Source organism: Parahaliea maris (assembly GCF_008064665.1).
Taxonomy (GTDB): Bacteria; Pseudomonadota; Gammaproteobacteria; order Pseudomonadales; family Halieaceae; genus Parahaliea; species Parahaliea maris.
Genome location: NZ_VRZA01000010.1, coordinates 1 through 57671, shown reverse-complemented (window position 1 = coordinate 57671; position 57671 = coordinate 1). Strand labels below are relative to the sequence as shown.

Genomic DNA, 57671 nt, shown 5'->3' with positions numbered 1-57671 from the left:
ACAAAACCCATGGCAACGGCGAAGGGCAGCAGGCAGAGGGCGGTAATCATGATGAGGCGACAGTAGGCATCGATCTTGCCGTTGGCGTACCAGCGATCGGCAATCATCCCGCCGGTCAGCAGGCCCACGGTTCCCCCGATCATCATCGCCATCCCGGTGATCCAGCCGGCGCTGGACGGCGAGAAGCCGAAGCCCCGCATCAGGTAGGTCGGGCCCCAGACGTTGAGGCTGAACACCACCATGATGTAGGCCGACATACCGAAAATATGGCAGAGAAAGGCGCGCTTGCGTGCGGCGACAAAGTCGACAACCTCGCCCACGGAAACGCCCTTGGCCCCGGTGGCCATGCCGCCGGTTCGCTCGGGCTCGCGCACGGTGCCGAGCACCAGCAACGCCACCAGCACACCGGGCAGGCCCACGGCCAGGAAGGTCGCCTGCCAGCCCTCGACCTTGCCAATCAGGGGCACGATCACTTCGCCAAGGCTTTCCACGTAGGCCACGACCTCGGCGCCGATCATGTAGGCCAGGCCCGAGCCGATGGTCACGCCGACGGTGTACAGGCTGAGGGCGCGGGCCAGCACACTGCGGGGAAAGTAGTCGGTAATCATCGAGTAGGCCGCCGGCGACAGGCTGGCCTCACCCACCCCGACACCGACCCGGGCCAGGAACAGGCCCCAGAAACTCTGGGCCATGCCACACAGGGCCGTCATCACGCTCCATACGGCGATACCAATGGAAATCAGCCAGCGCCGGCTGTGGCGGTCGGCAATGCGGGCCAGGGGCAGCCCCATCACGGCATAGAAGACCGCGAAGGCCATCCCCGCCAGCAGGCTGTACTGGGTGTCGCTGATGCCAAAACTGGCGCGCACCGGTTCTACCAACAGCCCCATGATCATGCGATCAATGAAGGAGAAGGTCTGGGCGAGCATCAGCACCAGCACCACGTACCAGGGATAGAAACCGGCGCGATCGGTGCTTACTGCGGCTGGGGTCTGGACGGCTTCCAAGGACGTTCTCCCGTTGTTATTACATTATTCGCTTTGCTCCCGCCCACCCGGGCGGGAGCGGACGGTTTAGAAGTTATAGGTGAAATCCACACCGTAGGTGGTTCCCGGCTGGGCGACCTGCAGTGCCACCAGCGAACCGACGGCAAAGCTGTTGTTGATATCCACTTCATCGGTCAGGTTCTTGCCCCACAGGGCCAGGCGGTAGCGACCGGCATAGTCCTCGAAGGCCACCGAGGCATCCGCGCGGCTCTGGGTGTCGCGATAAAAGATATCCTCGTCTTTCAGCGTAGTCGTCAGCATCTCGGAGGTGTAATTCCAGCGCCCGTTCAGGGTAAAGGTGCCGAAGGACACCGGCAGACGGTATTCAACGGTCAGGCTGGCGGTGGTCTCCGGGGCGTTGGGCAGGTCGAAATGCGACTGGTCCGTCGGGTTGGAGACGCCGTCAGCGGTGAGGTCGAGATAGAAGTCCTTGTACTCGGACTCCATCAGCCCGACCGCCGCCATCACCCGCAGGTTGTCGGTGGCCCAGGCCTCCAGTTCGGCTTCCAGGCCGTAGATATCGGCGCCACCCACGTTGCCCTGCACTGACGTAAAGCGGTTGATGGACTCCAGGTAGATCTGGGTCGCTACCTGCAGGTCGGTGTAGTCGTTGTAGAAGGCTGCCATATTCAGGCGCAGGCGCTTGTTGAACCAGTCGCTCTTGAGGCCCAGTTCGTAGGAATCCACGGTCTCGTCGTCGGTGGGAATGCTGACCAGCTCCGGCAGGTTGGGCCGCCCGGTGTAGCCGCCGCTGCGGAAACCCTGGGTCCAGCTGGCGTAGTACATCAGCTCGTCGCTGTACTGGAAGTTCCAGCCCAGTTTGCCGCTGAAGTTGTTCCAGGTGTCACTGGCTTCGGCATAGGCGACCGAGGTCGATTCGAACTGGTAGTCCTTTTTCACCTGGCTGTAACGGCCACCCAGGGTCAGTGTCTGGCGATCCGTCAGCAGGTAGTCCGCCTGGGCAAACACCGCCGCGGTCGTCGACTCCTGCTGCTGGTCGATGACGTCGTGCACGAAGAAGGGGTAGATATCGTCCACTTCGTCCTTCTGGAATTCCTGCCAGAAGTAGTACACCCCCGCCACGTAGTTGAGGTCGCCGTCGAGCTCGCTGGCGAAACGGATTTCCTGGGACAGCTGCTCGTGGGAAGTATCCCGGTAGGTGGTGAACAGTTGCGCCGCGCTGCCGTCGAAGTCCGACAGGGTGTCGTTATCGGTGGCGCGCCAGCCGGTCACCGAAGTCACGGTGCCGCTGTCCAGGTGCAGGTTCGCCTCAAGTGCCGCGCCGGTGGTATCGAGCTTCGAGAACAGGTCGACATCGGTCGGCACCTTGTGCGGGTCGCTGCTGACCTGGTCGGGGGACACAAAGTATCCGCCCGGAGCAAAGGTCATGCCCGGCAGGCTCACATTGGCCATCGGGCCTCCGCCGTTGTCTTCGGATACGTGGTCGACGATGAGCACGGCATCCAGCAGCCCGTCACCCTCGTACTGCAGGGTACCGCGGAAGGTTTTCACATCTTCCTTTGCCAGGTCGTCCGCGCCGCTAACGGGGTTCTCCCACACGCCGTCGTAGCGGCGGGTACCCACGGACACTTTGGCGCTCCAGCTGTCGCCGAAGGTGGGTGTATCCAGGTAGGCCTGGGCGCTCTGCAGACCGTAGCTGCCCGCGGCCACCTTGACGGCGCCGCCCAGTTCGCCACTGGGGCGCTTGCTGGTGACGTTGATCAGGCCGCCGATGTTGTTGCCGCCGTAAAGGGTGCCCTGGGGACCGCGCAGCACTTCCACCTGCTGTACGTCGAACAGGTCCAGCAGTGCGCCTACATTACGGGCAATGTTAACCCCGTCCATGACAACACCCACCGTCGGCTCTGCGGTGGATTCCACATCCAGGGTAGTGATGCCGCGAATCGCGAACGCCGAGGAATTGGGGAAGGCCCCCGCCGGCTGCAATATGACGTTGGGCGACATGGCATTGAGGTCGTTGAGGTTCAGCACCGCATTGTTGTCCAGCGCCTCGGAGCTGAAAGCGGTGACCGCGACAGGCACTTCCTGCAGGCTCTGCTCCCGCTTCTGGGCAACCACCACCACTTCTTCCAGGGCGGGCATGGACTGCGCCAGGCCAAGAGTGGGGACAGCAGCCAGAGCTGCGGCGATGGCGGTCAAACGGGTGGCGTTGCGGTTGGCTGAAAGAGCGGCGTACTTCATTGTCTACCTGCGAATTGGGTTTGCGGGACAGTCCTGGCCAGGAGGCGACTTCAGGGACCGTTAGTTTTTTCTAGTGTGCGAGAAAATATTTTAATGAAGATTAAATGTCAAGCAAATTCGATAGGTAGACACCCCCGCCCGACACTGGCAGGGTCAGGTTGTCAGGGCCGGGCAATGCCGCCCGCACACAGAGCACCCAAAACATATTAATATTGTCAAAAATAGTTTAATGTATATTAAAAACAGGCTACACTTTGCCGCCTTGATAACCGCAGGAAGCCGGGCCGGCACCCGCGCAGGGCAGCCGCCAGAGGCGATAACAAACACCGAAACAGGATCGCGCTATGACTGACACCACGCTGGACTGGGTAGAGATACGCTCACGGGTCAAGGAATTCCTTGAACAGAAGATCTACCCCGCAGAGCCCGTACTGCAGGGCACCGACCGCACCGCCGCCAATCTCGCCATGGCCGACCTGATCGAACAGGCCAAGGCCGCCGGCCTGTGGGCCCTGGGTCACCCGAAAGAAATCGGCGGCCAAGGCATGCCCTTCATGGAGTATGTGTATATCAACGAGGTCGTGGGCCGTTCCGAGTTCGCCCAGAAGGTGTTCGGCACCCTCACCCACCAGGACTCCATCATGCTCAACCTCTACGCCTCCGAGAAATGGAAGGCGGAGTACCTGGCCCCGCTGGTGAATGGCGACATCTACCCCAGCTTTGCCATGACCGAACCCGATATCGCCTCTTCCGACCCCACCCAGTTGCAGACCCGGGCAGTGCTGGAAGATGGCCACTGGGTCATCAACGGCCGCAAATGGTTTACCACCGGTGCCGACGAGGCGGCCTATACCACTATCATGTGCCGCACCGAGGAAAACGCCGCCCCCCACAAGGCCTTCTCCATGATCGTGGTACCCACCAATATCCGCGGTTACAACATCCTGCGCGACACGCCGATCCTGGGCCTGAACAGCGGCCACTTCGAGGTGGAATACGACAATATCCGCGTGCCCGAGGATCATCTGCTGGGCAACCGCGGTGAGGGCTTCCTGATCGCCCAGAAGCGCCTCGGCCCTGGCCGTATCTTCCACTGCATGCGCTGGCTGGGCCAGGCCCAGCGTGCCTTCGACCTGATGTGCGAGCGCCTGCACGAGCGCACTGCATTCGGAGAGTCACTGGCGGACAAACAGCTGATGCAGAAGCACGTGTTCGACAGCCTGGCGGAAATGTCCGCCTGTCGCCAGCTGACCCTGCAGGCCGCCCGCGCCATCGACAGCGGCGACCCGGCCCGGGTGGAAATCGGCATCATCAAGGTCGTGGGTGCGCAAATGCTGCACAACGTCATCGACCGCGCCATCCAGGTGTTTGGCGCCAAAGGCCTCACCGACGACACGCCCCTGTCGCGCATGTACCGCCACGCCCGGGAAGGCCGCATCTACGACGGCCCCGATGAAGTCCACGTGCAATCCGTGGCCCGCCAGGTGCTCAAGCGCTACAAGGAAGGCGGCCCGGGTTGGGACTTCGGCGTACGCGACAGCGAACTGGTATAACGCGGCGATATCATGGACAAGCAACTCGTTCAGGAACGGCTCACCAAAGCCCTTACCCGCACCGTCTCCGGGGATTACCGGGTCGACGGCCTGCGTCTGCTGACGGGAGGTTCCGCCGCCCAGACCTGGCGCTTCACCCTGCACCGCGGCGGCGCTGCCGAGGACTATATCCTGCGCCTGGCCCACGGTGGCGACCAGTTCGAAATGGGCATCGACAAGCGCATGGAAGCCCTCGTGCAATCCCACGCCGTGGCCCACGGCGTGCTGGCCCCGGAGATCATCCTGGTTATCGAACCGGAGGATGAGCTCGGCGAGGGCTTCGTCATGAAACTGGTGGAAGGCGAAACCATCCCCCAGAAGATCCTGCGCCAGGACCGCTACGCCCAGGCCCGTGCCGGCATGGCCGCCCAGAGCGGCAAGCTGCTCGCGGACATTCACCGGGTTCCGGTGGAGGCCCTCGACTTCCTGCCGGACCTGAGCGTAGAACCCCAGCTGGCTGCGCTGGAGCGCTTTTACGCCAGCTTTGGCGAACAGGTTCCGCTGTTCGACTTCACCTTCCGCTGGTTGCAACGCAGGGCGCCACAGGGCGCTCGCAAGACGCTGGTTCACGCCGATTACCGCAACGGCAACCTGATGGTGGACGAGACCGGCATTGTTTCCATACTGGACTGGGAGCTGGCTCACCTCGGCGACCCCATGGAGGACCTGGGCTGGCTGTGCGTGAACTCCTGGCGCTTTGGCAATCGGGAGCTGCCGGTGGGCGGCTTCGGCACCCGCGAGGACCTCTACCGGGGCTATCGCGAGGCCGGCGGCGAGTTGAACGAGGAATCCGTGTACTTCTGGGAAGTCCTCGGGGTGCTCAAGTGGGGCCTGATCTGCCTCTACCAGACCGGGGTGCACCTGAAGGGCATCGACCGCTCCGTCAACCGCGCGGCCATTGGCCGCCGGGTGTCCGAAACCGAAATTGACCTGCTGTCGCTGCTCAGCGACCCGCGTGCGCGCTGAGCCAACAGGGAGACCAGACCATGCCTATCAACCGACCGGACCGCAGTGAACTGATAGCGAGTGTGCGGGAAATGCTGGAAGAGCAGTTCCTGCCCAACCTCGACGACAAGAACCTGATCTACCAGAGCCGGGTGTCCATCAACATCCTGAAAATTGTCGAGCGCGAACTGGAGCGCGGCGACGCCATGATCGACGCCGAGCAGGAGCGCCTTGCCAGCCTGCTGGGGGAAGACGGCGATGTCGACAGCCTCAACGCCAGCCTGATCGAGCGTATTCGCGCAGGCCGCTACGACGACGCCCCCCAGGCGCTGATGGAGCATTTCCTCAGCACCACGCTCGACAAGATCGCCATCGACAATCCGCGTTATGCGACGTACTGCGAGTACCTGGAAAACGGGCGCTTCAGCAACTACTGAGCGCCCCGACCCGACACAGGGAACCCCACAATGAACCACCCTCAATCCGGCGGCTATGACAAGACCGCGCGCATCCTGCACTGGTTGTCGGCCCTGTGCTTCATCATCGCGCTGGTGATCGGCCTGTACTTCGGCACCCTCGACTACCGCAACAACAAGGCCGACTACCTCAAGTTTGGCGAGGTGATTTACTGGCACAAGACCTTCGGCACGCTGGTATTCGCCCTGGTTTTCTACCGCCTCTATCACCGCTTCCGCTCTCCACCGCCAGTGCTGCCCGCAACGATGCCGGTGTGGATGCGGGCCTCTTCCCACCTGAGCCACTGGAGCCTCTACGGGCTGATACTGGTGCTCGGGGCGTCGGGCCTGATCGGCTCCGACATCGGCAACTATCCGGTGAAACTGTTCGAGCTGTGGTACCTGCCCCAGTTTCCCGGCGAAAACCGGCCACTGGCGGACAGCATCCTGAAAGTCCACATCTGGCTGGGCAATGTCGCCGCAGTCCTGGTGGCGGTCCATATCGGCGCCAGTCTCTACCACCACTGGGTGGTCAAGGACGATGTCCTGAGACGCATGTGGAGCGGCCGCGGACAATGACCAGACACTGTTCCATACTTCATCCACTGTCGGGGCGCGCAGCCATCGCCCTGGCACCACCGCAGTCCCCATAAGAGGAAATACCCATGCCACGTGTCAATCTCGAAGGAAGTTCGTCCATCGTCACCGGCGGTGCATCAGGCATCGGCGAGGCCACTGCACGCCAGCTGGCCGCAGCCGGCTCCAGGGTCGTTATCGCCGACCTCAATGAAGAGCGCGGCAAGCAAGTGGCCGAGGAAATCGGCGGCGTGTTCGTCAAATGCGATGTCACCAGCACCGAGGATGCCGATGCGGCGGTCGCCGCGGCTGTCGCTCTCGGCCCCCTGCGGGCCTGCGTCAATTCAGCGGGACTTGCCGCTCCGGCCCGCACCGTTGACCGTGACGGCGCGCCCATGGATCTCGATAAATTCACCTTTGTGGTGAAGGTCAACCTGATCGGCACCTTCAACGTGTTGAGCCGGGCCGCGGCGGCCATGTCCAAAACCGAGCCCATGGATGCTGACGGCAGCCGCGGCGCCATCGTCAACATGGCCTCGGCCGCCGCCTTCGACGGACAGATCGGCCAGGCCTCCTATTCCGCGTCCAAGGGCGGCATTGTGGGTATGACCCTGCCCATCGCCCGTGACCTCAGCTCTATCGGCGTGCGCCTGAACACGATTGCGCCCGGCCTCATCGACACCCCCATCTACGGCGAAGGCGAAGCGGCAGAAGCCTGGAAGGCGAAACTGGGTGAATCGGTACTGTTTCCCAAGCGCCTGGGGCGCGGGGAAGAACTGGCATTCACCGTCATGGAGTGCATCACCAACCCCTACATGAACGCCGAGGTTATCCGCATGGACGGTGGTATCCGTATGCCGCCCAAGTAACGGTCACCCTGTTCCGCAGCGATCTTTGCTCCAGATAACCACTACCCAACGATTTCAGGACATATGCTATGAATGAGGCTTACATCATCGATGCCTGTCGCACCCCTCGCGGTATCGGCAAGAAAGGCAAGGGCGCCCTCGCGGGCCAGCACCCCCATCATCTTGGCGCAGTCGTGCTCGCCGCCCTGCAACAGCGCAACGATTTCGATACTGCCGAAGTCGGCGACATTGTTTTCGGAACCAGTGCCCAGCGCGGCCGCCAGAGCGCCGACCTCGCCAGAATGGCCTCCCTGGAAGCGGGTTACGATATCCGCTCCTCGGCGGTAACCCTGGACCGTTTTTGCGGCTCCGGTATCACCTCGGTCAGCCTGGCCGCCATGAACATCATGTCCGGCACAGAAGCCCTGGCGATCGGTGGCGGCGCGGAAATGATGTCCACCTACGTCGAGGAAGACCAGCCAGCCAGCCCCTTCCTGGATAACGGCAACGAGGCGCTGCGGACCATCCACCCGCAACCCCACCAGGGCATCTGCGCCGACGTGATCGCCACCCTGGAAGGCTTCAGCCGGGAACAACTGGACGCGGCCGCCTACGACTCCCAGCAGAAAGCCGCTGCGGCCATTGCAGAAAACCGCTTTGCCAAAAGCCTGGTGCCCGTCTACGACGTGAACGGCGACCTGGTGCTGGACAGGGAAGAATTCCCGCGCCCGCAAACCACCCTTGAAGGCCTGGCAGAACTGAATGCGTCCTTCGGTAAAATGGCGGACATTCCCCTGGACGAGAAGGGTACCACCTACCGCCAGATGGTCTGGCAGAAGTATCCGGACCTGGAAATCCAGCACGTACACCATGCGGGCAACTCGTCCGGCGTGGTCGATGGCGCCGGCGCCATCCTGCTCGCCTCCGGCGACTATGCCAAAACCCACGGCATGAAGCCTCGCGCCAAAGTACGCGCCATGGCCAACATGGGCGACTGTCCGACGCTGATGCTCAATGCACCGGTCAATGCCGCCAAACGCGTACTGGAGCGCGCAGGACTCAGCGTCGCCGACATCGACCTGTTCGAAATCAACGAGGCCTTCGCCGTGGTCTCCGAGCGCTTCATCCGCGAACTCGATCTCGACCGCAGCAAGGTCAACGTCAATGGCGGCGCCATGGCGCTGGGCCACCCCATCGGCGCCACCGGCTGCCTGCTGATCGGCACCGTGCTCGACGAACTGGAACGCCAGGACAAGCAGTTCGGGCTGGTCACCATGTGCGCCGCCGGTGGCATGGCACCCGCCATCATTATCGAGCGAGTGTAAGTTGCAACACGCTCTCTATAACAATTAACCGGAGTTGGTCATGCGCCAGAAATTGATTTCCCAGCCAGCAAACTGCGACACCTACGACATCAAACCCATCTTCCTCGCCTACCAGGAAGAAGCGGCCTTCAAGGATACCTACGGCGGCGCCGTGGGCTGGGTCAGCCTCGGCGGGTTCCATTACCAGCCGCACAAAGCCTCGGATACGGTGCTGATCAGCATGCACCCGATTGGTGGTACCGGTCGCCTGCCGGTCATGCGCTACCTCGCAGAGCAGGGGCTCCACGTTATCGGTGCGGACAGCCGCTATCGCGGTGTCGACAACGCCCTGAATATGGAAAAAGTGGTCTCCGATCTCGGCGCCGTAGTGAACTATGCCCGGGAAACGCTGGGCTACAAGAAGGTGGTGTTGCTCGGGTGGAGCGGCGGCGGCTCGCTGACCGCCTACTACCAGGCTCAGGCAGAATCGCCCTCCGTGACCTGCTCACCCTGCGGTGGCGGTATCGACCTTACAAAGGTCGGGTTGACTCCGGCGGACGGCGTCATTTTCATGGCGGCGCATGTCTCGCGTCACGGCACCTTTACCGAGTGGGTGGATGCCTCCATTGTCGATGAACTGGATCCCTATAACCGGGACCCGGAACTCGACATCTACTCAGGAGAACACGTTGCGCCCTTCTCCGCGGCATTTGTCGAGAAATACCGCGCCGCGCAAATTGCGAGGAACCGCAAGATTACCGCCTGGGTCAAGGACAAACTGAACTGGTTGCAGTCCGCCGGCCGCGAGAACGAGGAGTTCGCGTTCACGGTGCACGGCACTATGGCCGACCCACGCTGGCTCGACCCGACGATCGACCCCAACGACCGCAAACCGAACTGGTGCTACCTGGGCGTCCCGAAAATCGTCAACATGAGCCCGGTGGGCCTCGCTCGCGCCTCCACCCTGCGCAGCTGGCTGTCACAGTGGAGCTACGACGATGCCAATGCTGACGGCCCCAAATGCGCTGCCAGCATCAGCAAACCCGTGCTGGTCATCAACAACACGGCCGACGATGCCTGCACGCCCAGCCACGCCCAGCGCCTGTACGACGGCGTAGCCCACGACGACAAGGAGCTGCATCACATCCAGGGGGCCACGCACTACTACCAGAGCCAGCCCGAACAGGGGCGCCAGGCAGCGGCGCTGCTACAGGACTGGTTGCAGCGCAAGGGGTTTGACGTCTGAGGTAATCCGCGGTGTGACAGTACACCGCGGCCGGCCGGGACAGGTTCCCGGCCAGCCTCAATACTATTACTTCTCCGGCGGGTCGATAATGCTCGATCTCGCCGTCACCACGTCATCCGGCGTCGCCAGCATTTTCAGGTACCTCTCCATCGGGTAGAGGTTATGGGGTTTTGACGGATCGTACTCCGGTTGAGCTACAGGCTCCGCGGGCGACTCGTACTCCGCAGGATTCTGGTAAGCGTGCAGTTCCTCCGCCGAAATACCTGCAAGTTTGACCACATCCGGATCGATCCAGGTACCGTCGAGATCCAGCGGATGCTGCGCCTGGTCACTGGTGGAAATCTCCAGCACCAGATTTTCCGGTCCCGCAAAATAGATCGAGGTACACAGGCCGTGGTGAATCGGCCCCATGACCGGAACACCTCGTGAACGGATACGGTCGCGCATGGCCAGCAGGTCTGCCTGGGTATCTACATTCAGGGCGAGATGCTGCAGGGTTCCCGGCGCCGACGGTCCCCCGCCATTGCCGGGGTGGGTGTGGCCAATTTCAATCTCCTGCCCCACGTTTTCCGGCAGGAAAACAAAAGCCACCGCGGCGTCACCCAGCCGCATGAATCCGTGCCAGGCGTTCTCCACGCCGTGCATCCAGTACAGGGCGATAAGCTCCATTCCCAGTACATCGCTGAAGTATTCGATCTGTTTTTTCATATCGCCGGTGGAAATGGCGATGTGGTGCAGGGCATTAGGTCTGATCATGAGGGTTCTCCGCAATCGCTGTTGTTATTCCCATGCAGCGGGGATCTACCCCACTCCATAGAATTCTTACATAAATAAAATTAGCATATTTAAAAATATTTTAATATGAATTAAAATCGATATCCACACAGTGATTTCCCCCGTACTACGCAGTGGCTGGACTGAGCACATCGAAACAGACAGCCCGATAACAAAGGACACAACGCTATGGGCCCATTAGAGGGATTCAGAATTATCGAACTGACCGGTATCGGCCCCGGCCCCTTCTGCGGCATGCTGCTGTCGGACCTCGGCGCCGAAATCATCAGCATCGAACGCCCCGGTGGCGGCAGTCGGGACGACGCGGTCTGTATGCGCAACCGCCGCTCGGTCTGTGTCGACCTCAAGCAACCGGAAGGCGTGGAACTGGTACTGGACCTGTGCGAGTCCGCCGACGCCATCTACGAGGGCTTCCGGCCCGGTGTCGCGGAACGCCTGGGACTCGGCCCGGAGGTCTGCCGGCAACGCAACCCGGGGCTGGTGTACGGCCGCATCACCGGCTGGGGGCAGACCGGCCCCCTGGCCCAGGCGGCAGGCCACGATATCAATTACATCTCACTGTCCGGCGCCCTGCACGCCATTGGCCGGGCCGGCGAGCGCCCTCTGCCGCCGCTCAACCTGGCGGGCGATTACGGCGGTGGCGGCCTGTTCCTGGCCCTGGGCATCCTCAGCGCGCTGCTGGAAAAGAGCCGCTCCGGACAGGGGCAGGTAGTAGATGCATCAATGGTGGAAGGTTCTGCCGCGCTGATGGCGGTGTTCTACGGCCTGCATGCCCAGGGACTGCACAGTACGGAGCGCGGCACCAACCTGCTGGACACCGGGGCGCCCTTCTACGAGGTTTACGAAACCCTCACCGAGTCCGGCCAGGCGCCACAGTACGTGTCTGTTGGGCCACTGGAGCCGCAGTTCTATGCAATGCTGGTCAAGGCTGTCGGCGGCGAGCAGACGGACTTTTATCCACAGCACGCCACCGACGCATGGCCCCGGCGCAAGGAGCAACTGGCCGCCATCTTCGGGCAGAAGAGCCGCGACGAATGGTGTGAACTGCTGGAGGGAACAGACGCCTGTTTTGCCCCGATCCTGTCATTGACCGAGGCACCGGGCCATCCCCACAACCAGGCCCGTGGCAGTTTTGTCACCGTGGATGGGGTGACCCAGCCGGCGCCGGCGCCAAAGTTCAGTCGCAGCCAGCCAGCGACGCCCAGCGCCGCCGTGCCCCAGGGCCACGATACCGAAGCGGTGCTGGCGGAAATGGGATACACCGCAGAAAAACTGGCTGCGCTGCGCAGCAGCGGCGCTGTTCCGGTTTAACGGCGCCTACCTGCGCCCGCCAGCGCTTGTCACAGCCACGATGCCCGGTAATCCCGGCAAAAGTCGCCGAAACTGCGGGGCGCTCGCCCCAGCACCCGGGCCAGGGTGTCCGGGCTGCCCTCACCTCCGCCTACCGCGAGAAAGCGGTCGAGGCTGGTGAACACCTCCACTTCCCAATCGGGTAGCCCGGCCTTCTGGTAGCCCGCCCTGGCCCGCTCCTCACTGATCGGGACATAGTCGATATCCCGACCTGTCGCGGCACTGATCTGCGCCGCCACCTGCGCGTTGTTCAGCAGCTCCGGGCCGTTCAGGTCCAGCACCTTGCCGGCATAGGGTTCGGGGTTGTGGAGAATATTGGCGGCAGCGCGGCCGATGTCCCGGGTATCGATGAAGGCAATCCGCCCCTCGCCCTGGGCGAGAGCCAGGCGCCCCCGGGAGACCATCGGTTGATAGATCCCGCTGAAGTTCTGCATAAAACTGTTACACCGCAGTATGCAGTAGTCGATACCGCTTGCGATCAGCTGCGCGTCCACCTCGCTCTGTAAGCGCCCCATCGCCGATGCGGAATCCGGCCCTGCGGCAAGGCCCGACAGGCGCACCACAAAACGCACTCCACTGTCCTTCGCACAATCGATGAAATTGCGCCCGTGATCCCGCATCGAACCGCCGAAAGGCACCATCAGGAAGGCTCGATCGACTCCAGCCAGTGCCTGGCGGAGCCCGTCGCGATCACCGAAATTGGCAACCCGCGCGACCGCGGACAGGTCGCCACCCGACCGGGACACGCCGGCGAGTGCCTGATTGCCAGCACCAACGAAACCGTTATCCGCCAGTGCCGCGAGCACGGCCGCCCCGACCTTGCCGCGAGCCCCCGTCACCAACGCGGAGGTGTGTCCGGCCATTACCTCATCCTCCGAGTACAAAGCGCAGCAGCAGGGGCAAGGTCAGGAAGGACAGCAGGGTGGATAACACCACCATCCCCGCCGTGTCCTCGGGTGACTGGCGATAGCGGATTGCCAGCAGGTAGTTGAATACCGCCACCGGCATCGCCGCCTGTAATAGCACGATCCCCCGCTCGGTCCCCTCGAGCCCGTAAAGACTGACCACGGCGAGCCCGAGCAGGAATCCACCCCCGAGACGCAGGCCCGAGACCAGCAGCGCTCGCGGCAGATTACCGATCGACAACCGGGCCAGGGAGACCCCGAGGGTCATCAGCATCAGGGGAATGGTCACCCCCCCCATCAAGCCCAGGGTACTGGCGGCCCAGGTCGGTAGCTTGAAGCCCAGCACGAGACTGATCACGGCAAAGGCGGCGGCGTAGAGAATTGGCTGACGCAGCAACTCCTTCAACCGCGTCCCGACGCCGCCACCGGACTGGTCGACAATCAGGATGCCCAGGCTGAACTGGCTGACGGTCATGGCCATGAAAATACCAAGGCCCAGGGCCAGACCGGTATCGCCAAAAGCAAACATGCACAGAGACAGCCCCATATTGCCATTGTTGGGAAACAGCAGCGGCGGCAGGTAGACGCGCGGGTCGAGCTTCAACAGACGAATGAGCAGCAGCCCGAGCACCAGCATTGCCCCAAGCACGGTCAGTGCCGCCACCACGACTCGCCCGAGATCGCCGGCTTCTACCGTAGCCCGGTCCAGCGCCGAGACGAACAGGCAGGGTGCCGCCACATTCATGATCAGGCGGGTAATGAATTCGGAGGGATAATCCGATCCGCTGCGGGCCCAGCCATAACCGACTGCGGCAAGCCCGAACACCGGCGCAACGATGGTGAAAATTTCCAGTAACACAGCCCTGTCTCGCTTCAGGCCACGCGAAACGCGAGCTCGCCACCACGCACCGCCGCCAGGGTATTACGCGCGGCGAGGGAGATGCTGCGCGAGAAAGTTTCCCGGGTCAGCCAGGCGAGATGTGGCGCGACGACGACATTGTCGAGGGCCAGCAGGGGGTGATCGGCGGCAACGGGCTCCTCGGCAAAAACATCAAGCCCCGCGCCCGCGAGATGCCCCGCCTGCAGCGCACTCAACAGGGCACCCTCGTCGACCAGACCGCCCCGGGCTGTGTTGACCAGAATGGCACCCGGTTTCATCAGGCCGATCCTGCGGCTATCGAGCAAATGCCCGGTGTCCGGTGTCAGGGGCAGGTGCAGCGAGACCACGTCAGCGCGGGCCAGTAACTCCTCCAGTTCCACGCAGGGCCAGGGAACGTCACGTGGCGATCGCGCGCTGTAGATAACCTGTGCGCCAAGAGCCTGCAGTACTGGCGCCAGGCGCCGTGGCACTTCACCGAAGCCCACCAGACCCACCACGCTGCCAGCCAGTTCGCCGAAGCCCTCAAGCTGCTGCGATGGAAGCGACCAGGCGCCACTGCGACAGGCGCGATCCATGCGCACTTGCTGGCGCAGTGCAGACAGCATCAGCAGCAGGGTCATCTCGGCCACCGCCTGGCTGTTGGTTCCGGGCATGTTACAGACAGCAACGTCCCGGGCACGGGCGGCATCGAGATCGATGGTATTCACGCCGACACCTATTTTCTGCACCAGCGCGAGTTGAGGCGCCGCGGCGATCATGTCGGAAGTGACCGGCTGTAACACATGCCAAATGGCCTGAATACTCTCCAGCAGCTCAGGGCCGGGAGGTGCAGCGCTCTCCGGATGACTGATGACCTCGATGCCCTGCTCCCGCAGCGCGTCGAGCTCCCGCCGCAACTGCGGACCGGTATCGTATTGAAACAGAACCCGGATCATTTCAACCCTCCAGCACAGCGCGGGTGAAGTTGTGGATGTATTCCATATGGGCCTCGGTGGCTCGAGCGGCTTCCTCTTCGTCGCCCTCCGCGATACTGCGGGCAATGGCCGCATGCAACCCGGCCACGTGCGGCAGGTCGGCCTCGCGGCGGAAATAATAGTGCCAGAAGCGTCGCGACAGACCGTGTAACTGGCGCAGCATGGCGCTGGCGAACTCGTTACCGGCAGCCGCTGGCAGCAGCTCATCCAGTTCGCGGTCGAAGCGCAGGAAGTCGCGATAGTCGCGCGTTGATCCGGCGGCAGCCAGGCCCTCCGCAATTGCGGCGAAAGACGCCCGCTGGGCCGGGCTGGCGCGCCGCGCCGCGAGGGACGCGCTCTGCACTTCCAGTACCCGGCGCACTTCCAGCACCCGCAACTGTTTGACCACGTCGATCCCCGCCACCCGAATACCTCGCCGCGGCATGATCTCAACCAGGTGCTCTGCCGACAGGCGTTGCAGGGCTTCGCGCACCGGTGTACGCCCCAGGCCGAGTTCCAGGGACAACTCCGCTTCCGAGAGCAGCGCCCCGGGAGCCAGCTCCATGGTGACAATTTTTTCTTCCAGCAGGCGATAGGCTGTCTCGGTCTTGGACAGCTTTATCTCGCCCGCCGAGGACTTATCGGGCAAAGGGAGCCCTCCCTGCATAACGCGCCTTATTGCCCAGCGCCTCTTCGATGCGCAGGGCTTCATTCCACTTGGCCATGCGCTCGGAGCGGGCGAAGGAACCGACCTTCAATTGCTGGATCCCCCACCCCAGGGCCAGGTGCACGATCGTAACATCCTCGGTTTCTCCAGAGCGCGCGGATACCACGGTGTTCCAGCCGAACTCTTTCGCCATCTGGTGGGCAGCCAGCGCCTCGCTCAGGGTGCCCACCTGGTTCGGCTTGCACAGCAGGGTATTACAGGCGCGCTGGCGCTGACAGGCGAGAATGTTATCGGTGTGAGTGACGCAGAGGTCATCGCCGACAATCTGCACCCGGTCGCCAAAGGCCTCGGTGAGTGCCGCATGATTGGCCAGATCGCTCTCGTGGAACGGGTCCTCGATCATGCAGATCGGGAACTCGCTCAACCAGCGGGCGAGTTGCTCGTACCACTGCCCCACATCGAGGGTGCGGCGGTCCTTGCCCAGGCAGTAACGCCCCTCACGATAGAACTGGGTGGCGGCGATATCGAGTGACAGCCCCACCTCTTTCTCAGTGGAAAAGCCGGCGTCTTCCACCGCCGTGGCCAGGGCGGCAATCGCCTCTTCATTGCTGTCGAAGGCCGGCCAGTAACCGCCCTCGTCCGCCACGCCACAACGCCGCCCACGTCGATCCATCAGGCTGCCCGCGGCGCGATAGACTTCTGCCGTCCACTCCATCGCCTCGCGGAAGCTGCCGGCGCCGAAAGGCACCACCATGAAGTCCTGCAGGTCGATACAACCCTCGGCGTGAGCCCCGCCCCCGAAGATCTGCACTTCCGGAACCGGCAACGTGCAGGGTTCCTCGCCGGCAAGCGTGCGTTCACCCAGATAGCGCCACAGGGGCTGACCGGACCCGGCCGCCGCCGCGTGGGCCACTGCCATGGACGTGGCAATCATCGCGTTGCCACCGAGGACCTGCCGATTTCCCGTGCCATCCAGGGTCACCAGGCACTGGTCCACGCCCTCCTGATCTCCGGCATCGCGGCCGATCAGGGCAGCGCGGATCTGTGTGTTCACTGCAGCAACGGCGGCGTCGACACCGTAGCCGCCCAGGCGAGAGCCGCCATCGCGACGATCGAGCGCTTCGCCAGAGCCCGTGGACGCGCCCGACGGCGCAATCGCGCGACCACTGCCGCCTCCTTCGAGATGTACTTCGACCTCTACCGTCGGGCGCCCACGGCTGTCCCAGACGGATCGACCCAATACCTGTCGGATCGTCATATCACTCATGTTATTGCTCCTGTCATGATTAGAGGCTGGAGGTGTCGCCGGGCTGCCCGCCCGCGCGATCCACCCGTCGCTGGTGATCAACGATCACCGCACGCCAGTTGTTCGAGAGTTGGTCGAGACTCGCCGGAGGGCTCAGCAGGTTCTGTCTGGCAAACCCCCGCACAACCTCCCTGGCGGTCTCTTCGAGATATTCCACCGGCGACTTGCCGTCCACCCGGGCCAGCAACAGCCCGGGCAGCAATTCTGCCACCCGCCGCTCCAGCGGACCGGGTGCCTCCCAGTCCACCGCGGCCAGATAGCGCCCGGCAAGGCGCTCGAAGGCCTGCAACAGCAAACTACTGGCCTCGGGCACCCACAGGCACTTCAACAGCAGGTGATTCAGGCAGAACGCCAGGTCGAAGGCCGGATCACCCAGGCAAGCGCATTCCGCATCCAGCAGGACAATCGTTTCCTCTCCCACCAGAATGTTCTTGGGGCTCACATCCCCGTGCACCAGTACTTGCCGGCTGGCGGCCACCTGTGTGGACAGCGCCAGCAAGCGGTCGCGAACCTCCGGATGCCCCTCGGCTGCGCCGTGGAGATACGGCTCCAGCCGTAGCTGGAAAAACAATTCACCATCGTCGAAGCGCGCTGCCAGCGTACTGTCATGCGCGGTGGCGCTATGGATACGGACCAGCAGGCCGGCCAGCCGCTCCACCGTTTCCAGGTCCACTACACCGCCACTCAGCTCCTGCTTCCAGTTACGAAATCGCCCGGGCGGAAAGTACTCCATGGCGAATATTCCGGCTGCTGAATCATGCCCCAGCACCCTGGGCACACAATCCGGCGCGATGCCAGCGGCGATCTCCAGCCAGGCCACCTCAAAGGCGTTGCGATGCGTGGGAACCCGCCAGTCGCGCTCAACCCGCAGGCGCTCCAGCGCGCGCTTGACGCAGAACTCCCTGTCACCCGCCCGCACGTACCAGATATCCGACGCCACACCCCCGGTCAGCGGCTCCGCGGAGCAGGTCTCGCCCGGCTGCAGTAACCCCATACCCAGTAACGAAGCCTGCAGGCTGTCCGGCAGTAATGTCATCGCTGTACTCCATTTCGCCTCAACACGCTGACCACATGCGGATGGGCGTTCGGCTCGAAAAAACGATGGACAAGGTAGCAGGCTCCGGGTGTAATATGCAACTGATATATCACAGATATCTGACATCGACTGGAGCTACCCGATGAACGAAACCCAATTACTGGTCCAGCGCCTTGGCCAACTCGAGTCCGCCGTAGTGGCCGACGTCATGGATGCGATGGGACTGGAGCACCAGGTGCTGGCGCCCGGAATGCTGGCGGTACGCCCCGGCAGCAAGATGGCCGGCCCCGCGATCTGTGCCGCCGGCAGTGAAAAGGCCGGCACCGATGCCCTGCCGACGTTTGGCCTGGATGCCTCGGTCTACCCGGGAGGCATTGTGGTCATCGACACCGGAGGTTGCGAACGCGGCGCTGTGATCGGCGACAACATGGTCGCCAGCATGGTGGGGCGTGGCGCGCGCGGCTTTATCGTGGACGGCGGCATTCGCGACAGCGCGGACTTTCTCTCCCTCGAAGAACCGGTCTTCTGCCGCTACCACTCTCCGCTGAACGCGCACAAATACTGGCACTTCACCGCCTTCGAGGAGCCCATTACCCTGCGTGGCATTCGCGCTGACGTGACCGTACACCCGGGGGACCTGCTGCTCGCCGACAGCGACGGCATCGCAGTGCTCCCACGGCAACACGCCGAGCAGATCATCGCCGACGGGGAGGTTCACATGCAGACGGAAAACGGGATCAAGCAAGCGCTACTGGCGGGGGGAGACCGGGAGGCCGTTACCCGTGCCGCAGGGCGCCTGCAACACATAAAACCACTGCCACGCTGACCCGCCGCAAGAAGGAGGAATACAGGGCCCCGCTCATGCCGCTCTCATACAGCTTTTGCGGGGCCCTGCCGGCGGCTAGCCCACCGAGTTTGCTCAGATTAGCGGCAGCGCCAAACCACCGTCGACCGTGATGCAGCTGCCCGTCATATAGGCGGAGGCATCCGAGCACAGCAGCAGGATGGCGCCGCTGAGGTCACGGTACTCGCCCAGCCGGCGCTGCGGGATGCGCGCCAGCAGCGCCTTGCCCCTGGGACTCTCGAGAAATTCATCCGCCAGGTCGGTTGAGTAGTAACCGGGGGCAATGGAATTGACCGTCACCCCATAGCGGGCCCATTCCGAGGCCATGATATGAGTCAGGTGCAGCAGCGCCGCCTTGGAGGCCGAATAGGGGCCGGTGCCCTTCTGTACCGCAGTGCCCAGGACCGAAGCGATATTGACCACCCGCCCGGGTTTGCCGGCCTCCGCCAGGCGGCGTACCGCCTCCCGGGCAACCAGCCAGGGGCCCTTCAGGTTGGCTTCCTGAACCCAGTCCCAGGTCTCGACATCCACGTCCAGCAGAGACGGTTTCGCTACCACGCCTGCATTGTTCACCAGGATGTCCACAACCCCGTCGCCCACGGCAGCCGCATAGGCTTCCCGCACGCTGTCCTCTGAGGTCACATCCATGGCCTGGGCGATGGCGGTACCACCGGCCGCTTCAATGGCAGCCACCGTCTCTGCGAGCTTGTCGACCCGCCGTGCACAGACCACCACCCGCGCTCCGGCTCCGGCCAGCACCTCGGCAAAATGTCGACCCAGACCCGTACCACCGCCAGTGACCAGCGCTGTTTTGCCGGTCAGATCAAAGAGAGTATTTTCCATCAGATATTCCTGTTATTTCCAAGTTGACTACGCTAACCGTTGACCGGGGCCTCACGTCAGCTGTTCTTTTTCACAGGGCATTGCTCACCCGGAAGGGGCTACAGACACCGCGCCGACGCTCACAATAACATCCGCGAAAAAAAATATTCTAATCTGTACTAAAACTTTTTTGCTCATGCTAACATGACATGCATCAGCCCGCCACTACCAGGGCCGGACGACACCGAGCAAAACCTAAAAAAAGGGTCGCACGAGGAGACGAATCCACCATGAAACGCACAACTCTGGCTGTTTGCACACTGGCCGCCTCACTGGCGGGCAGTCACATGGCCCTCGCCGCCAGCGATGAGCATTGCGCCGGCTACACTGCGGACGCCCGCAACCTGTACTGGGGCGACCTGCACGTCCACACCGCCTGGTCCATGGACGCCTGGGCCTTTGGCACCACAGCCAATCCGGCAGACGCCTTTGCCTTCGCCCGTGGCGCCGAGATCACCCTCGCCGACGGCGTCACCCGCAAACAGTTGCGCCGGCCGCTGGATTTCGCGGCCATCACCGACCACGCCGAAACCTTCGATGTGATGCAGTTGTGTACCGCCGGCCCCGAACAACTGGACAACCCCTACTGCCGCGGCCTGCGGGAAGGCGCCGGCACCGACCTCGCCAAATCACGCAACATCTTCGTCAACTACCTGCTGCCGGTGATCGCTGGCGAGACACCCGCCCTGCCCAGCCTGTGCGAGGAAGAAGGGGTGGACTGTGACGCGGCTCGCGAGACCCTGTGGCAGCAGAGCCAGGCCCATGCCAACAAGGCCGACGATCCCTGTGCGTTCACGGCATTCATCGCCAACGAGTGGTCGGCCACCCCCAACAACGCCCACTGGCACCGCAACCTGATCTTCGCCGGCAAACAGGTCACCCCGACGGCTGTCGACTATGTGCGCTACTCCTCGCCACTCAAACTGTGGCAGGCCCTGGACGAGCAGTGCCGTGAGGAAGACGGCTGTGACGTGGTCGCCATACCGCACAATACCAATTTTGCCGAGGGCGGCGGCTTCGATGTGGAATCCGAGGACAACAACGCCCTGAACCTGCGCGCCCACTACGAGCGCCTGGTCGAATTACACCAGAGCAAAGGCAATAGCGAGTGTATTGCCGAGAACTGGGACGACGCCGACAGCGACTGCGGATTCGAGAAGGCCTTCCCGAGGCCCGCGGACAAACAGCGAGCCCTCGAAGACCCCGGGTATGTCGCGCAACTCAACCGCAGCTATGTACGCAACATCCTGAGCCGCGGGCTGCAGGCCTATATCGCCAGCGGTAACGAAGACCGGTCGAACCCCTTACAGCTCGGCTTTGTCGGGTCAACCGATGCCCATGCCGCCACCCCCGGCGACACCGAGGAAGATAGCTATACCGGCGACGCCTGGGGCGGCGGCGGCAAGGACCTGAACCGGATTATGCAGCGCGTGGATTACAACCCCGGGGGCCTGGTGGGTATCTGGGCACCGGAAAACACCCGCGCCAGCCTGTTCGCTGCGCTCAAGCGCCGGGAAACCTACGCCACCAGCGGCACCCGCATCGCCCTGCGCTTCTCGGCTGATGACGCCTCCGAGGCCGGGGGACCGGACTCGTGCGCTGCGAACTATGACTACAGCACGGCCACCGCGATGGGCGGCACCCTGAGCGGACGCCAGGCGCCGCCGCGGCTCACCGTCCTGGCCAACATGGACCGTACGCCACTGGAGCGGGTGGAAATCATCAAGGGGACCCTCGATGCCGACGGCGAAATCGTGCAGCAGGTCATCCCCATCGCGCAACTGGCGCAAGGCGCACCCAGCACCTGCACCAGCTGGACCGACCCCGACTTCGACCCCGCACAACCGGCCTACTGGTACGCGCGGGTCAAGGAGCAACCGACGCTCCGCTGGTCAAAACGTTTTTGTGAATCACTTGAAAACTGCGCTGAAGTGCCCGGCGCCGATCGCATGGTCCAGGAAACCGCCTGGAGCTCGCCGATCTGGTACCTGCCCTGAAGCGCCACCCTATTCCCGAGAAGGAGACAATCCCATGTCAGACGCCCGCAAGAGCTACAAGTACACCCGCACCCCCCACCTGGTGGTATACGAGGACAAATCCAACTTCAAGGACACCTACGCCGGTGAGATCGACGTGGTGGCCATCCAGTGTCACCTGCTTCGCCCCGAAGGCAAGGACTCGGACACCCTGGTGGTGTGGTCACACCCCATCGGCGGTGGTTTCTACCTGCCGATGATGGCCGCCCTGGCCAAGTCCGGTGTACACACCATGTACTGCGATACCCGCTACCGCGGTGTCGACACCGCACTGATCATGGAAAAGGTCGTGTGTGACCTCGGCGCCGCAATCCGCGATGCCAAGGAGCGCTTCGGTTACAAGAAAATCATCCTCGGCGGCTGGAGCGGCGGCGGCTCGATGAGCCTGTTCTACCAGGCCGAGGCGGAAAACCCCACCGTCACCTCGACCCCGGCCGGCGACACCCCCGACCTGACCAAGCGCAACTTCATCCCCGCCGACGGCATGATGCTGGTCGCCGCCCACCTGGCGCGCCACCGCACCCTGACCGAGTGGCTCGACCCCTCCGTGATTGACGAGAACGACCCGGAGAACCGCGACCCGGAACTGGACATCTACAACCCGGACAACCCGAATCAGCCGCCCTACTCCGCCGAGTTCCTGGAGCGCTTCCGCGCTGCCCAGATCGAGCGTAACCGCCGCATCACCCGGTGGGTGAAAGAAAAACTCGCCGAGTACAAGGCCAATGGCCAGCCCAACCGCGAGTTCGGCTTCGTGGTCCACCGCACCATGGCCGAGCCGAAGTGGCTCGACCCCACCATCGACCCCAACGACCGCAAGCCCAACTGGTGTTTCCTCGGCGAACCGGAAGTGGTCAACGACAGCCCCGTGGGCCTCGCGCGCTTCTGTTCCCTGCGCTCCTGGCTGTCCCAGTGGAGCTGGGACGATGCCAACGCCGACGGCCTGTCCTGTGCCGCGCGCACCTCCGTACCTACCCTGGTCATCGGTAACACCGGAGACGACGGCATCACCCCCGAGCACACCCAGGGACTCTACGACGCCGTACCCCACGACAACAAGGAACTGCTGTGGATCGAGGGCGCCAACCACTACTACTTCGGTCAGGCGGACAAGGCCAAGGAAGCGGCAGACGCCTGCGCCGAGTGGCTCGAGCGCCAGGAACTGGCCTGACCCGCAAGCACCAACCGCCGCCGGCACACCCCGGCGGCGTCTTCGCAGTCAACAGGAGCCTCTTTCGTGACGGACCTCAACATCAAAACGCTGGCCGATATCCCCTCCCGCCAGGCCGAGGTAAAGCCTGACAGTATCGCCCTTGAGTTCGAGGACACACGTGTGTCCTACGCCGAACTGGACAGTCGCAGCAACCAGGTGGCCAATGCCTTTGTTGCCGACGGTGTACCGACCCAGACCAACATTGCGCTGCTGGACCGCAATGCCGAAACGTTCTTCTACGTGCTGTTCGGTGCCGCCAAAGCCAACCTGTGCATGGTCACGGTCAACTTCCGCCTCACCGCGGGCGAGGTCAGCTACATCCTCGAGGACTCCGATGCCGAGTATCTTTTCGTCAGCCAGGAGTTCCTGCCCATCGCGCGCGAGTGCAAAGCCCGGCTGGACCGCGTGCAGAAGATCGTGGTGCTCGACGGCGAGGGAGAGCAGGAAGGCGAGACAGGCCTGTGGACCTGGATGAACAGCCAGCCGGGCACCGCGCCCGTCGACCGCATCCCGACCACCGAAGACCGGGCCGTGCAGATGTACACCAGCGGTACCACCGGACACCCCAAGGGGGTCATGCTCACCCACGCCTGTATGGTCTGTGCAGCAGAAGAAGGCATCTCGGTCTGGCCGGTAATGCATGAACCGGACGCCGCCGTGCTGGCCACCATGCCCCTGTTTCATATCGCCGCGGCCAACCTCTGTCTGGCGGGCCTGTTCGCCGGTGGCCGCGCGGTCATCCTGAAAGAGGCGGTACCGGACGTTGTCGCCCGGGTGCTGGCGGAGTCCCGCATTCGCATCGTGCCGCTGCCTCCGGCACTGATCCACGCCATCATCCGCCTGCCCGACATCCACAGCTACGACCTGTCGCTGCTGGATACCCTGTTGATTGCCGGCTCCGGCATCGCCGTGGAATTACTGAAGGACGCCCAGGAAGTACTGGACTGTGGTTTCGCCCTGTCCTACGGCATGACCGAATGCTGTGGTGGGATCACTTATCTGAGCCCGAAGGACTGCGTACACGATGCCGGCAAGCTGCTGGCGTCCGCCGGCAGGGCCTTCGGCAACAATCGGGTGCGCATTGTCGATACCAACCGCCAGCCACTGCCGACCGGCGAAATCGGCGAAATCGCCTGCCGCTCCGACCGCCTGATGAAAGGTTACTGGCATCGCCCGGAAGCCTCCGAGGAAGCGGTGGACGGCGAGTGGTACTTCTCCGGTGACGCGGGCTACCTCGACGAGGACGGCTATCTCTACGTGGTCGATCGCATCAAGGACATGGTGGTGAGTGGCGGCGAGAACATCTACCCGGTAGAGATCGAAAACGAACTGCTGAAACACCCGGCCGTCAGCGATGTCGCCATTATCGGCATCCCCGACGAAAAGTGGGGCGAGTCACTGCTGGCGAACGTGATCCTGGAACCCGGCGCCGAGGTGACCGGGGAGCAACTGGTGGACTTTCTGCGCGGCTCGCTGGCCGGCTACAAGATTCCCCGTCGCTACGAGTTTGTGGACGCCTTCCCGCGCAATGCCACCGGCAAGGTACTCAAGCGTGAAATGCGTGCGAGCTGGCAGCCGGCCGCCTAGTGATCCAGTCTGGATTTTAATGCGTAACAAGTTTTTCTATGTTCATTGTGTTAACATTTCTTCCATTAACTTACGGTGCAGGCAAAGCGGTATCCCCCCTCGCCAGCACCTCATGACTGGATTCCCATGGCGAACAATAGCGAAGCAAACTGGCATTTCAACAAGACCGAACAGCGCCGGCTGAAGCGCGATATCGTGCTCAAGGTAGCCGCCGAGTGTTTCAATGAAAAAGGCATCAGCGGCACCTCCCTCAAGGACGTGGCGCGCAAGCTCAACATCACCGACGCCGCCCTGTACTACTACGTCAAGAACAAGGAAGAACTGGTCACCCTGTGCTACATGCGTGCCCTCGACCTCGGGGAGGGCGCCCTGGAGCGCGCTATCGAGGAAGGCGACAACAACCTCGAGCGCCTGCAGCTGTATATCCGCTACCAGCTCGAAGAGGTCTGCGGTGACAACGGGCCGGTGGCCATTCTCAGCGAGATTCCTGCGCTCAAGCCGGAGCACCAGAAAACCATTCGCGCCCGTTCCAGCGCCCACACCAAGCGGATCACCCAGCTGCTGGTGGACGGAGTCAACGAGGGATCCCTGCTGATCGACGACCCGGCCATTACCTGCGACGCCATTCTCGGCGCGGTGAACTGGACCCCGAAATGGTTCAAGCCCAACTCCGGCCCGTCCGGAGACCAGATTGCCGACGCTTTCGTCCAGACCTTCACCCAGGGACTGCTGCCGCGCTGACGCGGCACTCGCCACCACTCCCTCGCTACAGCCTGCACTCCCCTGATCGCAAGCCCTTCGGCGGGGGCTGGAGCCCCACACCCCCGAATACCTCCCTCCCCCTCGCGACCGCAGCGAAAGGCACACTCACGCCCTAAATTTTAATGAAAATTAAATCTGGTTAGCGTATATTCAAGGGACTACAATAACAGTGCTCTCAGCGGAGAAATACACCATGCACTTCGACATCAAAGCCCCCCTGCTACCCGAGCTGGTCGCGCTCCACGGACGCTGGTACCCGGACAAGCCCGCGGTGATCGACGAATCCAGTTCCCTCTCCTGGGGCGAGCTGGACCAGCGCTCCAATGCGGTCGCCAATGGCCTTGCCGGACTGGGTATAGGGCGAGGGGATGCCGTTGCCATCATCATGGGCAACTGCGTGGAATACGTGGAAGTTCTGTACGGAATCTTCAAGGCGGGCGCCGTGGCGGTGCCATTGAACCTGTCGGTCAGCGCCGAGGGCCTGGCCGCCATGATGGAGGACGCCGGCGCCCGGGCGGCCTTTTTCACCGCAGCGGAATTCGAGCGCATCGCCAGCAAGCTGGCCGGACTCGGGCAGCTGAATACCTCGCTGGTGCTCGGTGGCGAGAACGTCGGCGGTATCGATTACCAGGGCTGGCGCCAGCAACAGGACGGAAGCGCGCCGGGTGTCGAGATCGGCGAGGACGATCCCTGCAATATCATCTACAGCTCCGGCACGACCGGCATACCGAAGGGCATCAAACACGTTCACCGGCGCCGCGCCCAGTCCATGTACGAACTGGCGCTGGCCCATCGCTATCACTACGGCGCCATCTCGATCTGCCCGATTGGCCTGTACTCCAACATTGCCTGGGCCTCCCTGTTCTGTTCACTGATTGTGGGCGGCACCTGCGTAATCCAGTCGCGTTTCGACGTCGATAGCTGGATCAAAACGGTACAACACTATGGGGTGACCCACACCATGATGGTGCCACTGCAGTTCCAGCGCATCCTGGAATCCCCCAATTTCAGCCCGCAAGCCGTGGCCAGTCTTCAGGCCATCATTTCCGGCGGTTCGCCCCTCTACGAGCAGCTGAAACAACAGGTCACCGACCAGTTCGGCTGTGCTGTGATCGAGCTGTACGGCCTCACCGAGGGTTTCATGACTACCCTGCAACCAGAGGAGGCAGAAGGCCGTCCGGGCTCGGTGGGCAAACCGGTTCGCGGCCACGACTACATCATCCTCGATGACGAGGACCAGCCTCTTCCCTGGGGCTCCACCGGCGAAATCTGCGTGCGCTCGGTGCACTGGATGGTGGAGTACCACAACCGGCCGGACGCAACGCGCGACACCATGTACCTCGATAGTGAGGGGCGGCAGTGGCTGCGCACCGGCGATATCGGCCGGGTGGACGAAGAGGGTTACCTGTACATCGTCGACCGCAAGAAGGACATGATCCTGTCCGGCGGGCAGAACATATACCCGGCAGACATCGAGGCGGTCATGATCGAGCACCCCGCCGTCTCCGAAGTCGCGGTCATCGCGGTGGCCGACCCGACCTGGGGTGAAACCCCGGTCGCCCTGGTGGTGCCGCGCGCCGGCGAACCCACCCCCAGCGAAGAAGAGCTCACCGCGTGGACCAACGAGCGCGTGGGCCGGCGTCAGAAAATCCGAACGACCGTCTACCGGGATGATTTGCCGCGCAACCCCAACGGCAAGATTCTCAAGCGCGAACTACGCAGTGAATATGAATCCAAAAATGGTTAACACAACCGAGGAGCAGCAGCATGTCTGAAGCAAAGCGCCCGCAAATAGCATTACACAATGTCCATCACACCGCCTACGGCTGCCGTGATGCCGACCAGACCATCTGGTTTTACGAGGAAATTCTCGGCCTGAAACTGGCTGCGGCCTTCAGTTCCGAGAACGAGCCCGGCAGTGGTAATGAGAACCCTTTCCTGCACATCTTCTTCGAGATGCCCGACGGCAACTACGTGGCATTCTTCGACGCCCCGGAAACCATCGAAAACGAGTGGCTGCAGCGCAAGCACAGCTTTGAAATGCACCTGGCCTTCGAAGTGGAGAGCGAGGAAGCCATGCTGGAGTGGCAGGCCTACATCAACGCCAAGGGCAAGAGCTGCCTGGGACCGGTGGACCACGGCTTCGTCAAGTCGGTCTACATGTACGACCCCAACGGGATCCAGGTAGAGATTACCGCCCGTTCCAAGGGCTACGCCGAAATGATGGCTCACGAGGAAGCGGAATCCCGCGCCAATATCGAGGACTGGAACCAGAAGAAACGTGCGTTCAAGGAAGCCAAGTTCGGCGCCGAGAACCTGGACAAACGCGCGGGTTAACCCGCGCCATCCAACCGCGCCGGCACTGCCCCTGGTGCCGGCCAACTCCGAACCGGGTTTACCCCACCCCTTCCCCGGCCATGGCTGCGAGCATCTCCCGCATCTTCTGGTGGACGATGTTGATCGCCTTGAGTGGCCGCACCATCACCTTGAACTCGGTGATCTGCCCCGCGTCATCCCAGTGAATAATGTCGACCCCGTTCACCAGGATACCGTCGATTTCCGTTTCAAACTCCAGCATGGCGTCTGACTCACCGCGAATTTCCCGGACATAGCGGAAGCTGTCATTGAACAACACGCCGAAGGCCGCTGAGAGGTAGGCCATGGTCAAGGCCTTGCCCTGCTGGGGCGTATGCACGACCGGTGACACAAAAACCACGGACTCCGCCAACAGGGTATCCAGGGCGCCGGGATCCTGGTTGTCCAGCAGCTGGTGCCAGGCATCGATCGGGTGCGTGGTCATGGGGCCTCCTCCGGCAAAAGGCTGATCATAGCGCCCCCTGTTCCGAACGGGTATAAAACATGCAGACAAAAAAACGCCGGCAGAGCCGGCGTCAAGTACTTCAGAGGACCACCAGGTGGATGCGAGAGCTACCTCAGAAGTTAAGGATGAATTCCACGCCCAGTTCACGGGGGGGCTGATAGAACTGGGTGATGGGGTTGGCGCCTGTCGCCACCGCGCCGGAGATCACTTCCTCGTCGGTCAGGTTCTTGCCATAAACGGTGAGTTGGTAGCGCTCGTCAGAATCCTGGAATGAGACATTGGCGTTGACCAGCGCAACCTCATCGCGGTAGAACGCCTCATCGAGGGAGCGACCCCAGGTGTTGTAGCGGTCGGTGTAACGCACATCGCCGTGGAAACTGACAACGCCAAAGTCCAGCACCAGGTCGTAGTCCACCAGCAGGCTGGCGGAGAGTTCCGGGGCGTTAGACAGCGGCAGGTGCGTCTGGTCCTCAGCAATCAACCACTGGCCGGGAGCAAACTCCAGCTCGAAGCCACCGCAGTTCGAGGGCATGTAAGCTGAAGCGCCGTCGGTATCGTCACAGAAATCCTGGTACTCGGCGTCCAGGTAGCCAACATTGAACCCGAGTTGCAGGTTATCCACCGGCAGAACCAGTAACTCCAGTTCCACGCCGGCGATATCCGCCTCAGCGACGTTGGTGGTGATACTCTCGGCACGGATGGAGCCGGGGCGCTGCACGCCCTGCTGCAGGTCTTCGTACTGATTGAGGAAGATGGCACCGTTCACCCGCAGGCGCTGGTCCCACCAGTCGCTCTTGATCCCGAGCTCATAGGCGGTAACGGTTTCCTCATCGTAGGGCCCCACCAGCTCCGGCAGAGTGGCGCGGGAGTTGTAGCCGCCGCCCTTGTAACCTTGGGAAATCGAGCCGTAGAGCAGAATGTCATCCGACATCTGGTACTCCAGCGCTGCGCGGGGTGAGAAGTTGCTCCAGTCATCGCTCTTTTCGGCGAGGAACGAGCCGGTCACCACACCGTTGGTCAGCGAGTCGCTCTCCAGGGTGTAGTTCTTTTCATCCCGGGTATAGCGACCACCGACTGTGAGGGTCCAGTCGTCGAGGAAGGTGTAGTCCGCCTGCGCGAACAGCGCGGCCGACTTGGAGTCCTGGGAGTTCGCGCCAAGGCTGCCGATCACCGCCGGGATCTTGAATACGCCCACATCGTTGATCTGTTGCCACTCGTCCTGGCTGTAGTACAGGCCGACAACATAGTGAAAGTCATTGCCGATAGTGCTGTCCCAGCGCAGCTCTGCACTCTGGGTGTCACCACTGAAGTCCCGCTTCACATCCAGTGCCTGGACGGGAATGATGCCGGGGTTGTTGGTGCCGTCGAAGTCGCCCCGGTTGAAGTAGTCCAGGTTGCGGTTGCCCAGCACGGCGGTAATCCTGCCCGCGTCGAGGTGCCAGTTGGCTTCGATGGTGGTGCCCGTGGTCTCCGTCTGCGTCTCGGGATCGAAGTTCAGCGCCGCCTTGTAGACATCGCCCTGGATTTCGTCCACCGCAACGCTGTGGCCGCCGGGGCCGAGGACCTCGTCGTCGGTGTAATCGGCGATCAGGGTGACATCAAAGTTTTCGGTGGGCTCGAACTTCAGTGCACCGCGCAGGGATTTCACTTCCTGCGCCATCAATGTGGTGCCGGTCGTAATGTTCTTTACGAAGCCATCGTAATCGCGATAGGCGGCGGCCAGTTTGGCGGACAGCATATCGTTGGCGAACTGGTTGGTGTTCACCTGGAACCTGTACTGCTGCAGGCCGTTTTCCCCGGCCGTGGCACTGACTTTACCACCAAACTCACCCGTGGGCCGGGCCGTGGTCACGTTGATGGTCCCCGCCAGGTTGTTCTTGCCAAACAGGGTGCCCTGGGGGCCGCGAATCACCTCGATGCGGTCGATATCGAACATATCCAGCATCGTGCCCGCGACGAAGGGCACATAAACGCCATCGATGATCATACTGGTTTTGGGATCGCTGTTGGGATCGGGATCCGAATGGTTCATACCGCGGATAGAGAACATCGGTACGTTGGGTATCAGGCCCTCTGTTTGCAGGATGATGTTCGGCGCTATGCCGTTGATGGTCGTAATGTCGGTACCGCCAACACGCTCTACCATGTCGCCGGTAAAGGCTGCCATGGAAATCGGAACGTCCTGGATACTCTCTTCACGCTTCTGCGCCGTTACCACGACCTCTTCCAGTGCCCCCGACATTTGCGCGAGCGCCTGGGTGGATGGAAGGGCGAGCAGCGCTGCAGCCATGAGCGAGAACGAGTGACGGGGCCTGAAGGGGGGCAGGTAGTTCATGATAGGTCTCCCTGGATATTAATTATGCTTATTACGCCGGCAGTGTCGCGGGATGGGCCGCCGGAATATTTTCGCTAAATTTATCTAGCGTGGATTAAAATATATTTAATGCCGACTAAATGTCAAGTATTCTTTTAGTCACTCCTGAGGCTTCGGGCGCCTCGCCCCGGCTTCCCGAAGGCACACGGCCGAGGGAGGAACCTGCCGCCTCTCAGGGGACGGCCCGCCATCATCACACCCATACAGGAAGATAAAAATGACCGAAGAACAGATCCGCAGCCTCGCCAAGCGCTTCTTTGACAGTGTCGAAGCGGGAGATATAGATGGGCTGGTCGCCTGCTATGCCCCACAAGCCCGTATCTGGCACAACACCGACCGGGTGGAACAGACACCCACCGACAATAAAGCCACCCTGCTGGGCATGGTCAGCCGAATCGAACAGCGTCGTTACGACGAGCGCCGCCTGGACACCTTCCCCGGAGGATTCGTCCAGCAGCACGTCCTGCGGGGAACGCGGGTTCACGACGGGGTGCGGGTCGAATTGCCTGCCTGCGTGGTTTGCCAGGTGGCCGATGGCCGTATTACACGACTGGACGAATACTTCGACTCCGCCCACGTGGCACAATTTCGCAAGTTTGCCGGGGATTGAAGCACCCGGGACTCGCTCCCCACGGCGGTCACCCGCAGCAAAAAAATTCATGCCAGCGTGGTTGCCAGCCACCTCGGGCTGAGCTAATCTTCAATCAATTTAATACTAATTAAAATTTCTATGAGCGCCACAAAACCGGAATAAGCCAGAGTCCGGCCAGGATGGCGCCAGTAGACACCGGCAAATCCACCACAGCCTGTTCCATCGCCCGGATTCCGGGACAGCGCGGTGTTACAAAGTGCCGCACGGTGTCAGGAAAGCAGCTTTTCATAACGATAAAAGGAGAGAAGTAATGCCCAACCCACTCGGTAATTCCGCCCTGGGAGGCGGCCTGAGATTACTGTCCACGGCGGTCTTCGCGGCCAGCCTGCTTCCCACGCAGGTGGTGGCGCAGGACGCAGCAAGCGCGCAGCAGAGCGACCAACGTGTCATTGAGGAAGTCATCGTCAGTGTCCGCTATCGCGAGGAGAGCCTGCAGAGCGTCCCCAGTGCAGTGACCGCCTTTGACACCAACGCTCTGGAGAACGTCGTCGCGATGGACTTCCAGGACCTGAGCCGCCCCACCCCCAACGTCAATATCCAGCAGGTCAACCAGTTCCCGAATGCCGCGGCGGTGCACATTCGCGGCATCGGGGATCAGCGGATCGAATCCACCGAGGAGCCGCGTGCGGGTATTTCTATCGACGGCCTGTTCTTCACTCGCCCGGGATCGAGCAATATCGATTTCTTCGATATCGCCTCGGTACAGATCCTGCGCGGCCCCACCGGGGTGAATTTCGGCAAAAACAGCCTCGCGGGAGGCATGGCGGTACAAACCATCCAGCCCAGCGGCGAGCTGAGCGGCAAGGTAGACGTCAATATCGGCAACTACGGCCGGGAGGAATACCGCTTTGCGGTGGACTCGCCGAAAATTGCCGACTGGGCGTTTCGCCTGTCGTATCTGTACAAGCAGTACGACGGTCATTTCCGCAACCGCTTCGACGGCACGCCCAAGGGTGCCTTTGGCACTCCCCTGCCCTTCACGCTCCCCGTAGACAAGAAACTGGGGGCGGAGGATGTAAGCAGCGGCCGCCTCCAGGCTCTGTGGACGCCCAGTGAGAAAATCGACCTGCGGCTGATCTACAACTGGTCACGGGACAAGAGCGACCCGACACCCGGGGATACCGACTCGGACGACGGTTCCGACCCGCGCTTCCCGATACAGCTTGCCTGTGCCATCGCCTTTGGCTGCCCGGAGCCGGATGACGGCCCCTACCGCCTGGGACGGGACTACTACTCCCGCTCGGATATCGACCAGGACGCCTTCACCGGCATCCTGAACTGGGACTTTGGCGGTGTCGCCCTGACCGCGATTGCCGGCTATATCGAAACCGACGACGTCTTCCTCAACGATTTCGACCAGACCGAGTTTTTCTTCTTCCCCACCTCCCGTGACCAGACCCACGACCAGAGCAGCCTGGAAGTCCGCTTTACCAACAGCGACGACAGCGGGCCGCTGGACTGGGTCGTCGGCGCCTTCTACATGGAGCAGGAGCACGAGCTGACCCAGAACTTCCCGACCCTTGGCCCGAGTGCCGACTACGCCACCCAGGAGGCGACCAGCCAGGCCCTGTTCGGCCAGGTCATCTATGCCATCAATGATCGCCTCAACCTGACTGCGGGCCTGCGCTACACCGAGGAGGAGAAGGACTTCTACCGCGACCCGGGCATTTTCCTCCCCGACCTCACCTACGACCCGGCCACCCACCTGACCTACAGCGAGGCCCGCAAGCTGGCCAGGCAGGACCTGACGGGGGATATTGTCAGCGATCTCAACACCGATCACGTGGACTACAAACTGGCTCTCGATTACCAGTTGGGTGACAACGCGATGGTCTACGGCCAGGTGGCGACTGGCTTCAAGGCCGGTGAGTTCGGCGCCCGCGCGAGCTCGCCCCAGACCGCGCTACCCACAGATGATGAAGAGGCCCTCTCTTTTGAAATCGGCCTGAAGTCCGAGTGGTGGGACAACCGCCTGCGGCTCAACCTGGCCGCTTTCTGGGCCAACTACGAGAACCTGCAATTTGGTGTATTCGTGCCCAGCGCAAACCTCACCGGACAGGAAACCCTGAACCAGAACGTGGGTGAAGCGACCACCGCGGGCCTCGAACTTGACCTCAGCGTCTCGCTGACCGAGCGCTTCACCTTGAACTTCAATGCCGGCTACCTGGACGCGGAATACGATGAGTTCTGTGCCGACCTCAACGGCGCCCGCCCCTACGACAGCCCGCCCACCTCTCCTTGCGGACGGGTGACCGATCTCGGTGACGGGACCTTCCTCGTCGATGAGGATCAGTCCGACCTCGAGTTGTCACGCGCACCGGAGTACAACTACCACATCAGTGGCGAGTATGACCTGCCTCTGCCGGAGAACTGGGGCGGCTTCGTTGCACTGCTGTCCTACAGCTACAGCGATGAGTACTTCTCCGACGGAGCCTTCAATCACCCCAAAGGCGAAACCGGCGGCTTCGGCACCTGGGACGGCAGTGTCGCCTGGACCAGCAGCAGCGGCGCCCTGCGCGCTTCCGTGTGGGGCAAGAACCTGAGCGACGAGGAGGAGATTTCCGGGCTTACGCCAACGGCCAACTTCTTCAACCAGCGCTTCTGGTTCCCGCCTCGGACCTACGGGGTGAACCTCAGCTACAGCTTCGAGTAAGCAGCTCACCCGGGTACGCGGCGATCACCCGTGTACCCGGCATCCCCCTGCTCCGAACCCCGCCCGCCCCGGCGCTCCCGCAGCCGACTCCCGCAGCCCTCTCCCGCAAACATGCTGATGCCGCCAGCCATCGATAAAAGGCGTTCAGCGGCAGGACAGCCCTTGTTCACTGCCTTCAGCGTAGTGGTTATTCTCAAATATTATTGTCAATGTTATTGACAATATACAGCGAGCCGAACACAATGCATCAACGTCAAATAAATTGACTAATATAATTAGCGATGGGAATACCGATGCAGCACGCCATGCAAGCCAGCACCGCCACCCTGCACCAGCAAGTAGAAGCCCTGGTTCCCCTGATTGAGGAGCGAGCCCCACTGGCTGAGCAACAGCGCAAGCCCGATGACGAGGTCATGGCCTCGCTGGCCGAAACAGGTCTGTTCCGTGCCTTTGTACCCGCGGCATTTGGTGGCGATGAAATCGACACGGATGCCTTTATCGACCTGGGCCTGCTGATCAGCCGCGCCTGTACCGCCACCGGCTGGGTGAGCACGTTCTACATGGAACACAACTGGATGCTCGCCCATTTCCCCCGCCAGACACAGCAGGCCGTTTTTGCTGCCAACGGCTATATCCTTGCGCCCGCCAGCATCAGTCCCGGTGGCCGTGCCGAAGTCACTGAGGGCGGCTACCGCCTCAGCGGCCAGTGGAGTTGGGGCACCGGCGTCATGCATGCCGACTACGTCCTGCTGAACGCCATGGTTGAAGGCTCGGAAGAAGGTCCGCGACTGTTCCTGCTTCCGCGCAGTGAAGTCACGGTGCTGGACACCTGGTACGCCGCCGGCATGGCCGCTACCGGCAGCAACGACATCAAGGTCGAGAACATCTTTGTACCCGAGGATTACACCTGCGTACTCAAGGATATGGCGGTGGGTCGCGGCGCCGGCCTGCCGGCGAAAGGCGCTGAGCGCTTCCGCCACCCGATGATGCCGCTGCTGTGCATTGCCGCCGCCATTCCCGCACTCGGGGCCGCCCAGCGTGCCCTGGAACTGTTCCGGGCACGTCTGGAAGGTCGCAAACTCTACGGCATGTCCGGAAAACAGGTCGATCGCCCCTCCGCCCAGATTCTGTACGGCGAAGCCAGCGCACGGGTCCGCGCCGCCGAGCTCATTCTGCGCGATGTCGGCCGGCGCCTTTCGGCCTGGGGCCGAACCGAGGAGGTTTGCCCGATGGAGGAGCGCGCCGAGATGCGTCTCAGCGCGGCCCTGGCGGTTCGCGAGTGCCGTGACACCGTGCGCCGCCTGATGGACTCCAGCGGTGCCAGCGCCCACCTCAGCACACACCCCATGCAACGTATTGTCCGGGACATCAACACCCTGTCCTGCCACACCGTATTCGACACCGATATCGGTGCGGAAAACTACGGCCGCCTGTTGCTCGGCCTGAAACCAGCTTCCCCTGTGTAGTACCCATAAAACGGGCCTGTGGCCCGACCATTACCGCAAACGGAGAACGATAATGAAACCGATACTCCAGCTGTCCCAAACCCGCCTGGCCTTCGCCATTGGCGCCCTTGTTACCTGGAACACCGCGTCTGCGGCCGTGCTCGAGGAGGTGGTGGTCACTGCCCAGAAACGCGAGCAAAGCCTGCAGGACGTACCGATCTCGCTGTCCGTGGTCGGCGGCAATGACATCGAAAACTTTGCCCTGCGCGACTTCAGCGACCTGTCCACGCAAATACCCAACTTCTTTGTTCAGGACACTCCCGCTAACTACGCGATCTATATTCGCGGCATGGGCTCCACCGCGGGCAACTCCGCGTTCGAGCAGACCGTGGGCCTGTTCGTGGATGGCGTCTATGCGGGTCGGGCCCGTCAGTTCCAGAGCCCCTTCCTCGACGTCGACCGCATCGAGGTCATGCGCGGCCCCCAGGGCGCCCTGGTCGGCAAGAACACCAGCGCCGGCGCCATCAACGTGCTGACGCGCAAACCCACTGACGAAACCGAGGCCTCCATTTCTGCCGGCTATGAATTTGAAGGGGAAACCACCAACGTACGGGGTATTGTCTCCGGCGCCCTGAGTGACACCCTGCGCGGCCGCCTCGCCGTCAGCTACATCGATACGGCAAAGGGCTTCACCGAGAACCTGGTCCTGGGTGACCACGAAAAACAGGTCAGTGACGGGGTAATCCGCGGCACCCTGGGCTGGGATATCACCGACCAACTGGATGCTACCCTGAAGCTGGAGACGAGCCGTTCACGCATCGACGGCAACAGCTACGAGACGATCCGTCCGGGAGAAAAAATCGACTACAAACGCTCCACGTCGGGCTTCCCGACCGTCAGCGAGCGGGACTTCAACGACACCGACGCCGACAATCTCACCCTGACGCTGAATTACGGCTTCAACGACTTTACCCTGACCTCCATCACGGGCTTTTCGCAGTACGATTTCAGCAAGTTCCTGGACTCTGATTTTTCCGCAGCCACGCTGTTCGGCTCCAGCTTTGCCGAGGACTTCGACCAGCTATCCCAGGAACTGCGACTGGTCTCACCGGGCGGTGAAACCCTGGAGTATGTGGTAGGACTCTACGCGCATACCAACAGCCTGGACATGGACCAGAGCACGGAACTGGCGTTCGGGCCTTTCGTCGGCACCGGTATTCGCCACTTCGAACAGGACAACGATGTGCTGTCACTGTACGCCCAGGCCACCTGGTACATTACCGACGCCCTGCGCGTCAGCGCCAGCGCCCGCCAGACCGAGGACAAGAAGGACGCCGACCAGCAACGCGAGATCGTGGGTAACGTCCTGCCCTCCTGGCTCGACACGCCGCTGTCCGGTGATCGCGACGAGAGTCACTTCGACCCGGCGATCAACCTGCAGTGGGACGTGGCCGAAGACACCATGCTGTACGCCACCTGGTCCGAGGGTTCCAAGGCCGGCGGTTTTGTCGGCGCCCAGGCCTCCACCAAGCCCGAAGAGTTCGAGTTCGACCCGGAAGAAGCCGAAACCTTCGAAGTGGGTGTAAAGACCCGCCTGTTCGACTCCCGCCTGAGCCTGAACGCGGCCTACTTCTATACCGAGTACACAGACCTGCAGGTATCGGCCTGGGACGCCGATTCCAGCACCTTTGTCACCGGCAACGCTGCATCGGCCACCACCGAAGGTGTCGAGGCGGACTTTGCCTGGGCACTCGGGGAGAGTGTGACTATCATGGGGTCAGCGGCTTACCTGGATGCGACCTACGACGAGTTTTTAGGGGCCGACTGCCTGTGGAACAATCCTGGCTGCGACGTACCCACCAACGATATCGGCGGCACGCGTCTGCCGCGGTCCAGCGAATGGAGCGGCAATCTCTCCTTCGTCTATGATCAGCCGATCGGCGAGCTGTTCTTCAGCAGCAAGCTGGACGTGGTTTACAACAGCGAGAAGTTCCTGATGGAAGACCTGAACCCGCGCGGTGCCCAGGATGACTTCACCAAGGTCAACCTGCGGCTGGCCCTGTCAGACGCCGACGAGCGCTGGACGGTCGCGTTGGTGGGTAAGAACATCACCGACGAAACCACAATCAGCCACGCCTTCGGCACCCCGCTGGCGGCACCGGGCACCATCACCTATCTGGTGGACGCACCGCGCACCGTCGCCCTACAACTCGACTACCGCTTCCGCTAACGCCCGGCGGCCCGTTCGTTACGCGCGGGCCACGCACCAACACACCCTGTTCGGGCCGTCGCTTGACGGCCCGCTTTCCCATTGACCACTCTCTATTATCCGTTACACGATCGCCGCTCCACGCCGGTCGTGGATGACCTCCAGAGTCCAGAGGTAATTTCATGAAAGCCGTCCTGTGTAAAGAACTCGGCCCACCCGATTCGCTGCAACTCAGGGAGATCGACATCGATCCGCCAGCGGCCGACGAAGTCCAGATCCGTATCGATGCCTGCGGCATCAATTTCCCCGATCTGTTAATGATTGAAGGCAAGTACCAGGAACGCCCGCCGCTGCCATTCATTCCCTGTGGCGAAGTGGCCGGTACGGTATGCGCTACCGGTGGGTCCGTTTCAAGTTTCAACATTGGCGACCCGGTCATGGCCGTAACCTACAGGGGCGGCCTGGCGGAACGCATCAACGTCAGGGCGGACAGCGTGATTCGCCGCCCGGCGAGCATGCCGGCTACCGTCGCTGCCGGTTTTCCCGGGGTGTATGCGACGTCCTACCACGCGTTGAAACAGCGAGCCGCACTGCAGCCCGGTGAAACCCTGCTGGTGCTGGGCGCTGCCGGCGGTGTCGGTTTGGCGGCCGTGCAACTTGGCCTCGGCATGGGCGCCAGGGTGATTGCGGCGGTAGGCAGTGAAGACAAAGCCGCTGCGCTGCGCGAGATGGGGGTACACGACGTCATCAACTACCAGACCGCCGACCTGAAGGAACAGATCAAGACATTGACCGACGGTCGCGGTGTCGACGTGGTCTACGACCCGGTAGGCGGGGATTTGTTCGATACCGCGGTGCGCTGCATCGCCTGGAACGGCAGGCTGCTGGTTGTGGGTTTCGCCACGGGGCGTATCCCCGAGTTACCCGTTAATCTCGCTCTGCTCAAGGGGCTTGCAGTGGTCGGTGTGTTTTATGGTCGTTTCGAAAAAGAGCAACCGGCGCTCGCGGAACAGAACATGGCGGAGTTGCTGCAGCTGTATGTGGATGGCCGCATTGCACCCGTGGTGCACCAGGTGTTCCCACTGCAGGACTACGCCACCGCACTGAACGCGCTCACGACCCGCAAGGTGGTGGGAAAGGTGGTTGTCGAAACCGGGACCCTGGACGCTCACGATTGAGCGTCCAGCCTCCGGGCATCATTTCTTCAGCCAGGGCTTGCGCAGTTCCTGCTTGAGGATCTTGTTCATGGCGCTGAGCGGCAGGCTCTCCTCACGGAATTCAACGCTGCGCACGCACTTGTAGTTGGCCAGAAACTGGCGGCAGTGGGCCATGACCTGCTCCGCACTGAGTTCCGTACCCGGTGCACAGTGAATCACCGCGTGCACGAGTTCGCCCCAGCGCTCGTCGGGGATGCCGATTACCGCACACTGAAGCACACCCTCGAGTTGATAGATGACATTTTCGACCTCGGTCGCAAAGACGTTTTCGCCGCCAGTGACAATCATGTCCTTGAGACGGTCGACGATGAACAGGAAGCCGTCCTCGTCCAGGTAGCCGAGATCCCCGGTGTGCAGCCAGTCAAATTCAAACAGCGCTTCGGTGGTCTCCGGCTGGCGCCAGTAACCGGGCGTGGAGGCGGGACTGCGTACGCAAATCTCGCCTACCTCGCCGATGGGCAGCGCGTCGCCATCGGGAGAAAGAATGGCCACCCGGGTGCCGGGCACCGGCCGCCCTGCAGACCGTCGCTTCGTGGCATTGGGGCCCGTCAGAGTGTGATAGGCAGGGGACAGGCAGGTCACCGTACCGCAGCACTCGGTCTGGCCGTAGATCTGGATGAACTCGACATCCGGCATGGCCGCCTGGGCGCGCGTGAGGATTTCCTCCGGCATCGGGGCACCGCCGTAACTGATTTTTTTCAGCGAACCGATATCGAACTCGGCAAAGCGCTCATGACGCAACAGCATGTCGACCATAGCAGGCACCAGCGCCATCTTGGTAATCCGCTGCTCCTCAATGGCCCGCAGTGTCAGCTCGGCGTCGAAACGCGGCAGGATGACCAGCTTGGCGGCCAGAACCGCAGCCGCCACACAGTTCATGCCGGCAACCAGGTGGAACATCGGCGCGGCAATCAGCAGGCTGTCTTCACTGCTGGTGCCGGTCGTGGCAACCCACTGCAGGGTATTGAAGATCATACTCTGGTGCGACTGCATTACGCCCTTGGGCCGCCCGGTGGTACCACCGGTGTAGAACAGCGCGGCAATCTCCGTTTCCGCAGGTGCCTGCAGCGGCGTGTCAGTGGCAAGAGTCGACATCCCCGCAGGACAGTCACCGCGGCCGATATAGACATAATGGCGAATGCCCGGACAGCGTGATTTCAGCACCGACACGATGTCGACGAAGTGTTCGTCCACCAGCAGAATGCTGGTCTCACAATCCGCGAGCAAATCGATGATTTCGGGTTCCGCCAGACGGATATTGACCGGCACGGCCGTTGCCCCCACCGCTGGAATGGAGAAATACAGCGCGAAATAGAGGTCGCTGTTGTGGGCCAGTACGGCTACCCGCTGATCCGGACCGGCGCCCAGGCCAGACAACGCACCCGCCTGCTCCATCACCAGAGACTCCAGGGCCGACCAGGTCCAGCTGCGATCTTCGAACACCACGGCCTTGCGCTCGGGATAGAGGCCCGCTGCGCGCCCGATCTGCTCACTTAACAGGAATTGACTCATGGGGGATGACTCCCTGGTTACGCCGGGCAGGCGCCCGGACTGTAGCTGATTATTATCGGGTAAGCCGAGGACTACCCGCTGCATTCAGATCATGGACACACAGTATCCCTTTACAGTTTTATTGTCAATCTAATTGACATTTATCCAATGACGTTCTACCTTGTCACACAGCACTCATTCAGCGACCCGCAACCACAGGAGCAAGCCATAATGATAGACGCCCTGAGAGAACTACTGGGCCCCTGGTACCTGTATATCAAGTTTGTCCATGTCACTTTCGTGATGGTCTGGGTATTCAGTACTGCGCACGCCTACGCCTACTACGTTGTCCCCGTGTTCAAGGCCTGGCGCCGCAATCCCGAGGACGAGGATGTCATCGAATTGCGGGACTGGGTGATGGAGCGCTTTGACCAGGGTGTGATCATGGAACACGTGGCCTACCCCATCATCCTGATCACGGGGCCCCTGCTGTTCATCGCCGGCGGCTGGAACTCTAGCTCCGACTGGCTGATGTTAAAGCTGGCGATCGTGGTGCTGATCACACTGCCCATCGAGATTCTCGACTATCACCTGTCTCACTTCGGTGGCGCCAAGGCCAATATCCGCGCCACCGGAGACAAGGAAGCCTATGAAGCGGGTATTCACCTGCACTGGTATTTCCTGCTCTACAGTTCGCCGGTGATCATGCCGGCAGCACTGTTGATCGTATTCCTCGCCATCACCAAGTTCAGTTTCTGAGCGCAACTTTTACCGCGACTTTTACTGCGATTTTTACCGCGAACCAGGGAGACACCCCAATGCGTGCAAAATTCTCCGGCAACCCGGCCCGCTACCGACTCGCGTCAACCGTCATCTCCGCCTATTCGGTGCTCTCGGTTTATGCGGCTTTCGCCCTGATCAAGTGGGGCCTCCAGGACGAGACCTGGGTGTTCGGCTGGAAACCACTCCTGATTGTGGCGGTACTGATTCCCCTTTATGCGCGCTTCTGTTATCGCTGGATGATGCGCACGGATGCCCAGTATGGATCCGGTAGCAGCTGGCAACTGGTAGCTACCAAGGTGAAACTGCCCGAATTCAATCCACGCAAGAAGAAGGCCCCGAGCCAATGAAAATTCTCTCTATCGAAGCCAGCCCCCGCGGTGACAAATCCAACTCAAGCCGGGTTGCCCAGGCCTTCCTCGAGGCCTGCACTGAGGCCAACCCCGATGTGGAGATCGACCGCCTCAACGTGTTTGACGACGGACTCCCGGCGTTCGGACGTGAAGGCGCCAGCCAGAAGATGGCGCACATCGCCAGGCTGATGGAATCGGGCCAGGGCCTGGAGGCCGCCGGTGAGTGGAGTGGCGTGCTGGATCATATCCAGCGCCTGAAGAGTGCCGACAAGGTGGTGATCTCCAGCGCCATGTGGAACTTCTCCATTCCCTACCCCCTCAAGCACTATATCGACCTGGTGTGCCAGCCCGGCCTGACCTTTGGCGTCAACCCGCAGGGGGAGTACGTGGGCATGTTGAAGGGCAAGTCGCTGCAGCTGATCCTGTCACGGGGCAGTGAATACCGGCCCGGATTCCCGCGCCAGGAGGACGGCATCAAGACCGACTACCAATCGGCCTACCTGCGCCATATCGCGGCCTTTCTGGGCTTTGAAGATGTGCGCGAAATCATCCTGCAACCGATGGATGCCAAAGGTCCAGCCCATGCAGCAACGGTGTTGGAACAAGCCCTGCAAGCGGCCAGGGCCGCCGGCGCTGCGTTCTGAGCTCCACCGTGACCGCGCATACCCGGCCCGGCATCTGCTAGTATCGCTGCTTCGCCCACGCCAAGCAGCGATGACACCCGAGCAGTAAGGACAGCTACCGTGCCCAAAAAACGCAGCGAGCCGGCCCCTTCACCGGCCGACAAGACACCCCAGGCGTACAAGAACAACCTCGCCCAGTTGATCCTGCGCGCCCTGTACTGGGTGGAAGACGGCATGCATACCAATTACCACCGCCGCGGCGGAGTACAGCTGACCCACGCCCAGTCGCTGGTGATGATGAACATCGGCGAGGGCATTCGCCGCCCCTCGACGATTGCCGAGCGCCTCGGGGTCAGCCGCCAGGCTGTGCACACCAATATCCGCGAGCTAAACCGCCTCGGCCTGATCGACCTGATCCCCGATCCCGACGACGGCCGCGCCACCATCGCCACCCTGAATCGCAAGGGCGAACCGGCCCGGGTGCTGGCGATTCAGGTGCTGGAAGAACTGGAGGAGGAACTGGCCCGGCGCATTGGCAAGCGCGACGCCGCACAATTCCGCCGGGTGCTGGAGAAGGACTGGGGGGAGCCGCCAGTATTTCCGGTTGAGGGTGAAGAAGACAGCGACCCAGCCTAACCGCCCGCCTTCCCCCACCGTTACAGGCTAGTGGTTGAGGAAGTTCAGCGGCAGCCCCGCTACCGGCCAGGGCATCGATACCACCCGCCCCGTGGCGGAAAGCGTGATATAGGCGGTTTTCAGGTCGGCTCCGCCAAAGCAGATATTGGTGGTGGCCAGATCCCCGGTGGGGAAATGTTCCAGGACCGCCCCGTCGGGCGCGAACCAGGTGATCCCGCCATTGAGGATGGTCGCCACACAGATATTGCCCTCGCTATCCACCGCCAGTGAATCGTAGTGCTGCAGCCCATCCGGGCTGGCCAGGCAACGGCCGGCATTGTGGCCCGCCTGCGGCCGGATTTCCCCGGGCGCTGCAATGTCATAGGCCCAGAGGCGGGCAGCCGTGGTGTCGGCCACATACAGGGTCTTTTCATCCGACGACAGGCCAATACCGTTGGGGGAATCTACCGGGAAGGCCGCCTCGCGGATTTCACTGCCGTCCGGCAGGGCGTAGTACAGCGCCCCGCGATCCTGCTGGCGGCCGTAGCGCTGGCCCAGGTCGGTAAACCAGAAACCGCCCTGGCGATCGAACACGATGTCGTTGGGGCCGCTCAGTGGATTGCCGTTGCACTCGGTATACAGCGTGGTGAACTCCCCGCTGGCGAGGTCCACCCGCTGGATGCTGCCACCGCGATAGTCCTCAGCACGCCCCACCGGGAAGGGCGCCCCCTCCACATCGATCCACTGAAAGCCGCCATTGTTGCAGACATAAACCGCGCCATCGGGGCCGATGGCGGCACCGTTGGGACCGCCGCCCAGTTCGGCAACAACCTCCACCACCCCGGCCGGAGTAATCCGCGACAGCGTGCCACGCTGGATTTCCACCAGCAGCAGCGAACCGTCATCCAGTGCAATCGGCCCTTCGGGAAACTGCAGGCCGCTGGCGATTTCCGTGATGGCCATCAGACCACCCCTTCCTCGCGCAGGGCGCCGATGGCCGCCTCGTCCAGCCCCAGCAAGTCGCCGAGGATCTCCTGGTTGTGGCTGCCCACATCCTGCCCCGGCCAGTCGGTGCGGCCGGGTGTGCCTTCGAGCTTGGGCATGATGGCGGGAATATCCAGGGGCTTGCCGTCGATCTCCACCTTCTCGAACATGCCGCGGGCGTTGAAGTGGGGGTCGCGCATCTGGTCTTCCACGTTGTAGACCAGGCCCACCGGCACCCGCTCGGCTTCGAGAATCTCGACCACCTCAGCCGCGGTGTGCGCCGCACACCAGTCCGCCAGCGCCTTGTCGATGGCCTCGACGTGAACCACACGGCCCTCGTTGTGGGCCATCTCGGGGTTCTCGGCCATCTCGGGATGCCCGGCGGCGACCATCAGCCGCTTGAAGATGGAATCCCCGTTACCGCCGATGATCACGTATTTGCCGTCGCCACAGGTATAGGTATTGGTGGGCACAATGCCGGTCAGGGTGGTTCCGGAAGCTTCCCGGATAACGCCGGCACCGGAGTACTCCGGCACCACGCCCTCCATCAGGTTGAACATGGATTCGTACAGGGCCACATCCACCACCTGGCCTTCTCCCTGACCTTCATGTTCACCCCTCTGGCGCTGCAGCAGGGCCAGACAGATGCCCAGGGCGGCATGGATTGCAGCGATGGTATCGCCGGTGCTGAGGTTGGGGCGCACCGGCGGCTCACCCGGGAAGCCGTTGACGTAGCGGAAGCCGCTCACCCCCTCGGTCACCGAGGCATAGCCGGGTTTCGAGGCATAGGGGCCGGTCTGGCCGTAGCCGGAGATGCGGGCGTAGACCACCCCCGGATTGACCTTCTTGATGTCCTCGGGCCCCAGGCCCCACTCCTCCACGACGCCGGGGCGGAAGTTCTCCACCACCACGTCGGCGGTATTCATCAACTGGCCCGCCAGCTCGCGGCCCTTCTCGCTCTTCAGGTCCAGGGTAACGCTTTTCTTGTTGCGCCCCAGGCTGCGATACCAGTGGGAAGTGCCGTTTTCAACGATTCGCCAGCCGCGGATGGGGTCACCCTTGCCCGGCGGTTCGATCTTGATCACTTCGGCGCCGAAATAGCCGAGTATGGTACCGGTAAAGGGGCCAGCCAGAAGCTGGCCCAGCTCGATGACGCGGATACCGTCGAGGGGGCGTTTTGACGGGGTATTGGACATGTTGGTTCCTCCAGTGTGGGGCGACCACGGGGTACCGGGGTCGCGCCCCCCCTGTTGCCTTGCCACAAGCAGGGGAGCTTAGTTATTAGCAAAATATTTTAATACGGATTAAATAATACTGGCAAGCCCGTATTTTCGCCCGACCCGTTCGCTGGTCAGGAGCCCTGGTAGCTCACCCGGTAAACCACCCCGGCGTAGTCGTCCGAAAGCAGCAGGCTGCCATCTGCCAGCGGCAGCAGGGCCACCGGGCGGCCCCAGTAGGAGTCGTCCTCGTCGTTGTTCAGCCAGCCGTCGATAAAGGGACGGTAGTCCACGACATCGTTCCCCGCCAGCACGGCCATCTTCACCCGGTAACCAATTTTCTTGCTGCGATTCCAGGAGCCGTGTTCGACGATGAACAGATGGCGGTAGTCCTCGGGAAAGGCCTCGCCCTCATAGAAGTAAATACCCAAGGGCGCCACATGGGGGCCCAACCCGAGGACCGGCGGGGTGTAATCCGCCGGGTCCTTGCCTTCGCCAAACTCCGGGTCACGCACGGTGCCGGCGTGGAAATAGGGGTAGCCAAAGTGCTCACCGGCCTCCGACACCCGATTCAGCTCGCAATAGGGCACCTCATCGCCCAGCATGTCGCGGCCGTTATCGGTAAACCACAGCTCTCCGGTTTGCGGATGCCAGTCAAAGCCCACGCTGTTGCGCACACCCCGGGAGTAGACCTCGTAATCGCCGCCGCCTTTGGCAACGCGCAGGATGCTGGCGAAGGGCAGCGGCTCGTCGCAGATATTGCAGGGCGCCCCCACCGGCACGTAAAGATGGCCATCCGGCCCGAAATCGATGTACTTCCAGCCGTGGTGGGTTTCGCTGGGCAGGCCGTCCACGAACAGGCTGTACTGGAGCTCTTCCCCGGACGCGAGTTGCTGCTCGATGCCCGGGTAACGGCGAATCCGGCTGATCTCGGCGACGTACAGGTCCCCTTCGTGCCAGGCCACCCCCGAGGGTCGCTCCAGCTCCGAGGCAATCACTCGCCGGGTGTCCGGCCGGCCATCGCCGTCGGTATCCTGCACCGCATAGACATCGCCCGCCGCCCGGGTGCCGATGAACAGGGTGCCTTTATCCCCCTGTGCCATCTGACGGGCATTGGGTACATCATCGACATACACCTCGATGGCAAAGCCATCGGGCAGGTTCAGTTTCTCCAGCGGCAGGTCCGCCGCCGCAACTCCGCCTGCCAGGCTCAAACCCAGGTTCAGGCTCAGAAACGCTGAGGTCCAGCGCATAATTTTCTCCTTGGATACAGCGTAAAAACACACTGCTGCGCATTCTACCTCACCTCGGCCGCCACAACCGTTCGGCCCGGGCCACAGGGCCGCCGCTCCCCCGTTGAACACGGGTACCTGCCGGCATCGCCGCGCCTGCCAATAACTGTTAGAATTCCGCGCTTGATTTTTCACCACCGGCCCCACTAGTACAGTGCGCGCCGCCGGAACCCACCACGGAGGCAGCGGGCCGCATTGGGCTCGAAGGAACCGTCAGCGGCCTGGATGGCCGCTGCCGAGCCCCCATGGACGGGTTCACGGCGTGTTCCGTAGAGCCCAATGCGGCCCGGTGCCGGACCCGAACAGGGCACAAATCGCCCACAGCCGACCAGAGACCAAACGCCGACAATGGACCAGCACTACAACGCCCAAGCCATCGAACAAGCCACCCAGCAACACTGGCTGGACGCCAACAGCTTCGCCGTACACCACGACGACAGCCGCGAAAAATTCTACTGCCTGGCCATGTTCCCCTACCCCAGCGGCCAGCTGCACATGGGCCACGTGCGCAACTACACCATTGCCGATGTGATCGCCCGCTACCAGCGTATGCTGGGCAAGAACGTACTGCAGCCCATGGGCTGGGACGCCTTCGGCCTGCCGGCGGAAAATGCCGCCATCAAGAACAACGTGCCGCCGGCCAAATGGACCGCCCAGAACATCGACTACATGCGCGAACAGCTGCGCCGGCTGGGCTTCGCCTACGACTGGGACCGGGAAATTGCCACCTGCAACCCCGAGTACTACCGCTGGGAGCAGTGGTTCTTCACCAAGCTGTTCGACAAGGGCCTGGCCTACAAGAAAAAGGCCGAGGTGAACTGGTGTGAAACCGACCAGACCGTACTGGCCAACGAACAGGTGGTGGACGGCTGCTGCTGGCGCTGCGACAACCCGGTTGAGCGCCGTGAGATCGACCAGTGGTTCATCAAGATCACCGACTACGCCCAGCAGCTGCTGGACGACCTCGACCAGCTCGACCAGTGGCCCGAGCAGGTGCGCACCATGCAGCGCAACTGGATCGGCCGCTCAGAGGGCGTCAACCTGCGCTTTGGCCTGCCAGCCGAACCTGGAACAGAAGGCGGAGAGGTCGAAGTCTACACCACCCGCCCCGACACCCTGATGGGCGCCACCTACATGGCCGTCGCCCCCCAGCACCCGCTGGCCAAAGCCGCCGCCGAATCCAACCCGGCGCTGGCCGAATTCATCCGCGAGCAGGGCAACGTCAAGGTGGCCGAGGCCGACATGGCCACCATGGAAAAACTGGGTATGGACACCGGCCGCACCGCCATCCACCCGATCACCGGCGCCGAAATTCCGGTGTGGGTCGCCAACTTCGTGCTGATGAGCTACGGCTCCGGCGCCGTGATGTCCGTGCCCGGCCACGACCAGCGGGACTTTGAATTCGCCACCAAATATGGCCTGCCGATCGTACAGGTCGTCGCCAAAACCACCGGCGACACCGACTACGACACCGGCGCCTGGCAAGACTGGTACGCCGACAAGCAGGACACGGTCAGCGTCAACTCCGGCGCCGGTTTTGAAGAGCTGGACGGGCTGGACTTCCCCTCCGCCTTCGCCGCCATCGCCAACCACCTCGAGGCCGAGGGCAAGGGCGAACGCACCGTGAACTTCCGCCTGCGGGACTGGGGGGTATCGCGCCAGCGCTACTGGGGCGCTCCGATCCCGATCATCAACTGTGGCAGCTGCGGCGCGGTGCCCGTGCCTGAACAGGACCTGCCGGTGGTCCTGCCCACCGAAGTCGAGTTCGAGGGCGTGGGTTCACCCATCAAGAAAATGCCCGAATTCTATGAAACCAGCTGCCCGAAGTGCGGTGGGGCCGCCGAGCGCGAAACCGACACCTTCGACACTTTCATGGAGTCCTCCTGGTACTACGCCCGCTACGCCTGCGCCCGCAACGGCAGCGTGATGCTGGACGGCGAGGCCGATTACTGGGCCCCGGTAGACCAGTACGTGGGCGGCATCGAGCATGCCATCCTCCACCTGCTGTACGCGCGCTTCTATCACAAGCTGCTGCGGGACGAGGGTCTGGTCAGCTCCGACGAGCCCTTCACCCGCCTGCTCACCCAGGGCATGGTGCTGAAAGACGGCGCCAAGATGTCCAAGTCCAAGGGCAACACCGTCGACCCGCAGGAACTGATCGACCGCTACGGCGCCGATACCGTACGCCTGTTCAGCATGTTCGCGGCGCCGCCGGAACAGTCGCTGGAATGGTCCGACTCCGGCGTGGAAGGCGCCAACCGCTTCCTCAAGCGGCTGTGGAAGCTGATCCAGGGCCATGTGGAAGCCGGCCCTGTGGACGCCCTGGCAGCGAACACGCTGAGCGACGTCGAAAAAGCCGCCCGCCGCAAGACCCACGAGACCATCGCCAAGGTCGCGGACGACTACGGCCGCCGCCAGACCTTCAACACCGCCATCGCCGCGGTAATGGAGCTATGCAACGAACTGGGCAAGCTGGATAGCGAAAGCGCCCAGGCCCGGGCCGTGCTCGACGAAGGGCTGCGCGCCGTGGTGCTGATGCTGAACCCCATCGTGCCCCACGCCTGCCACAGCCTGTGGCAGCAGCTGGGCGGTACCGGCGAACTGCTGGATGCGCCCTGGCCAGAGGTGGACGAATCCGCCCTGACCCGCGACAGCATTGACATGGTGGTGCAGGTGAACGGCAAGGTACGGGCCAAGATGGCGGTGCCGGCGGACGCCGACAAGGACGCAGTGGAAGCCGCCGCCCTGGCCCAGGACAACGTCCAGCGCTTCCTCGACGGCGTCACGGTGCGCAAGGTCATTGTGGTGCCCGGTAAACTGGTTAACATTGTGGCCAACTGAAGCCGGAGTTCTCCATGTCGTCCCTGTCCCTGCGTTTCGCCCGCCTCTCCTTCGCACTGGCCCTGTGCAGCCTGCTGGCGGCCTGTGGCTTCCAGCTGCGTGGCAGCAGCAGCGCCACCGCCCTGCCCGAAAGCTGGCGCAGCCTGTACCTGGACACCGGCAATCCCAACAGTGAATTCAGCCGCGAACTGATGGCGCGGTTCTCGGCCAACGGTATCACCTGGGTCGAGGACAGGGACGAGGCTACCTTCGTCCTGCAACTGGGCCCTGAACGCTTCAGCCAGCGCAACCTGTCCCTGAACCGGGAGGCCCGCGCTGCGGAATTCGAACTGACCATGAAAGCCCAGTTCGCGGTGACGCATCCCGGTGGCGGCGCCCCCGTCATCGAACCGAGCAATGCCTCGGTGGTCAAGCAGATGGAAAACGACCCCCGCAACGTGGTGGGCAAGGCCGAGGAAATCCGCATTCTGAAGGGTGAGATGCGCGGTGAGCTGGCCCAGCAAATTCTGCGCCGTATCGGCTTCTTTGCGGCCAACGCCGCCAAGCACCAGGCGGGCTGAACGCGCCGATGCGGCTTTATCCGGAAAAGCTCGCCGGCCACTTCAAGCAGCAGTGCCTGCCGGTCTACCTCATCAGCGGTGACGAAACCCTTTTGGTGCAGGAGTGCGCCGACCAGGTCCGCGCCGCCGCCCGCGCCGCCGGCTGTACCGACCGCGAGCTCATCGAAGGCACTGGCAAGGATCTCGACTGGGCCGCCCTCACCCACAGCGCCACCGACATGTCACTGTTCGGGGACCGCAAGCTGATCGAACTGCGCCTGCCCTCTGGCAAACCGGGCAGCGAAGGCAGCAAGGCCATCCAGGAGTATCTCGAACGCAGTAGCGGTGACGACATCCTGCTGCTGGTATTCGGCAAGATCGACAAGGCTTCCCAGAACAGCAAGTGGTTCAAGGCGATCGACCAGGCCGGCGCCTGGCTGCAGGTGTGGGAGGTCAAGGCCCAGGAACTGCCGCGCTGGCTGCAGCAGCGCATCGAGGCCGCGGGCCTCGACATCGACCAGGATGCCCTGCAACTGCTGGCCGACCGGGTAGAGGGCAACCTGCTGGCGGCGGTTCAGGAAGTGGAAAAGCTCAAGCTGCTGGCCACGGACAATCACGTCTCCGCGGAAACGGTTACCAGCGCCGTGGCCGACAACGCCCGCTTCAACCTGTTCGCCATGGTCGACTCCGCCCTGCAGGGACACGCGGCGAACAGCCTGCGCATGCTGCACGGCCTGCGCGGTGAAGGCACCGATGCCACCGTCGCCCTGTGGGCCCTGGCCCGGGAACTGCGCAGCCTGTACGAACTGCAGGTGGACTGCGACCGCGGCAAGTCACCCCAGCAGGCCATGCAGGCCCGCCGTATCTGGAACAACCGCATGCCCCTGCTCCAGGCCGCCCTGCGGCGCCACAACCTGACCTCCCTCGGCGACCTGTTGCAACAGGCCGCCCATATCGATGGCTGCATCAAGGGCTACGCCCGGGGCAATGCCTGGAACCATCTCGACCAACTCATCGCCTCCCTGGCCGGCGCCGATAAGGTAGTCAGTTCAAAATCCCAGAAATAACATGTCCAGTGCCGCCTGAACTTCGTCAACGGCGTGATCGAGGCTGCCAATGGAAGCCTGCAACTCCGTTTCAGGCACTGCCGCGAGGAACTGGGTAGCCATTACAACCTCGCCACCCTCCAGGAGAAAAACCGGATTCAGTCGTTGCGCTGGAGTCGGTGCGCCCTTGCGGGGTAGCAACGGCACCACGACACGGGTGTTCAGGCCACTGAGCAGATCGGACTGTACATCCAGCAAGTAACCATCACCGCCCCGGTTAAGGTAGATATCAAAGCGGGCCACGAATCAAAACTGCCGGTGGCGAGCCAACGGTAGTCCATTTGCCTCGGCATAGGCATTCGAGCTATCAATAGCTGCAGCATTATCCTTGAGCCACTGGGCCCGCTTGTGCCGCTTGACCGCTTCGACAATACCGGCCTCGGCTGAGCGGGATACATTAATGCCAAGCGCCCTGGCCTCCTGCAGGAGGGCGCTGTCCAGGGAGAGATTGGTCGGTTTGCGCTTGGGTTTGGTTGTTTGAGACGACTGCATGGCACTGCCTTGGGCACTTGGTTTTGCGCAACTATAAATACATTAATCATGCACATCAATTATGCGCAATTTATTTTGATCTTTCGGTATTAGCCTGAGGACTCCCTCAGGGCGAGCCATTAGGCACCTCCAGAGTACCCTCAGGTATCGTGCCAACACGCAGTGTCGACCCTGGACACCTGTAGCTCAAGCCGGCTGGTCGCAATCGGGGCACTGCTCAACCCGTTCCGACGCTATTGCATTATCGCCAATAGCCAACTACTGTATATCCATACAGTTGATTGCAGCAGCCAGCGGGAGCCCTGCCATGAACCCAGCCAACAACCCCCTTGAACAGGTAATGCGCCGTCGGGATACCTGGCGCGGTCACCCTTCGGATTTTCACGGCCTGACCGGGCCGGCCAACAGTGACCGCCACCACCCGGCGGGCCTGCCCACCGGTTTTGGCGAACTGGACGCCGCCCTGGTACACGAGGGCTGGCCCCCCGGCACCAGTATCGAGGTATTGAGCGACGGTTGCGGCATGGGCGCCATGGGCCTGTTCCTGCCGGCCATGGAAAAGCTCAGCGCCCAGGGCCGCTGGCAGGCCTTCATCGCCCCGCCCTTTACCCCCTATGCTCCCCTGCTGGCCGCACGGGGGGTCGATACCGGACAGGTATTGCTGGTGCATCCCAAAAGCCGCGAAGACCTGCTGTGGAGTACCGAACAGGCCCTGCGCAGCACCACCTGCAGCGCCGTATTCAGCTGGCTGGGCGCCGCGGACTACCGCTACAGCGAACTGCGCAAACTGCAACTGGCCGCGGCTGACAGCGATACCCTGGCGGTCCTGTTCCGCGCCAGCAGCGCGGCCGGCAACCACGCCCCCGCCGGCCTGCGCCTGCAGATGCGCGAATACCGCAAGGTGCATATCCTCAAGCAGCGCGGAGGCAAACAGGGACGGGACGTCAGCCTGTCGCCGGCGGACGATATCCCCGAGCAACCGCAATTATGGGAACTGCCCGCCTACAGCGACGGCAGCCCTGTCGGAGCCCTGGCTGGAACCTGAGCCTGAGACCATTCGGGCAGGCCGCCCCTTTGCGAAAAGATATTTGACAGGCGCGTTTTGACAGCAGCGAGCCCCGCGCCGACAATCGCCCACCACGACAGTGAGCACAGGGCGCGGGTGGAATGAAATTCGATGACTGGTTAAGCGACTGGGGCGTCACCCTCGGGGTGGGCGCCCTGATCCTGTTCATGATCTTTATCGTCTGGGACCTCGCCCACAGCAGCAAGGCCGGCAAGTTCGGCACCCTGATCCTTTACATCGGCCTGGCGATGGGCATCTTCGGCTTCCTGATCAAGGTGGTGATTACCTACATGATGGAGCGGGCGGGGGTTTAGGTGGCTTTCACACTGACGTCAGTATGGAGCAGCAAGCGCCAGGGCTAATCAATCTTCACGCAGTGCGCGATTCATACTGTCCGTAATCGGCTGCAACAGGTAGTCCAGTGGTGAGCGATCGCCCACCTGAATCATCACTTCAGCATGCATGCCCGGGTAAAGTGACATGTCACGGTACGCTTCGCTGCTGATGGGCGGCAACGAGATCCGTGCCAGGTAATAGGATAAACCGCTTTCCTCGCTCACCAGGCTGTCAGCCGAGACAGAAAGGACCTCACCATTCAGAGGCTCGCGGTTGCGCTGGTTGAACGCTGTCAGCCTGACGAAGGCTGTCTGCCCGGCACGCACAACGTCGATATCTTTCGGGTCGAGCATGGCCTTTACCAGTAACTCCTCGTCCGAGGGAACGATGTCCATCAGGACCTGTTGCGGCGCGATCGTGCCACCCACCGTGGTAACGCTGAGTCCGACGACGGTACCCGCTATCGGAGAACGGATATCGGTTCTTTCCAGAACATCACGCGCCGCCCCCAGGCGTTCATTGATCTCGAGAACACTACCCTGGATATCGCGCAGCTGAGCGAGTATTTCGGCATTGCGCTCAGTTTCAATATCGATAAGCCGAAGCTCTTCTTCCGAGATACTCTGCTGGGCCCGCGCAATCGCCGCCTTGTTACGGCTGCGCTCACCTTCGAGATCAGCCGTTTCACGCTGCAGGGCCAGCAGGCGCTGTTTGCTTACGAGCTTGCGATCGAACAACGTCTGCATGCTGTCGCCTTCCTCGGATAGCAGGGCGATCTGTCTGTCCTGGGCCTGAATTTCTTCGTTGAGGCCCTGAATTTCCTCCTCCAGCTGCTTGATCCGCTGCCTGATGATTCCCTTCTGTTGCTCGAGGTTCTGGCGTCTCGTGGCAAATAGGCGGGATTCACTCGCTTTGATTTCCGAGGACTTGGCGGCGAACTCCGGGTCATCCAGTTGCGCGGGAAAGGCAATGGCATCGAGCTGGTCACGCTCCGAGCGCAGGCGGGATTCGGTGGCCAGCAGGGCCAGGTAGCGCGCCTTGACCTGTTCGAATACGGCCTGTGCCTGGGTTTTGTCCAAGCGCACAAGCAGTTCCCCGGGGCTCACTATCTGCCCGTCCGCTACCACCAACTCGGCGACGATTCCCCCTTCCAGATGCTGGATACTTTTACGGTCGTTATCGAAGCCAATCTCGCCGGATGCGATAGCGGCACTGGCCAGTCTGCTGAAAGTCGCCCAGCCGCCAAGCACGCCAAAAAACAGGACTATCACCGTGACACCGACCAGGATCGGTCGGCGCAAACCCGCATCAGACATCACGGAGTTGCCTCCAGCGCTTGTGCTGGTGCGGGCTGCTCCGTGGCGGCCCCGAGCTCCGTCAGCACCTGCTCCCGCGGGCCGAGTCCGGCGACCTTGCCATCCCTGAGCACCAGGATCTTGTCGACGTACTGAATAATCGCAGGGCGGTGGGCAATCACTATCGAGGTAATCCCCTTCTGCTTCAGCCACTGCAGGGCGCGCAATAACGCCACTTCACCGGCCCGGTCCTGATTGGCATTGGGCTCGTCCAGCACCACGAGCCGCACATCCCCGTACAGCGCCCGGGCCAGGGCGATCCGCTGGCGCTGGCCGCCAGACAGGGTGACACCCCGGGGGCCAACCGGCGTGTCATAGCCCTGAGCAAGCCCGAGGATGGTATCGTGGGCTCCGGCAAGCTGCGCCGCCTGAACCGTTTTTTCCGAGTCGGCCTCCCCGAATCTGGCGATATTTTCAGCAACCGTACCCTCGAACAGTTCCAGATCCTGTGGCAGGTAACCAATATGAGGACCCCGGTCTGATTCGTCCCAGTCGGCCAGGCTGGCCCCATCCAGGCGCACCGAACCCAGGCGCGGGGGCAGTACGCCCAGCAGCAATCGCGCGAGAGTGGTTTTGCCAGACCCGGTGGGACCGATAAGGCCCAGGCTCTCCCCGGGCTTTAACTCGAACGAAACCCCCTGGATGACCGGCTTTTCCTGGCCGGGGTGCACGTAGGTAATGTTTTCCGCCCGCAATGCACCAGCCGGAGCAGGCAGCGAGGTCGTCGCCTGCTCCTGCGGCCACTCCTCCTGCTTGAGGTTGCGATAGGCGTTGCGTGCGGAAACCGTAGTCCCCCAGCTTCCCACGAGTTGCTCCACGGGGCCCAGAGCGCGCGTGACGAGTATCGAAGCGGCAATCATCGCCCCCGGTGAAAGCGTTCCTTGTAGCGTCAGCAGCGCACCCGTCGCCAGCACGACAACCTGGACCAAGAGCCGCATGACCTTGGAGATGGAGCCCAGCGTGACAAGGCGACCGGTGGTCGCGTTCCACTGTGCCACCGCAGCCTCGAGGCCGGTCCTCCACTTGCCCACGACATTCCCGGTCATCCCCATAGCGACAACAACCTCGGCGTTCTCCACAGCATTCTCAGCTGCCGCATTGTTGGCCGCCGATTGCGCCTGGCTGGCACTCAATCCGTCGCGAGTGAGGCGTTCATTGAGTACCGCGGTCAGTCCGAGAATGACAAAAGCCGCAAGCGCCAACCAGCCGAGGACAGGATGCAGAAAAAAGATGGTTGCAAGGAAAATAAACGACCACGGGGCATCGAGAAGGGGCAAGAATGCCTGACTGCCCAGATAGGTTCTCAGCGTCTGCAGGTCCTTCACGCCCGCCGCTCGCTGTTTGCCTGCGCTGACCGGCGCCTTGCGGATAGCCGTAGCCAGGGCCGACGTTGCAAGCTGCCGGTCAATGATCGCACCGGTTCTCGCCAGCACATGCCGGCGCACCGCCTCCAGAATACCAAAGGCAATGAGAGCGATTACCGCGATCAACGTCAGCACCCAGAGCGTGTCGATACTGCGACTGGTCAGAACACGATCGAACAGCTGTAGCAAATACAGTGGAACGGTGAGCAACAGCAGATTGACGCACAGACTGAAAACAGCCGACCAGACAAATGCCCCGCGTAGCGAGGCAATGGTACTGGTCAATTTGTTGGCGGGTTGTGTCAAAAAGTAATCAGCCAAACAGCAAGTCTTGCTCTTCCAGGAGAATACCCGACAAAACCACTGAACTCCCCTCTGCATCATTGAAACTGACGAGCGTCGAGTCGACGGCTGGATCACCGCCCCCAGCCCCATCAGTATCGATCTGCGTAACACTCGTGACCTCGAGGCTGCCGAGCAACACAATGGTGTCATTTTCCAAGGGATTGTAGTCACCGATCACGTCGTTGTTTGCGCCTGGCGCGAACACGAAGGAATCGAGCCCCTCTCCACCGAACAGGAAATCATTACCTCCACGCCCTTCGAGGACATCATTGCCCTCAAATCCAATGAGCAAGGGATTATCCTCGTCACCGCCGCGAATTTCGTCGTTATATTCGGAGCCAAACACCCGCGAAATATTAAGCAACGTATCGGTATTGCCCCAAGGGTCGGTAGCTTCACCCAAGCCCGCTCCATTCGCAGCGAGGTCGACGACTACGCCCACACCCGTTTCAGGATCCGCGAAGGGAGACGTCAGGAATCGGTAGTCGACCCCGTCGTTACCACCCTGACCATCGATAGTGTCATCCCCCGGCCCACCGATAAACCGCTCGAGCGTCGCCTGGCCAATGGCACCGGTGATCGAGTCATCATAGTTGGTGCCGATAACACGATTGATGTCGCTGATGCCATCCGAATAGGGATTACCAAACTCATCGAGATGGCCGTCTTCCAGGACGCTACCAGTAGAAAGATCAACCACCGCTCGTACACCGCCATCGCTCAAATCGAGAATGTCGAAACCAGCGGCGTCACCGATAACCGTGTCGAATCCAGGACCGGGTACGAAAGTGTCGTCACCGGCACCACCGTCGAGATAATCATCGCCCTCATAGCCGACAAGGATGTCATCGCCGCCTTCGCCCCAGAGCCCATTGTTCTGCGAATCCCCCTCAATGTGGTCATTGTTCTTACCACCGCTGGCGTCAGTTACACCGCTGAGTTGCGTCACACCCGTCGGGCCATAGGCCACGCCGTCCCACAGGTAGATATCAACCACACCATCCTGAGCAGAAAACTGCTCGTGCCACATGTCGATGCGGCCACCGCCGTTGGTCTCGAAGTAACCATCGCCATCACCGGGAGAAAACGTGGTGTAGAGCCCGTTCCGGCTGTAAATCTCGTCGTAGCCATCCCCACCGGAGAAGTAAAAATCGAAATACTCGGTTCCCTCTTCGTCGATCCAGGATGGACTCAGGTTCATCTCGGCTGCACTGCCGATTTCCACTATATCGTTGTACTGCGAGCCAAAAATCCCTTCAATACTATCTAATTGGTCGAGACCGCCATCAGGATCCAGTACGGAGCCGGAAGGCACCAAACCACGGCCGAAATCTATATCGCCGATAGTAAGATTGGCCTGCAGGCCCTGAGCCTGGAGGAATTGCCAGCTGTCATAGTTGGCATAGTCGTACCCATAGCCACCGTATAAAATGTCACTGCCCGAACCGGGAGCGATATAGTCGCTGTAGTTGACGTTGGGGGCTTGCGGTAGTTCTTCGCCAAAACGGTAGTCACCATAGATCTCGTCATCACCGCCGTAAGTATTGATGGCATCAGCACCACCCTCGCCGGAGATAATATCGGCTGCTTCCGTACCATCGGTGGCCGGATCAAGATAGGACTCGTCATTGCCCTCCGACAGGCGAAGATTAACTCCATCCCCAGCATCCGGCAGAATGAAATCAGACAGGCTCAGTTCTTCTCCAGCAACCCAGGTCGATCCGTTCACATACAGTGAGCCAGCGGCACCGAAATCAATGTAGGTAGCCGTGTCACCCGAGTCCTGCTGCGCCAGTTGCGCCGTAATGTACTCAGCAGAGATAAACGCCGGGAATTCAGTCAGGTCAATCTTATCAACGCCCAGCTCAAATTCGTCAATGTGGACATGGCCACCCTGATGGAAGACAACGTCCGCGGCACCATCCTGCTCGCCCAAATTGACGCCCCGATCCGCGCCGCCCGTGCGGATAGTGTCCGCGCCACCGCGGGCTTCGAAATAGGCGGTCGATATCTCATTGCCGTTGATGATGTCGTCGTTCTCGGTCAGACCAATGTAGCTGACACCGTCACC

General features: G+C 62.1%; 50 protein-coding genes (1 of these 50 running past the window's edge). 29 read left to right on the top strand and 21 right to left on the bottom strand.

Annotated features, from left to right (window positions below; all coding sequences use genetic code 11):
- Both FV139_RS19745 and FV139_RS19740 read right to left on the bottom strand, forming a co-directional pair.
- Positions 1–1007 carry the 5' portion of a spinster family MFS transporter gene (locus FV139_RS19745; protein ID WP_148070219.1) on the bottom strand. 337 nt of this gene lie to the left of the window's left edge, so 1007 of the gene's 1344 nt are visible here — the first part of the coding sequence; it begins with the start codon at positions 1005–1007; its stop codon lies beyond the left edge, outside the window.
- Positions 1008–1073: 66 nt separating this feature from the next.
- Positions 1074–3248, bottom strand: a complete 2175-nt coding sequence (locus FV139_RS19740; protein WP_148070218.1) for a TonB-dependent receptor — start codon at positions 3246–3248, stop codon at positions 1074–1076.
- A gap of 344 nt (positions 3249–3592) precedes the next feature.
- Here FV139_RS19740 and FV139_RS19735 point away from each other — a divergent pair, with 344 nt between their 5' ends.
- The 7 genes from FV139_RS19735 (at position 3593) to FV139_RS19705 (ending at position 10214) form a co-directional block, all read left to right on the top strand.
- Positions 3593–4801 carry an acyl-CoA dehydrogenase family protein gene (locus tag FV139_RS19735; protein ID WP_148070217.1) on the top strand — a complete coding sequence of 403 codons (1209 nt, stop codon included), beginning with the start codon at positions 3593–3595 and terminating at the stop codon, positions 4799–4801.
- A gap of 12 nt (positions 4802–4813) precedes the next feature.
- The gene (locus FV139_RS19730; protein WP_148070216.1) at positions 4814–5806 is read left to right on the top strand and encodes a phosphotransferase family protein; all 993 of its coding nucleotides are present in this window, start codon (positions 4814–4816) and stop codon (positions 5804–5806) included.
- A gap of 20 nt (positions 5807–5826) precedes the next feature.
- Positions 5827–6222 (top strand): DUF6285 domain-containing protein, encoded by a 396-nt coding sequence (locus FV139_RS19725; protein ID WP_148070215.1) that lies wholly within the window; start codon positions 5827–5829, stop codon positions 6220–6222.
- Positions 6223–6252: 30 nt separating this feature from the next.
- Positions 6253–6819, top strand: coding sequence for a cytochrome b (locus FV139_RS19720; RefSeq protein ID WP_148070214.1), 567 nt, complete (start codon positions 6253–6255; stop codon positions 6817–6819).
- Between the two features lie 86 nt (positions 6820–6905).
- Positions 6906–7685, top strand: a complete 780-nt coding sequence (locus tag FV139_RS19715; protein WP_148070213.1) for an SDR family NAD(P)-dependent oxidoreductase — start codon at positions 6906–6908, stop codon at positions 7683–7685.
- A 68-nt stretch (positions 7686–7753) separates the two neighbouring features.
- A complete protein-coding gene (locus FV139_RS19710) occupies positions 7754–8989 on the top strand; it encodes an acetyl-CoA C-acetyltransferase (RefSeq protein WP_148070212.1) in 1236 nt (411 codons plus the stop codon).
- A gap of 40 nt (positions 8990–9029) precedes the next feature.
- Positions 9030–10214: an alpha/beta fold hydrolase gene (locus FV139_RS19705; RefSeq protein ID WP_148070211.1), complete on the top strand. Its 1185-nt coding sequence runs from the start codon at positions 9030–9032 to the stop codon at positions 10212–10214.
- A gap of 66 nt (positions 10215–10280) precedes the next feature.
- Here FV139_RS19705 and FV139_RS19700 read toward each other — a convergent pair whose 3' ends face one another.
- On the bottom strand, positions 10281–10970 hold the full coding sequence (locus tag FV139_RS19700) for a VOC family protein (protein WP_148070210.1): 690 nt from the start codon (positions 10968–10970) through the stop codon (positions 10281–10283).
- Positions 10971–11177: 207 nt separating this feature from the next.
- Here FV139_RS19700 and FV139_RS19695 point away from each other — a divergent pair, with 207 nt between their 5' ends.
- Positions 11178–12320, top strand: coding sequence for a CaiB/BaiF CoA transferase family protein (locus tag FV139_RS19695; protein WP_148070209.1), 1143 nt, complete (start codon positions 11178–11180; stop codon positions 12318–12320).
- 29 nt (positions 12321–12349) lie between these two features.
- Here FV139_RS19695 and FV139_RS19690 read toward each other — a convergent pair whose 3' ends face one another.
- The 6 genes from FV139_RS19690 to FV139_RS19665 are packed head-to-tail and all read right to left on the bottom strand — an operon-like array spanning position 12350 to position 18106.
- A complete protein-coding gene (locus FV139_RS19690) occupies positions 12350–13222 on the bottom strand; it encodes an NmrA family NAD(P)-binding protein (protein ID WP_148070208.1) in 873 nt (290 codons plus the stop codon).
- A 4-nt stretch (positions 13223–13226) separates the two neighbouring features.
- The gene (locus FV139_RS19685) at positions 13227–14123 is read right to left on the bottom strand and encodes an AEC family transporter (RefSeq protein ID WP_148070207.1); all 897 of its coding nucleotides are present in this window, start codon (positions 14121–14123) and stop codon (positions 13227–13229) included.
- Positions 14124–14137: 14 nt separating this feature from the next.
- Positions 14138–15079, bottom strand: coding sequence for a 2-hydroxyacid dehydrogenase (locus FV139_RS19680; protein WP_148070206.1), 942 nt, complete (start codon positions 15077–15079; stop codon positions 14138–14140).
- 1 nt (position 15080) lies between these two features.
- Positions 15081–15746, bottom strand: a complete 666-nt coding sequence (locus FV139_RS19675) for a GntR family transcriptional regulator (protein ID WP_187276661.1) — start codon at positions 15744–15746, stop codon at positions 15081–15083.
- Positions 15736–17031, bottom strand: a complete 1296-nt coding sequence (gene eno, locus FV139_RS19670; protein ID WP_148070204.1) for a phosphopyruvate hydratase — start codon at positions 17029–17031, stop codon at positions 15736–15738. The genes FV139_RS19675 and eno overlap by 11 nt, the downstream gene beginning before the upstream one ends.
- A gap of 19 nt (positions 17032–17050) precedes the next feature.
- Positions 17051–18106 carry a phosphotransferase family protein gene (locus FV139_RS19665; protein WP_148070203.1) on the bottom strand — a complete coding sequence of 352 codons (1056 nt, stop codon included), beginning with the start codon at positions 18104–18106 and terminating at the stop codon, positions 17051–17053.
- 142 nt (positions 18107–18248) lie between these two features.
- Here FV139_RS19665 and FV139_RS19660 point away from each other — a divergent pair, with 142 nt between their 5' ends.
- On the top strand, positions 18249–18932 hold the full coding sequence (locus tag FV139_RS19660; protein WP_148070202.1) for an RraA family protein: 684 nt from the start codon (positions 18249–18251) through the stop codon (positions 18930–18932).
- 93 nt (positions 18933–19025) lie between these two features.
- Here the strand turns inward: FV139_RS19660 and FV139_RS19655 are convergent, their stop codons facing one another.
- Positions 19026–19793, bottom strand: coding sequence for an SDR family NAD(P)-dependent oxidoreductase (locus FV139_RS19655; protein WP_148070201.1), 768 nt, complete (start codon positions 19791–19793; stop codon positions 19026–19028).
- A 269-nt stretch (positions 19794–20062) separates the two neighbouring features.
- On the opposite strand from FV139_RS19655, the gene FV139_RS19650 reads away from it, so the two are divergent.
- From FV139_RS19650 to FV139_RS19625, 6 genes are all read left to right on the top strand, one after another.
- Positions 20063–21829: a DUF3604 domain-containing protein gene (locus FV139_RS19650; RefSeq protein WP_187276660.1), complete on the top strand. Its 1767-nt coding sequence runs from the start codon at positions 20063–20065 to the stop codon at positions 21827–21829.
- Between the two features lie 34 nt (positions 21830–21863).
- On the top strand, positions 21864–23039 hold the full coding sequence (locus FV139_RS19645) for an alpha/beta fold hydrolase (protein ID WP_148070199.1): 1176 nt from the start codon (positions 21864–21866) through the stop codon (positions 23037–23039).
- A gap of 66 nt (positions 23040–23105) precedes the next feature.
- Positions 23106–24668, top strand: a complete 1563-nt coding sequence (locus FV139_RS19640) for a long-chain-fatty-acid--CoA ligase (protein WP_148070198.1) — start codon at positions 23106–23108, stop codon at positions 24666–24668.
- Between the two features lie 126 nt (positions 24669–24794).
- Positions 24795–25409 (top strand): TetR/AcrR family transcriptional regulator, encoded by a 615-nt coding sequence (locus FV139_RS19635; RefSeq protein ID WP_148070197.1) that lies wholly within the window; start codon positions 24795–24797, stop codon positions 25407–25409.
- 214 nt (positions 25410–25623) lie between these two features.
- The gene (locus tag FV139_RS19630) at positions 25624–27177 is read left to right on the top strand and encodes a class I adenylate-forming enzyme family protein (protein WP_148070196.1); all 1554 of its coding nucleotides are present in this window, start codon (positions 25624–25626) and stop codon (positions 27175–27177) included.
- Positions 27178–27197: 20 nt separating this feature from the next.
- Positions 27198–27767 (top strand): VOC family protein, encoded by a 570-nt coding sequence (locus FV139_RS19625; protein ID WP_148070195.1) that lies wholly within the window; start codon positions 27198–27200, stop codon positions 27765–27767.
- Positions 27768–27825: 58 nt separating this feature from the next.
- On the opposite strand, the gene FV139_RS19620 is transcribed toward FV139_RS19625, so the two are convergent.
- A complete protein-coding gene (locus FV139_RS19620; protein WP_148070194.1) occupies positions 27826–28230 on the bottom strand; it encodes a nuclear transport factor 2 family protein in 405 nt (134 codons plus the stop codon).
- Positions 28231–28363: 133 nt separating this feature from the next.
- Positions 28364–30586 carry a TonB-dependent receptor gene (locus tag FV139_RS19615; protein WP_148070193.1) on the bottom strand — a complete coding sequence of 741 codons (2223 nt, stop codon included), beginning with the start codon at positions 30584–30586 and terminating at the stop codon, positions 28364–28366.
- Positions 30587–30842: 256 nt separating this feature from the next.
- On the opposite strand from FV139_RS19615, the gene FV139_RS19610 reads away from it, so the two are divergent.
- The 5 genes from FV139_RS19610 to FV139_RS19590 all read left to right on the top strand — a co-directional run bounded on the left by FV139_RS19610 (position 30843) and on the right by FV139_RS19590 (position 38762).
- Entirely contained in the window at positions 30843–31235 is a 393-nt protein-coding gene (locus tag FV139_RS19610) for a nuclear transport factor 2 family protein (protein WP_213004186.1), read from the top strand.
- Between the two features lie 292 nt (positions 31236–31527).
- On the top strand, positions 31528–33930 hold the full coding sequence (locus FV139_RS19605) for a TonB-dependent receptor (RefSeq protein WP_148070192.1): 2403 nt from the start codon (positions 31528–31530) through the stop codon (positions 33928–33930).
- A gap of 305 nt (positions 33931–34235) precedes the next feature.
- Positions 34236–35396 (top strand): acyl-CoA dehydrogenase family protein, encoded by a 1161-nt coding sequence (locus FV139_RS19600; protein WP_187276659.1) that lies wholly within the window; start codon positions 34236–34238, stop codon positions 35394–35396.
- A gap of 52 nt (positions 35397–35448) precedes the next feature.
- Entirely contained in the window at positions 35449–37605 is a 2157-nt protein-coding gene (locus FV139_RS19595) for a TonB-dependent receptor (RefSeq protein WP_148070190.1), read from the top strand.
- 161 nt (positions 37606–37766) lie between these two features.
- Positions 37767–38762, top strand: coding sequence for an NADPH:quinone oxidoreductase family protein (locus tag FV139_RS19590; protein ID WP_148070189.1), 996 nt, complete (start codon positions 37767–37769; stop codon positions 38760–38762).
- Between the two features lie 18 nt (positions 38763–38780).
- On the opposite strand, the gene FV139_RS19585 is transcribed toward FV139_RS19590, so the two are convergent.
- Positions 38781–40313, bottom strand: a complete 1533-nt coding sequence (locus FV139_RS19585) for an acyl-CoA synthetase (RefSeq protein WP_187276658.1) — start codon at positions 40311–40313, stop codon at positions 38781–38783.
- Between the two features lie 210 nt (positions 40314–40523).
- Between FV139_RS19585 and FV139_RS19580 the strand changes: the two genes are divergently transcribed.
- From FV139_RS19580 to FV139_RS19565, 4 genes are all read left to right on the top strand, one after another.
- Entirely contained in the window at positions 40524–41051 is a 528-nt protein-coding gene (locus FV139_RS19580; RefSeq protein ID WP_187276657.1) for a hypothetical protein, read from the top strand.
- 59 nt (positions 41052–41110) lie between these two features.
- Positions 41111–41422 (top strand): hypothetical protein, encoded by a 312-nt coding sequence (locus tag FV139_RS19575; protein WP_148070186.1) that lies wholly within the window; start codon positions 41111–41113, stop codon positions 41420–41422.
- Entirely contained in the window at positions 41419–42069 is a 651-nt protein-coding gene (locus FV139_RS19570; protein ID WP_148070185.1) for an FMN-dependent NADH-azoreductase, read from the top strand. The genes FV139_RS19575 and FV139_RS19570 overlap by 4 nt, the downstream gene beginning before the upstream one ends.
- A gap of 99 nt (positions 42070–42168) precedes the next feature.
- Positions 42169–42684, top strand: coding sequence for a MarR family winged helix-turn-helix transcriptional regulator (locus FV139_RS19565; RefSeq protein WP_148070184.1), 516 nt, complete (start codon positions 42169–42171; stop codon positions 42682–42684).
- A gap of 27 nt (positions 42685–42711) precedes the next feature.
- On the opposite strand, the gene FV139_RS19560 is transcribed toward FV139_RS19565, so the two are convergent.
- The 3 genes from FV139_RS19560 to FV139_RS19550 form a co-directional block, all read right to left on the bottom strand.
- The gene (locus FV139_RS19560) at positions 42712–43626 is read right to left on the bottom strand and encodes an SMP-30/gluconolactonase/LRE family protein (RefSeq protein ID WP_148070183.1); all 915 of its coding nucleotides are present in this window, start codon (positions 43624–43626) and stop codon (positions 42712–42714) included.
- Entirely contained in the window at positions 43626–44843 is a 1218-nt protein-coding gene (locus tag FV139_RS19555; protein WP_148070182.1) for a CaiB/BaiF CoA transferase family protein, read from the bottom strand. The genes FV139_RS19560 and FV139_RS19555 overlap by 1 nt, the downstream gene beginning before the upstream one ends.
- A 155-nt stretch (positions 44844–44998) precedes the next feature.
- Positions 44999–46117, bottom strand: a complete 1119-nt coding sequence (locus FV139_RS19550) for a PQQ-dependent sugar dehydrogenase (RefSeq protein ID WP_148070181.1) — start codon at positions 46115–46117, stop codon at positions 44999–45001.
- Positions 46118–46504: 387 nt separating this feature from the next.
- Here FV139_RS19550 and leuS point away from each other — a divergent pair, with 387 nt between their 5' ends.
- The 3 genes from leuS to holA are packed head-to-tail and all read left to right on the top strand — an operon-like array spanning position 46505 to position 50603.
- Positions 46505–48997, top strand: coding sequence for a leucine--tRNA ligase (gene leuS / locus FV139_RS19545; RefSeq protein ID WP_148070180.1), 2493 nt, complete (start codon positions 46505–46507; stop codon positions 48995–48997).
- A gap of 14 nt (positions 48998–49011) precedes the next feature.
- Positions 49012–49557 (top strand): LPS-assembly lipoprotein LptE, encoded by a 546-nt coding sequence (locus tag FV139_RS19540; protein ID WP_148070179.1) that lies wholly within the window; start codon positions 49012–49014, stop codon positions 49555–49557.
- Between the two features lie 8 nt (positions 49558–49565).
- Positions 49566–50603 carry a DNA polymerase III subunit delta gene (gene holA / locus FV139_RS19535; protein WP_148070178.1) on the top strand — a complete coding sequence of 346 codons (1038 nt, stop codon included), beginning with the start codon at positions 49566–49568 and terminating at the stop codon, positions 50601–50603.
- Here holA and FV139_RS19530 read toward each other — a convergent pair.
- Both FV139_RS19530 and FV139_RS19525 read right to left on the bottom strand, forming a co-directional pair.
- Positions 50586–50885, bottom strand: a complete 300-nt coding sequence (locus FV139_RS19530) for a CcdB family protein (protein WP_148070177.1) — start codon at positions 50883–50885, stop codon at positions 50586–50588. The genes holA and FV139_RS19530 overlap by 18 nt on opposite strands.
- A gap of 3 nt (positions 50886–50888) precedes the next feature.
- Positions 50889–51134 carry a type II toxin-antitoxin system CcdA family antitoxin gene (locus tag FV139_RS19525; protein ID WP_148070176.1) on the bottom strand — a complete coding sequence of 82 codons (246 nt, stop codon included), beginning with the start codon at positions 51132–51134 and terminating at the stop codon, positions 50889–50891.
- 307 nt (positions 51135–51441) lie between these two features.
- Between FV139_RS19525 and imuA the strand changes: the two genes are divergently transcribed.
- Together imuA and FV139_RS19515 are read left to right on the top strand one after the other, a co-directional pair.
- On the top strand, positions 51442–52179 hold the full coding sequence (gene imuA, locus FV139_RS19520; protein WP_148070175.1) for a translesion DNA synthesis-associated protein ImuA: 738 nt from the start codon (positions 51442–51444) through the stop codon (positions 52177–52179).
- 122 nt (positions 52180–52301) lie between these two features.
- Entirely contained in the window at positions 52302–52514 is a 213-nt protein-coding gene (locus tag FV139_RS19515) for a DUF2788 domain-containing protein (protein ID WP_148070174.1), read from the top strand.
- 48 nt (positions 52515–52562) lie between these two features.
- Here the strand turns inward: FV139_RS19515 and FV139_RS19510 are convergent, their stop codons facing one another.
- The 3 genes from FV139_RS19510 to FV139_RS21105 form a co-directional block, all read right to left on the bottom strand.
- The gene (locus FV139_RS19510) at positions 52563–53852 is read right to left on the bottom strand and encodes an HlyD family type I secretion periplasmic adaptor subunit (protein WP_148070173.1); all 1290 of its coding nucleotides are present in this window, start codon (positions 53850–53852) and stop codon (positions 52563–52565) included.
- Entirely contained in the window at positions 53852–55576 is a 1725-nt protein-coding gene (locus FV139_RS19505; protein WP_187276656.1) for a type I secretion system permease/ATPase, read from the bottom strand. Before FV139_RS19505 ends, FV139_RS19510 begins: the two co-directional genes overlap by 1 nt.
- On the bottom strand, positions 55569–57671 hold a 2103-nt coding region (locus tag FV139_RS21105; protein ID WP_268939989.1), incomplete at its 5' end, for a calcium-binding protein. The genes FV139_RS19505 and FV139_RS21105, both read right to left, overlap by 8 nt.

What these genes read in the sequence shown, in the direction of transcription:
- FV139_RS19735 (WP_148070217.1), top strand. Translation starts at nt 3,593, where the DNA reads ATGACTGACACCACGCTGGACTGGGTAGAGATACGCTCACGGGTCAAG.
- FV139_RS19700 (WP_148070210.1), bottom strand. Translation starts at nt 10,970, where the DNA reads ATGATCAGACCTAATGCCCTGCACCACATCGCCATTTCCACCGGCGAT.
- FV139_RS19665 (WP_148070203.1), bottom strand. Translation starts at nt 18,106, where the DNA reads ATGACATTACTGCCGGACAGCCTGCAGGCTTCGTTACTGGGTATGGGG.
- FV139_RS19585 (WP_187276658.1), bottom strand. Translation starts at nt 40,313, where the DNA reads ATGAGTCAATTCCTGTTAAGTGAGCAGATCGGGCGCGCAGCGGGCCTC.
- FV139_RS19695 (WP_148070209.1), top strand. Translation starts at nt 11,178, where the DNA reads ATGGGCCCATTAGAGGGATTCAGAATTATCGAACTGACCGGTATCGGC.
- FV139_RS19615 (WP_148070193.1), bottom strand. Translation starts at nt 30,586, where the DNA reads ATGAACTACCTGCCCCCCTTCAGGCCCCGTCACTCGTTCTCGCTCATG.
- FV139_RS19575 (WP_148070186.1), top strand. Translation starts at nt 41,111, where the DNA reads ATGCGTGCAAAATTCTCCGGCAACCCGGCCCGCTACCGACTCGCGTCA.
- FV139_RS19560 (WP_148070183.1), bottom strand. Translation starts at nt 43,626, where the DNA reads ATGGCCATCACGGAAATCGCCAGCGGCCTGCAGTTTCCCGAAGGGCCG.
- FV139_RS19710 (WP_148070212.1), top strand. Translation starts at nt 7,754, where the DNA reads ATGAATGAGGCTTACATCATCGATGCCTGTCGCACCCCTCGCGGTATC.
- FV139_RS19600 (WP_187276659.1), top strand. Translation starts at nt 34,236, where the DNA reads ATGCAAGCCAGCACCGCCACCCTGCACCAGCAAGTAGAAGCCCTGGTT.
- eno (WP_148070204.1), bottom strand. Translation starts at nt 17,031, where the DNA reads ATGAGTGATATGACGATCCGACAGGTATTGGGTCGATCCGTCTGGGAC.
- FV139_RS19630 (WP_148070196.1), top strand. Translation starts at nt 25,624, where the DNA reads ATGCACTTCGACATCAAAGCCCCCCTGCTACCCGAGCTGGTCGCGCTC.
- FV139_RS19730 (WP_148070216.1), top strand. Translation starts at nt 4,814, where the DNA reads ATGGACAAGCAACTCGTTCAGGAACGGCTCACCAAAGCCCTTACCCGC.
- FV139_RS19725 (WP_148070215.1), top strand. Translation starts at nt 5,827, where the DNA reads ATGCCTATCAACCGACCGGACCGCAGTGAACTGATAGCGAGTGTGCGG.
- FV139_RS19650 (WP_187276660.1), top strand. Translation starts at nt 20,063, where the DNA reads ATGAAACGCACAACTCTGGCTGTTTGCACACTGGCCGCCTCACTGGCG.
- FV139_RS19705 (WP_148070211.1), top strand. Translation starts at nt 9,030, where the DNA reads ATGCGCCAGAAATTGATTTCCCAGCCAGCAAACTGCGACACCTACGAC.
- imuA (WP_148070175.1), top strand. Translation starts at nt 51,442, where the DNA reads ATGAACCCAGCCAACAACCCCCTTGAACAGGTAATGCGCCGTCGGGAT.
- FV139_RS19720 (WP_148070214.1), top strand. Translation starts at nt 6,253, where the DNA reads ATGAACCACCCTCAATCCGGCGGCTATGACAAGACCGCGCGCATCCTG.
- FV139_RS19515 (WP_148070174.1), top strand. Translation starts at nt 52,302, where the DNA reads ATGAAATTCGATGACTGGTTAAGCGACTGGGGCGTCACCCTCGGGGTG.
- FV139_RS19680 (WP_148070206.1), bottom strand. Translation starts at nt 15,079, where the DNA reads ATGATCCGGGTTCTGTTTCAATACGATACCGGTCCGCAGTTGCGGCGG.
- FV139_RS19610 (WP_213004186.1), top strand. Translation starts at nt 30,843, where the DNA reads ATGACCGAAGAACAGATCCGCAGCCTCGCCAAGCGCTTCTTTGACAGT.
- FV139_RS19540 (WP_148070179.1), top strand. Translation starts at nt 49,012, where the DNA reads ATGTCGTCCCTGTCCCTGCGTTTCGCCCGCCTCTCCTTCGCACTGGCC.
- FV139_RS19690 (WP_148070208.1), bottom strand. Translation starts at nt 13,222, where the DNA reads ATGGCCGGACACACCTCCGCGTTGGTGACGGGGGCTCGCGGCAAGGTC.
- FV139_RS19605 (WP_148070192.1), top strand. Translation starts at nt 31,528, where the DNA reads ATGCCCAACCCACTCGGTAATTCCGCCCTGGGAGGCGGCCTGAGATTA.
- FV139_RS19550 (WP_148070181.1), bottom strand. Translation starts at nt 46,117, where the DNA reads ATGCGCTGGACCTCAGCGTTTCTGAGCCTGAACCTGGGTTTGAGCCTG.
- FV139_RS19570 (WP_148070185.1), top strand. Translation starts at nt 41,419, where the DNA reads ATGAAAATTCTCTCTATCGAAGCCAGCCCCCGCGGTGACAAATCCAAC.
- FV139_RS19580 (WP_187276657.1), top strand. Translation starts at nt 40,524, where the DNA reads ATGATAGACGCCCTGAGAGAACTACTGGGCCCCTGGTACCTGTATATC.
- holA (WP_148070178.1), top strand. Translation starts at nt 49,566, where the DNA reads ATGCGGCTTTATCCGGAAAAGCTCGCCGGCCACTTCAAGCAGCAGTGC.
- FV139_RS19645 (WP_148070199.1), top strand. Translation starts at nt 21,864, where the DNA reads ATGTCAGACGCCCGCAAGAGCTACAAGTACACCCGCACCCCCCACCTG.
- FV139_RS19740 (WP_148070218.1), bottom strand. Translation starts at nt 3,248, where the DNA reads ATGAAGTACGCCGCTCTTTCAGCCAACCGCAACGCCACCCGTTTGACC.
- FV139_RS19715 (WP_148070213.1), top strand. Translation starts at nt 6,906, where the DNA reads ATGCCACGTGTCAATCTCGAAGGAAGTTCGTCCATCGTCACCGGCGGT.
- FV139_RS19660 (WP_148070202.1), top strand. Translation starts at nt 18,249, where the DNA reads ATGAACGAAACCCAATTACTGGTCCAGCGCCTTGGCCAACTCGAGTCC.
- FV139_RS19595 (WP_148070190.1), top strand. Translation starts at nt 35,449, where the DNA reads ATGAAACCGATACTCCAGCTGTCCCAAACCCGCCTGGCCTTCGCCATT.
- FV139_RS19555 (WP_148070182.1), bottom strand. Translation starts at nt 44,843, where the DNA reads ATGTCCAATACCCCGTCAAAACGCCCCCTCGACGGTATCCGCGTCATC.
- FV139_RS19655 (WP_148070201.1), bottom strand. Translation starts at nt 19,793, where the DNA reads ATGGAAAATACTCTCTTTGATCTGACCGGCAAAACAGCGCTGGTCACT.
- leuS (WP_148070180.1), top strand. Translation starts at nt 46,505, where the DNA reads ATGGACCAGCACTACAACGCCCAAGCCATCGAACAAGCCACCCAGCAA.
- FV139_RS19635 (WP_148070197.1), top strand. Translation starts at nt 24,795, where the DNA reads ATGGCGAACAATAGCGAAGCAAACTGGCATTTCAACAAGACCGAACAG.
- FV139_RS19590 (WP_148070189.1), top strand. Translation starts at nt 37,767, where the DNA reads ATGAAAGCCGTCCTGTGTAAAGAACTCGGCCCACCCGATTCGCTGCAA.
- FV139_RS19510 (WP_148070173.1), bottom strand. Translation starts at nt 53,852, where the DNA reads ATGTCTGATGCGGGTTTGCGCCGACCGATCCTGGTCGGTGTCACGGTG.
- FV139_RS19620 (WP_148070194.1), bottom strand. Translation starts at nt 28,230, where the DNA reads ATGACCACGCACCCGATCGATGCCTGGCACCAGCTGCTGGACAACCAG.
- FV139_RS19525 (WP_148070176.1), bottom strand. Translation starts at nt 51,134, where the DNA reads ATGCAGTCGTCTCAAACAACCAAACCCAAGCGCAAACCGACCAATCTC.
- FV139_RS19625 (WP_148070195.1), top strand. Translation starts at nt 27,198, where the DNA reads ATGTCTGAAGCAAAGCGCCCGCAAATAGCATTACACAATGTCCATCAC.